The following is a 49,974-nucleotide window of genomic DNA, read 5'->3' on the forward strand; positions in this document are numbered from 1 at the left end:
TTGCATGTATTAGGCACGCCGCCAGCGTTCGTCCTGAGCCAGGATCAAACTCTCCGATAAAAGTTTGAATAGCTCTTAAAATAAATCTAGAATTAACGTTGACGTATTGTCTTGTTTTGTTCAGTTTTCAAGGTTCAATGTGGCGCTTTATTTGAAGCGACTTGACCATTATATCAAGAATGCAGTGCGTTTGTCAACAACTTTTTTTGAAATGTTTTATGATCTCGTTGAATGTTGTTATGTACCCGCTGCTCTCTTGCGACGGTTTTTAAAGTATATCAAGCTATTAGATATTCGTCAATAGATTTAATAGATTTATTTTTAAAACTTTCAACCCCCCCTATTAAGCGCTCATGATTCTTCTATTATGAACCCACTTTCTTCTATATAAGAACAAGAACAAAAACGGCCCCCCTCTCGATGGAGGATGAGCCGCTTTTTATAAAGATATTAGTCGATCTTAATGATGTTTTCGTCGTTACGGTTTACGTTACCAGACTTTTCGATTGTCACTTGTTGCCCTTCTTTAAGGTTCGTGAAGACAATCGGTGTGATGATGGAAGGTGCGTTTTCTTTGATGTAGTCTAGATCTACTTCCAGTAATGGTTGACCGGCTTCTACCTGATCTCCCTCTTTTACTAGGGCTTCGAATCCTTTACCTTCCAGTTTCACTGTATCGATTCCAACGTGGATCAGTACTTCACGGCCTGCTTTGGACTCAAGTCCGATAGCATGCTTAGTTGGGAAGACGTTCACGACTTTACCTGTGATAGGAGAAACGATTGTTCCTTCTGACGGCACGATCGCAAAACCGTCACCCATCATTTTACCTGAGAATACTTGGTCAGGTACTTCGGTGATGTCTTTGATCTCACCTGTGATCGGAGCTACGAACTTTTCGTTGTTGCGCTCAGTTTGAAGAGCATCCGGATTCACTTCTTCAATTTGTTGCTCTACTTCTTCGTTTGCGTTTGTTTCTACTCTGCGTGGAGCTTTCCCACGGATGATGTCTTGCATTTGTGATTTGATTGTGTCTGATTTTGGTCCGAAGATGGCTTGAATGTTATCTCCTACTTCAAGTACACCTGAAGCACCAAGTTTTTTCAGACGGTTTTTGTCTACTTGTTTTACGTCATTAACAGATACACGGAGACGAGTGATACATGCGTCTAAGTGAGCGATATTTTCTTGTCCACCCATCGCTTCAAGGATGTTGTATGGAAGATCACCAGCTGAACTTGCAGGAGCGTCATCTTCATCTTCATCTACGTCTTCACGACCAGGAGTCATAAGGTTGAACTTGCGGATAGAGAAGCGGAATCCGAAGTAGTAGATGAATGCAAATACGATACCTACCGGGATGACGATCCAGGCATTCGTTTGTGGGTTAATCAGTCCGAATAGAATGTAGTCAATTAAACCACCTGAGAATGTCATACCAATCTTTACATTTAACAAATGCATCGTTAAGAATGATAAACCTGCAAAGATACAGTGTATTCCAAATAGTACAGGTGCTACGAATAAGAAAGAGAATTCGATTGGTTCTGTGATACCTGTCAAGAATGAAGTCAAAGCAGCAGATGCCATGATTCCACCTACAACCGCTTTACGTTCCGGCTTCGCTTCATGGTAGATCGCTAATGCCGCTGCCGGAAGTCCGAACATCATGAATGGGAATTTACCCGTCATGAATGTACCTGCCGTCAGGTCTTGTACACCATCTTGAATTTGTTTCATAAAGATTGCCTGGTCCCCACGTACAACATCACCAGCTGCTGATGTGTAAGAACCGAATTCGAACCAGAATGGAGCATAGAAAATGTGGTGCAATCCGAATGGAATAAGTGAACGTTCGATTACACCAAATACAAATGCTGCAAGTGCTCTGTTTTCACCGAGCATAAAGTTAGAGAATGTGTTAAGACCATCTTGGATCGGTGGCCAAATTAATAACATTAATAATCCTAATACAACGGAAGATGCTGCTGTAGCAATTGGAACAAATCGCTTACCTGCGAAGAACCCCAAGTATGAAGGTAGTTCAATTTGGTAGAAACGATTGTACATGGACGCTGCCAGGATCCCGACGATGATACCGCCGAATACACCTGTTTGTAAGGTTGGGATACCGAGGACCAGTGCAAATGCCGGATCGACGCCGTCACCTGTAACATCACCAATACCTAAACCTTCAACAGTACCCATTGTTACGTTCATGATCAAGAAACCAACGATGGCTGCTAAACCGGCCACCCCTTCTCCACCGGCAAGACCGATGGCAACACCGACTGCGAAGAGCAGTGCCAGGTTTCCGAAGATAATTCCACCCGCTTGTTCCATTACGCTGGCAACGGTTTCAACGCCGCCGTTAGCAAGGAATGGGGCAATGTCTAGAAGCGTTGGATTTTGAAGAGCATTACCAAACGCTAGTAAAAGTCCGGCTGCTGGTAAGATCGCAACTGGAAGCATTAATGCTTTACCGACTTTTTGTAGTACACCAAAAGCCTTTTTAAACATGTGAGTTTCCTCCCTTTATTTTCATTTTCGACTAATTAGATGATTGCGCCTAACCAAACAAAAAAGGCATGAGAAAAGAGGATAATGAACGTATATGGATAGACTGCCCCAAAATACACGTTTCAATTATCTTCTTTACTCATGCCTGATCGAATCAGTAACACGTAAGAAAAGATAAGTACGTTAATTTACTTTATTTTGAATCCGCTGCAGATGCATTGTGAGGTATACTGCCTCGGCATCATACACGGGTTTCTGCAATGTTTGCTGCATCATCTTAATCAGCTTCCAAGATAAATTATAGCAGACAGGGTATTCTTCTTTCAACAGTTTTGCAATTTTTTCTGGTTCTTCTACTCTTTCTCCCCTGAGAACCCTCTCGATCGTGTATCGAATATGCCGTATGAGCCTCATGTAATCGACACTCTCTTTATTGATTTCAACATCGAGTTGCTGTTCAATCATCCCTATCAGACGACTGATCAACTGAGAGTGCTGGTTCACTTCGGAAAGGTCCTTGTTCATCATGGCACTGTGAATATGAAGAGCAATGAACCCCACTTCCCCTTCAGGAAGATGGACATCGGTCATTTCATTGATCATACTGACGACTTCTCTCGCAATTTCATATTCAAAAGGATACAGCGTTCTTGTCTCCACCAGAAATGGATTCCGGATCTCCATTCCTCTCATCAATCGGTTTATGGCAAATAGAATATGGTCTGTAAGGGCGATGTGAATATGCTCGTTAAGGAATGAGTTGGTTCTTTTCCGAATCAACTCGATGGCAGAAATAATGACGTTCGACATATCATCATTCAAGAAAGGAAGAAGGTTCTTGTATTGCTCCTGCTCTTTTTCCCCTTTTAGGACAAACATCTTTTCTGCAATATCATTTTGGATGGGATCACCCTTTTTCCGGTTGAACCCTATCCCCTTCCCGATCAGCACGACTTCTCCGTAGCTTTCATGGACGGCGATCAATACATTATTATTTAAGACTTTTTTCACATTTAAAGTAGACATACTCAATTCTCCCTATATATTCGACCATTTTCGACATTACCCGATTCCATGATTTTAACGAAAATTGACCCTTTTTTCAATTCTTACTTCTTCCCTTTGTACTACCTTCTCTAACCTTGTCGTCATTCCCTTTATTTATATTCTACACTTTTTTCAATAAAAAACAGAAAGAAGCTGATCCGTGATAGATCAGCTTCTTAGTAATCGGTACCTATTTTATACCAGGAAGATAAAGTACAGGACAAAGATCACAAACAAGAAATACATGATTGGGTGGATTTCTTTACCGCGACCTTTCATGATCATCGTAATTGGATAGAAAATGAATCCGATGGCGATCCCTGTTGCGATGCTGTATGTTAGCGGCATGGCGACAATCGTAAGGAATGCGGGAACCGCTACCTCGAATTTCTTCCAATCGATTTCACCTAATGATGATACCATCAGTACCCCTACAATGATCAGGGCAGGTGCTGTCACGGCCGATGTGATGACGGCCAGTAATGGGAAGAAAAAAATGGATAGTACGAATAAAATGGCTGTCACGACGGATGCGAATCCCGTCCTCGCTCCTGCTGCGACCCCGGCAGAGGATTCGATATAAGAAGTTGTTGTAGAAGTTCCCAAGATGGCTCCGACTACCGTTGCACATGAATCAGCAAATAACGCTTTACCTGCACGAGGTAATTTGTTGTCTTTCATCAGTCCAGCCTGGTTCGCCACTGCCACAAGTGTACCGGCTGTATCAAAGAAGTCGACGAACAAGAACGTCAGGATGACTACAAGCATTTGAATGGTGAAAATACTGCCTGCATCATTGAATAACGGTTCAAGTGCCGCTCCGAAAGTCGGGGCAAGACTTGGTGCTGCATCCACTACTCTTTCCGGTGTATCAATCAGTCCTGCGATCATACCCACGATAGCGGTTACGACCATCCCGATGAAAATCCCGCCTTTAACACCTCTTGTCATTAAAATAACCGTGATGATGATCCCGAAAATCGCAAGTAACGTAGTTCCATTTGTTAAATCTCCAAGTCCCACTAACACGGCATCGTTATTAACGATGATGCCCGCGTTTTGGAAACCGATGAAGGTAATGAATAAACCGATTCCGGCTCCAACAGCGTATTTTAATTCTGCTGGAATCGAGTTAATGATCTTTTCCCGGATGCCCGACAGTGTCAAGGCGATGAAAATCAGTCCTGAAATCAAGACCCCCGTCAAAGCTGATTGCCAAGGTACACCCATTGTTAATACGACCGTGTATGCGAAGAAGGCATTCAAGCCCATTCCCGGTGCCAATGCGATCGGATACTTGGCGATGAGCCCCATGATCAACGACCCGATGGCTGCTGCCAATGCCGTTGCCACAAAGACCGCACCGTAATCCATTCTCATGCTGTCCGGAAGATCCGGCACGGATTGAAGAGTCAACGTAAGCGGGTTAACAATTAAGATATAGGCCATCGATAGGAAGGTGGTCAATCCCCCGATGATCTCCCTTTTATAATTCGTTCCTAACTGGTCAAACTGAAAGAAATTCCTCATTCTTGTACTCCTCCTATAGAGTCGCCGTAGAAAATAATAAAAAAACCTCGAACTACCAGAGTTCAAGGCTTTGACTGTTAAGATCCAGATTGATAGCCGCTAAAAAAACGGTCCTATCATCCATCACCTCGTAGTCAAGCCATTTACGGTAGCTTGGTAGAAACGCTCGGGCCCTATTCCCGAAATTATACGACGTAATACTTTTATTATGTTTTGTTATGATTACAGTACTATTGTACCAACAGGATTTCAGTCCGTCAATACAAAATACGAACATTATTATTATAATATCATATTAATGTTCGTTTAATACAAAAAACGACAGGCACCTTCCGTCTGTCGAATGGATCCGACCCGGAAGAAGCCTGTCAGTTATTTTATTCAAATTTATTATTCCCACTCGATCGTTGCAGGTGGCTTGCTCGTCACATCATACACCACGCGGTTGATATGATCGACTTCATTTACAATGCGAGTTGATATTTTCTCCAATACGTCCCATGGAATACGCGCCCAATCTGACGTCATACCGTCAATGGAAGTAACCGCACGAATTCCGATCGTGTAATCATATGTCCTCGCATCCCCCATAACACCGACACTACGGATATCAGGAAGGACCGTGAAGTATTGCCAGATGTCACGATCAAGTCCGGCTTTCTTGATTTCATCACGGAGAATGTAATCAGACTCACGGACGATTTCAAGCTTCTGTTCAGAAATTTCACCAAGGACACGGATACCAAGACCAGGTCCCGGGAATGGCTGACGCCACACAATTTCATCCGGAATGCCAAGCTCGGAACCTAAAGCACGAACTTCATCTTTAAATAGTGTGTTCAACGGCTCGATCAGGGTGAACTGCATATCTTCAGGAAGCCCGCCGACATTATGGTGGGACTTGATTGTTTGTGCAGTCGCCGTTCCGCTTTCAATGATGTCTGTATATAACGTACCTTGTGCAAGATATTCGATGCCTTTAAGCTTCGTCGCTTCATCGTCGAATACGTAAATGAATTCATTTCCGATGATCTTACGTTTTTGCTCTGGATCGGATACACCTTTTAGTTTATTTAAGAAACGGTCTTGAGCATCCACTTTAATGACGTTCATGTTAAAGCCGTCAGCGAATGTCTTCATGACGCTGTCCGCCTCGCCTTTTCGAAGAAGGCCGTGATCGACGAAGATACATGTCAGTTGATCGCCGATTGCTTTGTGGATCAATACAGCCACAACGGAAGAATCGACACCTCCGCTTAGAGCGCAAAGAACTTTCTTATCACCAACTGTTTGTCGGATCTTGTCCATTTCCATTTCGATGAAGTTCTCCATGGACCAGTCGCCTGTGCATCCACACACTTCAAATACGAAATTCTTCAACATTTCATTTCCGTGCACCGAATGACGCACTTCAGGGTGGAATTGAACCGCATATAGTCCTTGTTCTTCGTTACTCATGGAAGCAATCGGACAAGAAGGGTTCGTCGCATTTACATCAAAGCCTGCAGGTGCTTCCACGACAAGATCACCGTGACTCATCCATACAACCTGCTCTTCCGGGAGTTCTGAGAATAATTTGGACTGCTTCTCAATGTTGATGGCTGCTTTTCCGTACTCGCGGTGCTTCGCGCGTTCTACCTTCCCTCCGAAATGCATCGTCATCAGCTGCATGCCGTAGCAAATCCCGAGGATTGGGATATCCAGATCAAAGATACGCTCATCACAACGGAATGAATCTTCACCGTAGACACTGTTCGGTCCGCCCGAGAAGATGATTCCAGTCGGATTCATTTCCTGGATTTCCTCAAGGGTAACTGTATGCGGGTGGAGCTCACTATAAACACCAAACTCACGGATTCTTCGCGTGATTAACTGATTGTATTGACTTCCAAAGTCCAAAACGACGATCATTTCTTGATTGTGCAATTCTTCTTTACCAAGCATTCAGTTCACCTCTTCAGTTTATTTACCTTTTACTATCTATTGTTGTTAGCATTCCAAAAAAATATAAAAAAAACTAGACTCCGCCTTAAAAAAAGGCAGAATTCTAGTTTTTTTGCATACACGGATGTCAACTAAGAACACTGCCTTCATAGTCCAGTCATTTAAGGTGACCGGGTAGATACTTTCGAACCGTATTATCGAGGATATACGAAGGATGCTAACGAACGCTATTTGAATTTGACATCATTTTATACTCTGTAGCGAACCGGGTCAACCGGTTGTCCTTTTAATTAAATTTTCCCATAATTCCCTCATCTTCACCCAGTCTTCTTTTGTAGGGCTCTGACCGTACAGTACCCGTTCATAATTATTGGTGAGACTGGTCATTTCACGGGTACCGAAGAACGAATCGATGTATCTTGAATACCCCCGTAATGTTTGGCCGTCTTCCATTCTCAAGCCGTATCTTTCCAATTGTTTCATAAGGGATAGATAGGCTTCTGTGAATACGTCATCCGATGACTTCCTGCGGTAATGAAAAATCAGGACATACGGCATCCAGCGTCTTCTCACTAGGTATAAAGCCATGGCAATGATGATCATGAGAATGGCTACCATTACAATCTTGCCCCAGTTGTCTACGACAAATGACTTCAAATCATCCCAAACCTTCGATATAGAAAAACCGTCACCTGCAGATGCTGTATCCTCCTCAGGCTGCAAAGGTTTCTTTGGCGTATCCTTCTGCTCCGGAACCGGTACTTCATTATCTTCCGGATCAGGTACATCGAGATCATACTGATAGGAAACGTTATTGTTGAAGCCAACCGTCGGCTCAAACGGAACCCACCCTACTTCCGGGAAGAATACCTCAACCCATGAATGGGCATTGTTGTTCGATACTTCATATAGTTTATAGGTCGAATCCACCTGCCTGCTGTATTCCCCTTCTGTATAGCCTTTAGCCCATCTCGCAGGAATCCCCAGCGAGCGGACCAACACCACCATGGAAGTTGAGAAGTTATCACAGTATCCGCGCTGCGTTTCAAACAGAAACTGATCCACGTAATCCTGTTCTTCTTCAGGAACCGGTACATCGAACTGATCGTATACATACGCTTCCTTTGAAAAATATTGCTCGATCGCCCTTACTTTGTCATACCAATTATCTTCTTCCGAGGTGATCTCAACGGCAAGGTCCTTGACGCGCTGAGGAGTCGTATCAGGCAGCTGGGTGTAGCGATCGACAAACTCCGGCACCTGCATGATTTCCTGTTCTTCATTCGCCGCCTTCATCTTTTTCTGTGAATAGGACGGGGAACGATAGGAGACCTCATATTCTTCAAGGTTGACGGTTTCATCGAGCTCTTTATAACTCGTCACTTTTTCATTGATGGGATTGAAGCTGAAATACCCTTTATCATTTCCGTTGATGCTTTCCACCCCATACGGATAGACAACATGGGAATACTTGCGCTCCACCATGATCTTTTCACTTTCCAAATCCCGCTCTTCATCGGATTCCGGGGAAGATATCGGAACCTTATTCCCGGGATCAAACGGCATGGCGGCCTGCTGTTCATCCGGAATCGACTGTTCCCAGCCCTTTCCTGTGTATAGATCCTTCGATTCAATTTTCCAGTAATGCTCTTTGGTCACCTCAGCATTAAATACGACGGTAGGATCACCGACAAATGGGCCACCAAGCTTCGTGTCATCGGTATCATACCCAATTTTGTTCACGCCGCTGCCGCCTGCATCTTCAGAAAAGGATTGAAGATATGGGACCGGATCCGGCCAAATGGGATCTGCTTTTGGTGCGGCAAAAGCCACGACGGAACTGACACCGAGCATCACTGTAAGTGGAACGATCCAGCGGTGACGGCTCATTTTGGAACCACGAAGATTCTCTCTTTGTACAAGTCTTTCAAGAGCCAGCAATCCCATAAGAAGAAAGCCGAAGATGACGACACGGATGATGGATCGATCACCTTCATATGCCGTGAACGTGTCAATCAGACAAACGTAAGCAACCGTCATGATATAAAAAAGGAGAATCGTCTTCCGGACCGAGATCCAATAATGGATCAAGTACGTCATCAACCAAAGAAGCACGAAAAACAATAAACTTCTGTACTCAAATGACAAACTCGGCCACTCCCGACCAAGCGTCAACCCAAGATTACTCCATAGATCCTGACCGAATTTCTTCAACCACTCGGGGGCAAAAAATGAACCGGAATAGTACAGTTTATTCAGACTGTAAAGAATAAACAGAACTTTCACTGATGCCGTGATGACGTAATGAATCCGAAAGTAAGAGAGAACGAGGGCCAAACCGATAAAGACAGCAAAATACGTCAAGCTCGCCGTGTCTGTCACGACCCTCAGGGGCTTTAACCACTCCCACAGAAGCAAAAATCCAAATAAATAAATCATGATCTTGAAAAATGAGTTTGCTATGTCTTGCCTCATGCCCTCTTCACCTCCAGAAAGGCGGATGAAAAATCACCTTCAAAGCACACTTTCAAACGGATGCCCCTTGAAGAAGCATAAGCTTTCAGTGATTTCTCTTCTGCCGTATACGCCTCTCCCATCCTTTTCACCAGGAAGATGACGACGGAGCTGTTCCGCTTCGCATACTCGTTCACACTCATAATCATTTTTTTCGACACAGAGGACGTCACAAACACAACCGCTGCTGATTGAGAATAGTTCAATCCCGCTCCCTGAAGGACTTTCCCTAAAGCAAAGGGGCTGTCCTGCCTCACTTTCGCCAGGTGATAATTCAGCTGACTCAAGTGTTCGTCGCCGCCACGGATCGGAAATGATACGTGATCTTCCCCGATGGACACAAGGCCGACCTGAGCACCCTTCTTGACGATCGACCGGATCATCGAAGCCGTGAAGGTGACCATGGCTTCAAATGCCGGAGAAGCTTCCCGGTCTAGTACGATGAGGACATCATGGGACTGACGTTCTTCAAACTCCTTAGTCATCAGCTCATTGGTCCTGGCGAAGGTTTTCCAATGGATCCACGAGAAGCGGTCCCCGGGTTGATAATCCCGGATACCCGTCGCCATCGTCGTATCCTTCTGGATCTTCACATTCGAAGTCGTCATCCCCTGATCATACCGGTTCTCCAACGGACGATACGGGACATCCACGATGGACGGATAAACGAGGAGTTTATCCACGCACTCCACCGTCGCTTCCTTTTCAAATACGCCAAAGAAATCACCTGTCTTAAACCGTACGTTAGAGAAAATATGTTCACCCCGGGGAAGCTCGTCCACCACATACGTCAGCATGATCCGCTTTCTGAATCCAGGATGAATCATCGCCTTCGCCTTTTGAAAACCCGAATGATGAAAGACCGAATCCGTCACCACATCCTCCATCACCATGTAAAATAAAGGAAAAGGGAGCTTCCGGGACAAGGTGATGGTCACCTTTAACTCATCACCCGCTTTATACTCTGCCGACTCAAAAGTTCTCTCCACATAAAACTCCGATAGAGGGTATAAGAAAATCAACAAGGAATAAAGGGCAAACGGCAAAAAGCTATAAAATAAAAACCAGCTCACAAACCCGCCTTGGAACATCGCATAGGAAAACGTCACCCCCATCAAGAGGAGCAGTAGCAAAAACTTCACAAGTGGTTTAAGGAATTGAAGTTTCGTCTTCATCTATCTCGCAATCCTTTGGACAGGAACAGGAATGCGCGCCATGACCCTTTCCACCACTTCCTCAGGCGTGATCCCTTCGTATCTAGCTTCAGACTTCATGATAATGCGGTGCGAGAATACGTAAGGTGCCAGGAATTGAACGTCGTCCGGAACCACATAATCCCTGCCCCTCAAATAAGCGTAAGCCTGGCACGCTTTCATCAATGCAATCGATCCACGGGGGCTCGCACCAAGGTATACATTGGCATGGATCCTTGTCCGGTTTGCAATTTCCACAATGTATTTCTTGATGGTGTCGTCCACCAGTACTTCCTTCACATCTCCTTGGATGTATCTCAATTCCTCAAGGGTCATCACCGGCTTCAATTCATCGATGGGCGGAGTCCGCTGGGCCCGGTGAAGAACTTCCATCTCTTCTTCGGGCTCCGGATAGCCCATCTTCATCTTCAACAGGAATCGGTCAAGCTGTGCTTCCGGAAGGGGGTATGTCCCTTCATACTCAATCGGATTCTGAGTCGCCATAACGAAGAACGGCTTATCCAGCTTCCGGGTCATCCCGTCGATCGTCACACTGCTCTCTTCCATCCCCTCAAGTAACGCGGACTGAGTTTTAGGTGATGTACGGTTGATTTCATCCGCCAGAATGATATTTCCCATGATTGGTCCCGGCCTGAAGGTAAACTCCATTTCCTTCGGGTTATATATCGATACACCGATCACGTCCGATGGCAGTAAATCAGGCGTGAACTGAATCCGCTTGAAGCTTGCCCCGACGGATTTTGCCAGCGCACGAACCATCATCGTTTTCCCGACACCCGGAACATCCTCAAGCAACACATGTCCTCCTGCAAGCAGAGAAACAATACTCAGCTCCGCTACCTTTCTCTTCCCAATCATGACTTTCTCTATATTATCAATGATACTTTGTAACTTTGGATTCACCGTTTCATGTGACATCGTACCCCTCCTGAATGATTCAAACTCATCTTTAACTATTACTACTTTCGTTTTAAAAGTCGAAAATCCTCTATAAATCGGGAAATTGACATAGAAATTTTAGGGAATTGGTAGGAGATGAGGTTCATTGGAGGGTGGGGGGCGCTCATTTTGTCGAAATAAAAAAGCCGCCCCTCAACAATAGAGGACCAGCTTCATATTCTTATTTCCAAAAATCATCAAACACCGTTACAGGCAGATGACGTTTATGCTGTGTTTTCAGGTAATGACCTTCAATGACTTTCTTGGCTTCAGCAGGGACTTCTTTTCCTTCCAGGTAATCGTCCAGCTGATCGTACGTGACCCCAAGTGCCTCTTCATCCGGCAGCTGCGGGCGATCTTCTTCAAGGTCCGCTGTCGGTTTCTTGTTGTATAGATGTTCCGGACAGCCAAGCTCGACTAAGAGCATCTTTCCCTGCCTCTTATTCAAACGGAAAAGAGGAACGAGATCTGCCGCTCCATCACCGTATTTCGTGTAGAAACCGGTGACCGCTTCAGCAGAGTGATCCGTACCAAGCACAACACCATCCTTCATTGCAGCAATGGCGAATTGCACCTTCATCCGTTCACGCGCCTTTTCATTTCCTTTAACGAAGTCGGAAAGCTCGATGCCGTTTTTCTTCAACGTTTCGACGCTTGCATCGACGGCTGGTTGGACATTGACCGTCATCGACACGGTCGGGTTGATGAACTCCACCGCATCGATGGCATCCTGGGCATCCCCTTGCTCCCCGTAAGGAAGTCTGACGGCATAAAAGGCATAATCCGATGATCCTGATTCCTGATTCATTTCATCAATGGCGATTTGAGCCAGTTTCCCTAATAAAGTAGAATCCTGACCTCCCGAAATGCCAAGGACCAGACTTTTCATGAATGAATGCTTCTTCAAGTAAGCCTTCATAAAGTCGACGCTGCGACGGATTTCTTCCTGCGCATTGATTTCCGGGGAGACCATCATTTCTTCTACGATTTGTTTTTGAAGAGAATCCATGTTTTCACACTCCATGTTAGGTTTTGTTACATCATATTATATCTTTTTATCTTACCCAAACACAGGCAAACTTACCAATTTTCGCTATGTTTTTCTTTCACTTCGGCTTTTACGCGGTGAATCAGATCCATCTTATTGTTCCAACACTCTTCACTTAGATCCACAGGGTACTCTTCCGGGTTCATGGAACGCTTATACTCGTCCCATAGCATTTCAAGGTTTTCATTCACGAAGCTTCTCATGTTTTCCAGTGGAGGCGTATCATACACAAGCTCCCCGTCCTTGAAAACATCCACGTGAAGCTCCCTCGCTTCAAAATTCGTGACGAACTTACTGATATACGTATGAACGGGATGGAACATCTTCAACCGTTCCTGACTTTCAGGGTGTTCATGATCAAGGGCAATATATTCGCCCTCTGATTTATGATTAACCGTATTGACGATGCGATAAACCCTTTTCATCCCGGGAGTCGAAACTTTCTCCGCGTTGCTCGAGATCTTGATCGTGTCTTCCATTTCACCTGACTCATTTTCAATGGACACAAGCTTATATACGGCACCTAACGCAGGCTGATCGTACGCTGTGATCAGCTTCGTCCCGACACCCCATACATCAATCTGTGCCCCTTGCGCCTTCAAGTTCAAGATCGTATACTCGTCCAGGTCATTGGATGCGATGATCTTCGTCTCCGTAAAGCCGGCATCATCCAGCATCTTGCGGGCGATCTTGGATTGATACGCCATGTCCCCGCTATCAAGGCGGATTCCTTTGAAGTTGATCTTATCGCCAAGCTCCTTCGCCACGCGAATCGCCGTCGGCACACCGGACTTCAACGTGTCATACGTATCGACTAAGAACACGCAATCCTTATGGCTCTCCGCATACTTATGGAACGCCTGATATTCATCCCGGTAAGCCTGAACCATGGCATGAGCGTGGGTTCCGGAAACCGGCATGCCGAATAACTTCCCTGCACGGACATTACTCGTCGCATCAAAGCCGCCGATATACGCAGCCCGTGTTCCCCAAATCGCTGCATCCAGCTCATGGGCACGTCTTGTCCCAAACTCCATCACGACCTCATCCTGCACCACCTGCTTGATCCGGTTCGCCTTCGTCGCAATCAACGTCTGGTAGTTCACGATATTCAAGATCGCCGTCTCCAGTAACTGAGCCTGAGCAAGCGGCGCTTCCACACGAACAAGGGGGACATTCCCGAACGCAACCTCCCCTTCCTGCATGGAACGGATCGTCCCGGTGAAACGAAGCTCCGCCAAATACTCGAGGAACGCCTCCTCATATCCCAACTCCCGTAGGTACTCGATATCACTTTCCGAGAAATGAAACTTTTTCACATATTCAATGATCCGTTCGAGCCCGGCAAACACCGCATATCCATTGCCAAAAGGCAGCTTTCGAAAGAACACTTCAAAAACAGCCTTTCGATTATGGAAATCATCATCCCAGTAAGCCTTCGTCATATTGATCTGATACAAATCTGTATGCAACGCTAAACTATCATCTGCATAGTTCGTCATGTATTTCTCTCCTTTAAGCTATAGCCAATTGTTGAACAAGATGTGTCTTATCTATTTTAACCAATATTGGGTGGGATATCGAATGATTAGTTTAGGTTGTGGATTTAAACAAACGTTTGATTAAATGTTTCATTTCTATTACTTTTCAATATTTTGGTAATAACTCATATCTTATTTACCACTGGGGTGGCTTTTGAAACTTGTCCGTGGAAATTTAATGGTTGAGGGGCTTATAGACATTCTATTTTCTAATAGGAGTTAATGAAGAACTATTTGGAAGTCATAGAGGGGTATCTATTATTAATATATCTAAAGAAAACCATCAATAAAAAGCTTGAAATGTGCTTTCAAGCTGGAATAAGCTATTAACCTGTTATACTTTTAATCTCCATAGGCCAAAGAGAATGACAATAAGAAGGATGATCCCGAACTTCTTCCAAGAGAACTGTCCACCTTTTGATTTTGCTCTGTCTGCAATTACTATCACTACCGAGACAAACATAATGGTTATCATGATCCAAAAGAACCATGCATCTTGATTATTTAGTTGAGTTCTTCCGTCCATTACTAAAAAAATATACATGATTAAAGCTATCATTGTTGAAATACCTATCATAAGACTGATTTTACCTTTTCGACTTAGATCGTTCATAGGCTCCTCCCTTAATTATTATTTAAAAACGGGGTTAGTTCCAAGTGACAATTCAATATCACATCACCACTGAGAGATAAACCAGCTAAGAAAAAGAATATCTTCTCAATTAAATTTCCAATTAAAATATAGATGCAAACACTCTCCATAACAACATAAACATTGCAAAACTAATTCCACCCATAATTGCTTTTTTTGATTTATCTTTCCCTCCATCAGTTGACATATCAATTGAAACGCCGAACATTGAAACAATTGCTAGAATTATCGCAGCTATTAAAAAGGGTCTATCGGTCTCATCTACAACGCCATCGCTCATATAAAAGTATCCATACAGTATTGTTCCAATGACTGTACCTATACAAATAATAGACGATACTATGCGAAATAGTTTCCACGTTCTCATTTTCAAAACTCCCCATTCTAATAGGTTATTAATCTATTACTGTACTTTCTTTAATTACGAATTGTTTAGCCAACGAAAATTCAGGTTAGTCCCCCCGTCAACATATAACGAAACATGATTACAACTCCATATATAGATGCCGTATTATTTTTTTAATTCATCCATTCGTTTTGGTGTAATAAGAAGAATATGCGCTATAAATAGAAACAAAAGGGATAACATAAAACAAAATATTGAAATTGTAAAAGCATCGGGATTAGCTGTTAAATTTGCATTTAGAAATAGGATAGTTCCATATCCAATAATGAGAGCGCTGATAAGCAAATAAAGCTTACCTAGTCCCGTTCTCGATGGATTTTGTACCCCTATAGCAATCCTTTCGGAATAAATATAAGGCAAAATCGACATAACAATAATTAATAATAACCCCAACCAAAAAACAAATGTACCTGCAAATACTCTAAATAATGGTATTGCAAAATATACAGATAAAGCAACTATCATAAAATAAGAATGCAATGAGAAATAGCGTTTGCTATGGTGACGATTCTGCCACCATAGCAATGAAAATACCAAAAAGCACCCGGATGCTATTCCCATATTTATCCCAAAAAGAAGCCAATTTTCTTCAGGAATAAAACTAAATATAAAACCTACTAAAATAAGCAAAAATGTCGTGTGAAATATTCTACTCTCTTTAAAACTAACTATTTTATTATCCAAATAAACCACCTATCCCTTTAACTATAGAAGTAACTCTATCTGAGACTGATTTCATACTATTTTTCAAGATCACATCCATTCTTAGCTATGTACACTCTCCCGTTATATACATTTTAATAAACATGAAAACAAATGGGATACCCGTTACAATAACATATTCGTATGTATGGAGACTGAGCCCAAATCAAATAAACATATGCCTTCTCCTTTGAGCGGTGATAATCCTACATTTTTTTTCAATAGACCTATAGTTCAAAATTGAATGTGATGTCAAAAACAACCGGAAATGAGACTTACGTATTACTTTTCAATATTTTGGTAATAACTCATATCTTATTTACCACTGGGGTGGGTTTTGAAACTTGTTGGTGGAAAATTAATGGTTGAGGGGCTTGTAGATATACTATTTTCTAATCGGAATTGGGGAAGAACTATTTGGAAGTCATAGAGTGGTATCTATTATTAATATATCTAAAGAAAACCATCAATAAAAAGCTTGAAATGTGCTTTCAGGCTTGAATTAACCTGTTATACTTTTAATCTCCATAGGCCAAAGAGAATGACAATGAGAAGGATGATCCCGAACTTCTTCCAAGAGAACTGTCCGCCTTTTGATTTTGCTCTGTCTGCAATAATAAATATAATTGAAATCCATATTATAATTAGCATGCTTACCATAAAAGGATAATCTTCGGAATATAATTTGTTTCTTCCATCCATTACAAAGTAGCCATATGCAAAGACTCCTCCGAAGGCAGAAAAACCTGTTACAAAGCTTATTTTAGCTAGTGGGTCAATTTTTCTCTCTTTCTCCATTAAGTTACCTCCATAGGTTCAGTTATTTGGTAGTGTAGATATATCAGACTCAACTGTTACTTCACTTCTCTAATTCCTCCATCCTCTCAGGAGTGATCAGAAGGATAGGAGCAATAAACAGGAAAAATAAGGCCCCAACATAAAGGAAAATCGCTATTGGCACAGCACTCGGTTTATCACTGGCCCTCACATTAGTGAATAAAATGAAACCAAACGTAATTATGAGAGGAACCGTCACCATATATACTCGCCCCAAAGCTGTTCGTGTTGGATTCTTTACTCCGGAAGCGATGTTCTCAGCAAAAAGATAAGGTACCGATGCCATAACGATAATAACCAGCAAACCCGCCCAAAAGACGATGGTTCCGGTAAACACCCTAAATAAAGGAATGGCAAAATAGATCGCCGTCGCTACCAGCATTACATAAGCGTTCAAGGAGAAATACCTTACGCTGTCACTTCGATTATATCTCCATAAAATAAAAGAAGTGATGCATGCAATGACGGCAATAGTCATGTTTAAACCAAATAAAAGCCAAGATCCGTCAGGTAGGACACTGCATAGGGCTCCCATCAAAATCAGAAGGAAAGCTAATCTATCAATCCTACTTTCTTTTAGAGGCACCTTCTTTTTGAAAGTCATTGTTTTCACCCATCCATTCTTCATAAAATTTATTCTCCATTCCAACATTGTCCTAATAACAGATTCTCATTGAAACTCTCTTCGAGTACTATGAATAAAAATAGTAAACCAAAGCCCGGAAAGATATAAAATGGAAGAAAAATAGTAGAGAGTGGCTTTATCGCCAAAGACAAATGAATAATATTCTGCCGCCTTAAAAAATCCTCCCCCTCCTGCAAGGAGAATGACGGCTAAACTCATTGAGTATACAAAAGAGACGACTTTATATTTACTGTTCTCACCTAAAACCTCTCCAGAAATGAATATCCTATGTTTATTCACCAAATAAGCTACTAAAATCCAAATTGCGATCAACACGATTTTCACTAAATATATTTCAAGAGCTCGGATGAGTGGAAATGTTAAGTAAAGAGAAAAAAGAGTGAATGCGTAATACCCGCCAATAGCAGAATAGACTCTTTTCTTCTTTTTATTTGGAATGCCTTTTTTGGTCGAAATTTTAGTCGTTTTCTTCTTTGACTTGGTTCGCCTTTTATGGAGCTGTAGTATCCATAAAAGGGGGAGGTATAACACAATGGCGACTGCCAACGTCATAGTTGAGTACTCAGGCACCAACACTGCAAACAAACCTGTACACCATGGTAATAGATATAAAGCGGAAACATTCTCTTTCATATGTGGTGGCTCCTTCGCTGAGTGATATAGGTTTTCACGACTAAACAAATACATTTAGGTAAAAAATTTCAAGACTAAAAAATTGAAGCAAGCACTCTCCAAATCAACATAAACATAGCAAAACTGATTCCAGCCATAATGGTTTTTTTGTTCTTTCCACCTTTCTTCTTTAAGTTTTTTAAGTAATACCATCAATTCTCCCTCACCTTCTTTATGCCAACTGGTATTTTTCTTTCCATTCTTTATAGAAGTATGTGACCCATATCACTAGCAAAGGAACGATTAATAGATTTAATAACATTTGAACCATGATCTGAGCTAATAATGATGTTGTAATGGAATAGATGAGATACATACTAATCCACCCAATTATAAGTTCAGTTAAACTAACAATAATGATGACAAATAGTAAAGAAAAAAATCTTTTCTTAGCAAAGTTAGTCGAAGGTTTTATTGATTTCCAAATCGATTTATTTTCTAGAATTGCTTCATACGGCGCTCCAAATAAAAAGACCAGGACAATTAAGCCAGGAAGAATAAATAATATTGTACCTATGGAAGTTAATAATGATAAACAAATTCCAAAGATAAAAAGAGAAAAGGCGTTGGTAATAAAAATATAATATATTTTTTTATATTTGATTTCAGATTCTTTCTCGTATTGGTTTACAAATTGAATAAATGGAACTTGTGCAATAACCATAAAGATAAATGTAAGAAAGATATAGTAGAAATCGGCAAGTGCTGATGTAAATTCATTAAAAACAAATGAATAGATAATCTTTAATAAAAACCAATTAATTACTAATAAAGGGAAAAGAATAGAGAGGGAGAGGAGGATGACACCCTCAATTTCTTAGTATATAATATCCAACTATTTCTTAACGATTTAATCATCTTACGCCTCCTGTACTGAAGGGTTTCTAACTCGCCTCTTAATAAAGTTCTCATCTAAAGCTTGATAAAAGTCCTTTTCATTTTTCTTAACAAATTTCTCTTCTAACTCTTGAAAGGTGAGTGTAATGTTTTCTTTGTAATCACCAAAACCTTTTAAAGAATGGTCTAATCTATTTTCTGAATCTTCACTCGCCATTAATTTAGTTTTTTTATAAAAGTTCTCCAACTCATTAGTAAAGAGCTTTTTTTTATCCATGTATGCAACTAATTCCCTTGATGAGCGAATTATTTCTTTCTGTTTGGATGCCTGGAGAAATTGATAGGCGTGTACTTTACCATATAACCCTTGAATATCATATAGTTGATCCTCAGTAAAAACATTAGTAGTTTCAATCTTCTTGATCATTCTTTTGAAATCGGAATATGTTTCCCTAATGTTTTTTAACGATCCTTCAAAATAATCGATTGCCTTTATCATTTTTTGTATAATTCCCTGTGCGTCAATAAAGCTTGAGTCCACCATGATTTTCTCATTTAATTCTTGACGATAACCTAAGTAGCTTGCAGTAAAATCAGTAGAAGCATAATCATTTACTTTAGATAGTTTATCTTTCATGTACTCTTCTAATAAGATGAATTTATAAAATACCATTTTCACATCTTCAAATGATAAATCGTATGGGGTATACACAAAACTCCCGTACAACTTTGAAGTTAACCTGTAAAAATGAGCCATTCTGTAAACATGATTACCCTTATGAAATTCATAAGGGCATATATCCACCTTTTCTAATAATTTTTTATGATTTTGAGCAATGTTAGATATGTCCAGTTTATTCATAAATCAGTCAACCTCCAATTCTATGAAAACCATCCTTTTACCGTGGACCAAGTCTTTTTGGCTTTATTGGCTATGCCTTTTCCGAGCTCTTTTACTGTTTTAACTGGATGTGTTATTGTATTTTTTATTGTACCCCAGTGTTTAAAAGCCGTGCCTCCTGAACATTACACTGCTCCTCCTGCAATTAAATCTCCACCCACTACCTGGCCTCCTGGAAAGGCGACCACTCCAGTACCGACGTTCATTAACAGGCTTCCTGAACTTTTAGCTAGATCTGCACCCGCTTTAACCCTTTCTCCCCCACTATCAGCATTAAACAGTTTCACAGTGTTTTAGTGAAATGGGGTCAGTCCCCCGTCACAATAACGCATTAGTATGTAGGGGAACTGACTCAAATTCGGATTTAAAGTACTCTCCTTAGTTTCTAATATGAGGTACAAGATTGGCTTCAAACATATAATAGGCTTCATCATTTTTTAATTTTCTAAATTTCTCTATGTCCTCATCTGTAAATGATAGCTCCATTGCATTACCAACCGAACGGTCTAAGACTCCTTTAATGAAATCTTCAAGAACTTTTTTTCTTTTTTCAGTATTTAACCTTTCTAAAGATTTTTTTAATTTTACAGAATTAGGTTGTTTTTTTACATTTTCTATAATCTTAGCAAGATCAGAAAGATTTTCAAGTTGCATCTTCTTCTCTTTAAACAATAAAACATGCCACTCAGTAAATAAATTAAACAGTCGGTTAAAGGAGTCTTCGTCTAATACTTTATTTTGTACCTGTACTTTTTTGGAAATTTGCGCTATTTCTTTTAAAATTGCTTCAAGTTTTTTATGGTTTTCGTAAATTGTTCTGGCCATATCTTTTAATAACTTTATTTCTTTATATAACAACATACCAGAATCTATAACTGGATAAACTTCTTTAACCTGGTCTTCGATTTTCCTCATCATTCCTACTGGTCTTTTTAAAGTTTCTTTCATGTGCTTATTTGCAAATCCTATCATATTGTTGTACCCATTTATTTGAAAAATAACTGGCTTTGCTTCGTCTAAGAGAGGTAGGTTACCGTTCTTCTCAATAACCATCGCTCCTGATACCTTACCAAATATAGGGTAAAACATAACATAATGGTATAATATACCATTATGTTGCACCACATAAGGTGAAATTTCTACATTTTCATTCCATGACTTTTTTTCTTTATATTTTCTTTTTATTTCACGTGGGAGAAATTGCATCTGTTAACCTCCAAAGAAAGTTTTTTTCGCCCAATCCCAAGCTTTTTTTCCTTGCTCTTTTATTGCTTTTACAGGTTTTGAATCTAGTACCGCATTTCCAATTTTAGTACTTCTAATAAATCCAGAAATTCTCTTACGATATTTGTAAGCAGTAGCTCCCAACCACATTGCTCCACCAACCACTGCCATCCCAGCACCAATAACCTGAGCGCCTGGAATAGCAGAAAAATGGGGTCAGTCCCCCGTCACAATAACGCATTAGTATGCAGGGGGACTGACCCCAAATTCATGCTTCCGGCTGCGATAATTCGTTCCATGCCTGAGACTTTTTGCTGGGTTTCCGGGTTGACGCCTGTCGCGAAGCTTTCAAAGTCTTCCATGTAATCTATGAGGATCTCACCCGAAGTGACATATTGATAGGCGTCTTTGACCGCTTGTTTGGAGAAGAGGTAGCTTCCGATGTTCTTCGTGTATTCCCATGTGGAGGATAAACCGCTTTTCACATCGTTCCAGGCGTTTTTGGAAAAGAGGTAGCGGGCTGTGCTTTTTGTATCCTTCCACATTCCTCCGTCCATGACATAGTGAAATTTGTCTATGGTGGATTGTTTGGCATCGCTGAAGTTAGCAATGGAGGAGATTCAACCTAGATCGGGTGCTGTCCTTTGTTGTATTACAGAGAAGTAAACCCTGTATCGTTGTCTCTATTCCCATTTTGAAATATGTGAATAGGTATATTTACTATCTTAATAAAGAGTGTTTTCTAGGTATTGGTTAGACCACAAAAAAACCTTGAAAGGCATGTTGCAATCAAGGTCACTTTTTATCTCTATATACCATCATATGCATCACCTATATAGGTGAAATCATTTCTTAGCCAATACCAATATTGCCCCTTATTTTTTATAAGTCGTTCAAGTAAATCAGTAAACGAAGTAGCTATTATCTGGGACTCACCTACAAGCCCATGGCGGTCAAAAAAACTATCGTAGCATCTACCTAGTCTATCTTCTTTGAGGTCAATCGTTAAGTAATCATCCGTTCCATCATTACCAATAATATACCAGTTAGATGAAATATCTTCTTCACATAATTCACCCACAATTATTGGATTTGCTAATACAAACTTATCAGGAGATACAATATAAATTGGATATTCCTCATTTTCAAATAGAACTAATCCCCCACAAAGACTATAAAACTCTTTTAAATCATTAGGTAAAATATGCTTTTCTTCATCAATAATGGGTATTCCAGAAGGCTCAAAGATACGACAATGTGGTAAAGTCTTTACTTGTGTGAGCAACTGCTTTATCTTTTCCATTAGCTTCACTCCCGATAATTATATTTATTAAAGGAATTATAATATTCTTGTCTGGCTGATTTGGGAACATTTGCAGCATCAAACATTCTTTCTGTAAGTTCTTGTATCTCCCTTGGAGAGACTGATTGCCAATCAATTTTGCCTCCAACCTTCTTACCTGTTTTTTCATATAACCATTCTCTATAAACAGCTTTTGTAGCAGCATGTTGTTCTTTTGTAAGTGCTACTGTTGGGGTATTCCCACCTCTACTTACATAGTTTGGAACATTATATTTAGCCCAAACATCCATAACAACATGATGATTTTCTAGAGGTGAATTACTAGGTCGATATGGTACTACATCGTTAGGTTTAACAGTTTTATCTTTACCCTTACCAGCCACATCCACCCCAGGCTTCTTCTTATCCTCCACCTTCGCCAACATCTTCGCCTTATCCGCTGCTTTCCCGACTTTATCTATTTTATCAAGAGCTTTAATCGGTTTGAAGACGATGCTTCCGGCTGCGATAATTCGTTCCATGCCGGAGACTTTTTGCTGGGTTTCCGGGTTGACGCCTGTCGCGAAGCTTTCAAAGTCTTCCATGTAATCCATGAGGATCTCACCCGAAGTGACATATTGATAGGCGTCTTTGACCGCTTGTTTGGAGAAAAGGTAACTCCCGATGTTCTTCGTGTATTCCCATGTGGAGGATAAACCGCTTTTCACATCGTTCCAGGCGTTTTTGGAAAAGAGGTAGCGGGCTGTGCTTTTTGTGTCCTTCCACATTCCTCCGTCCATGACATAATGAAATTTGTCTATGGTGGATTGTTTGGCATCTCTGAAGATGTCGCCAGAAGAGACGTAATCCCACATGGATTTGGTGCTGCTCTTTGTCCATTCCCATAGGCCGGTTGCGGTGTCTCCTATGCCGTTTCCGACACGCTTGAAGTAGTTTTCCCATTCTTGTGAGCTTGTGAGGAATTCCCATAAATCAGGATCAGTATATTGAAGGTTTTCAATGTCTTCTTCTTCCCATCCCCTATTTCCAAGCTCTTCAAGCAAGACCGGATCCAGGTCTTCTATATTTCCTTTCTCTGTTTCAGGTGATTCGCTTTCTACTTCTGATAAGTCCCCATCCCAAGGCGTTCCGTCCCAGGGATTTCCTTCCCATGGATTTCCCTTCCAAGGCTGTATGTCTGCAGATGTCGATAGTGGGAGAATCGTACTGAGTAGTAAAAGGGCTAGTAGAGAACTGATCCAACGTGTCAAGTTCTTACTCACAGTACCCACTCCTTCAATATTTTGTTACGAAACAAACACTAACAAGGCGATAAAGATTAACATGATCCCCCCTGGAAGGATTGCTGTACCAAGGGCTTTCCATGAAGAAAATTGGTGCGCTTCTGCAATTGCTTTAATGAGAATGACGATATACCAAATGGAGAGAACCATTTCTAGGATGGATGACACAATGATGATGCCGCCTTCTCCTGGACTGATCGGTGGGGGGAAAGCAGAAAATGCTCCCAGTTTAAAGACTTGAATGTCCGGAATCCACAAAAGAAGTGATAAGATGATTGGAATATTGGCCCATGCTGTGGCCTTTAGTACCTCCTTGAAGGTTGCGGTTCCACTGAAGATTTTGCCGATCCCCCAATATAACAACCCGGAGAGAACCCAGATTACTAGACCAAGAATTGGCCCAAGTAAAAGGGAAAAGAAGAAGATCCCTCCCACACTTGTATTCACCCGATCTGCGATATTAGCAGAAGACGCTGCATCCAAGACGGTGGACATCCCCGCTAAGCTGACCAGCAGAAAGACCCATGCAAACTTTTTGTTTTCTAATATGTAACGAATGGATATTCGGGGTTTCGTCCAGATCTTTACTAACGGATTGAATTTTTGGATTGATTTCACTTCGGTAGCTGTGTCCATATGAATCTCCTATCTACTATTATTTTTTAGTTTGTCAGAACCTGCGGAAATTGAGTTGCTTTTCTATTAACAGTTGATGGGTTCTGAATGTGATGTACACACCATCAAATCTTGGGCAGATAATTTTGTTACAAGAAGCTTAATTATTGAGTATTTATGTTGTACTTCTGTTCTAATGCTTTCATGGCATCTTTATAGCTTTTCTCGTTTATTGCTCTCAACTCTTTCTCGAATTCCTCAACTTCATCATATATCCACTCATGATACTCCCTGTTTTTCTCTGAGAGATATGTATTTGATTCTGTATCCATCTTCCCATGATCAGCGAGAATAGATAAGAATAAGTCTATTTGAGTTTTTTCTGTTGTTACCTTTACACTCTCTTGTGTGATGTAGCCAAATATGTCCAAGCTATTTTGGACCTCTTTAAGGTCAATAGACTGCTTACCTTTGCTTTTCCACTTTTCCCAAGCTTCAGCAACACTCTGTATCTTCTCAAGCTCTGACTTTAAACTTTCTTGGTCATCAACATTTTCATAAATACCCTCAGTGGCGTCAGCGATGTCTTTTAACTGCCTTTGACCATCGGCATCCACATTAAATCCAATAACATTAATAATGGGCTTTACATTAGAATCATATAGCTCTTTAGCAGCTGCTACGGGGTCTTGGTCACATGTTTCTATTCCATCGCTAACGAGATACACAATATTAGTATTGTTTTCACCTTTGAATGTAGATAGATCCTTCTTAGCCTCATTAAGTGCAAGCGTTATCGGTGTCCAGCCAGTAGGTTGAACTTGGTCTAAAGCAGATTGGAATTTTGAATCCTCTAAAGGCTCTATTGAATAAATCATTTCTGAACTATTACAAGATAGCTCCTTATCAGAATCTGCATTACTGCCCTTATGTCCGTATACCCTAAGTCCCATTTTGGTCCCTTCTGGCAAACTTTCAACGAACTTCTTAATTTCTTCTTTTGCAGCATTCATCTTTGTAGTGCCACCAACATCCTGTGCCATACTTCCAGAGGCATCCAGTATGATTTCTACATTTAGATTCTCTTTAAACTGATACCTGGTATCTTCCATTTCGGGATCCCCGAAAGACTGAAACTTCATTTGTTTGATTAAGCTTTCTGGACCTTTAAAATCCCTTTGAACTCTCTTTAACAATTCCTGATAATAATAATCCAACTCTTTCTTGGAAGGATTATTCTTAATATCAGGTAAATCCTTGAATCTATCAGCCACTTTATCTTTGTCTTCTTCAGTTAAGGTAGGTATTCTTTCGGAATCTTTCCCGGCGGGCAAATCTTCTAATTCTTGATATGTTGTTGGTAATGGAGAAACCTCTATTTCTTCATTTGAAGAAGTAGCAAGGGTTTCTTTTTTAGATGGATTATTATCATCATCTACCTTTTGGGAAGTGTTTTTTTGAGTAGTTTGATCCTCTTTGTTCTCGTTTCCACAACCTACCATAAAAATAGACAAAACGATTAAAATCTGTAAGATTACCTTCAAACGGTTCATGTCCACACCTCAAATATAAATCCTTTTATATGTTTGCAATAATTCTTACAAAACTATGTTCACTTCTAATAAAAAAGCCTGAAGTTCACTTCAAGCTCCTGTTCCTTCTTTCATCTGAATCTGATGAAGATGATTTTTTCTCATATAAGGTAATGCAGTCCCTACTACCACAGCGGTAATGGGCAAACCTCCATCACCCAGCAGCCATTCCAGTACTGAAACCGGGACAAATATCGCATAGAAGAAAATCATAAGGAATAAATAAAACCTTCTCCAGCGCTTTTCTTTTTTGGACATCTTCATTCCTCCTGTCATATTTACTCATTAAGGGACCGTTCTACCTCTTTATTTTGAAAGTTTGAAAGCTCTTCAATAAAGTCGACTTTGGGTCCAGCCGAGGTTTGAAACAGATCTTCCTTAATGTCTTGAAAAAAACCTTTAAAGGCGGTTCCTTCCATGGTGTTTGAAGCATGGACAAAAACTTGTCCGTCTTTAATCGTTAGAGTGGCATCTGTTAAATTCCCATCGTTTTGTATGATGGTCGATTTAGCTTGAGATACCATGTCAGGTAAGGTTTGTTGGTAAATTTCTTCTCCCAAAATATCATCCAGTTTATCCTTACCTAATCCATGACGTAATTCCTCTGTCAAAACAATGTCCGTGGCTTCCAGCTTGATCTCATTTTCCGAATAATCATTGTACCCGGCATCAGATCTTAATTGTATTTCTTTTTTTTCAATTTTCTCTTCTATTGATTCAGGATGAGAATCCACTACTCCGATAATTTCTTTACTCTCATATTTCTCAATCGCCTCATCCAATTGATCATAAAGAACGGACGTGGCCGCTAAGCTTGCCTGCTGTGCGGTTGTATTCGCTTCTTCCTTCACCGCAAATATTTTTGAAAGATTAAATACAAACACAAACAGGACCATCATAATACTCAGTAACCCTATCATAAACAGTGCTGCATTCCCTCGTTCTTCCTGAAGATATGCTTTTACTCTAGCTCTCATTTTTTATCACCTTACCAGAGGCAGTAGAGGTAAACGAAATAGACGGAATTGTCCCCCCAGGGAAGATCTTCTTCGGAAGAAACACTAAATCAATCTCCACATCAACACTCGTGGTAAAATCCTTATTAGCCATACCTGACGCTCCCGAAAAGGATAAATACGATCCCCCGGCATTGACGATTTTTTTCGCAGCCTCCGTCGCCTCAACCGAATCTTCAGTAATCGAATATACCTTGGCAGCTTCATTTGCGGCCGATTGAGCAACCACGACGGCTTGTACGCTCACGATAAGCTGCCAGGCAATCATAACGACAAGCAGGATAAAGGGGAGGATCCCCAAGAACTCAATAGTGGAGGAACCTTCTTCACTTTTTAATTTTTCTTTTAGCTTAAACATAACCTTCTCACATCCTCACTACACAAGTTTACGTAATCCTGCTCTCCACTTTAATGTGTAGGTTGTTAATAGCACTAAAAAAACAGGGTAGAATATCATATTGGTAATCATTTGCACGCCTGCTATCGCCGCGTATGAAGAAGTAATATTTAAAATAAGCCCATTTAGAACAATTCCTACTACCATCTCTATGATTCCCCATAGTAATAGCAGCATAATAATCTTAATGAACTTCTTTTTGAACAATAGACCTGCTTCTTTAATAGACTTCCACACCGATTTGTTGTCTACTATTGCAATGATTGGAGCCGTGATGAACACAGCCATAATCACAATCCCCGGAATAATGAAAAATGCAAAACCTATTATTGATAGAATGCTGATCAGACAAGCAAAGAGAAAAATAGGAAAGCCCTTTACTACAAAAGTATATAAAGCGTTTCGCAGAGAATTCTCCCTGCCTTCTAATTCGTTGAACGTATATTTCACAAATGGGATTTGAGCGTAAATGAATAACAGAATGGTAAACAGAGCATAATATATATCCGCTACAGAATAGATTGTTCCTACGTTGGGTGTAACAGCGTAGATATAATTCGTAATAAGAGAATGCAATAACAATAACGGTAATTGCACACATAGAATGATTACTAAAATCTTCTCAAACCTTTCCCCGATAAATGAGAAAGTGTGTCTTATTGGTTTATCCATATTATCTCACCTCAGGGTTTTGGGTAGCGTAGATCTTGTTTGTAGCGTGGGAGTTTAGCTTTTCCAATTTTCCTCATGTCGTTTGAAATTATCTCCACTTGTTCATGTGCTGGTAAGTGAGCAATTTCTTTTTCAGGTCCAAAATCTTTAATGCTCCTCTTTGTTTCATCTATATTATTTGAAATTTCTTTTAAGACTGTCTGATCATATTCTGATAGTTTTTGAACCAGATTCAATCTCTTCATTTCTTTATACATATTCCTTAAGTCATTAAAAGACTCAATTAATGTTTTACCTTGAAGATACTGAAGTCTATTTACATGAGACATAGCTTCAATTACTTTACTCTCTTCTTGTTCATCTAAGGTATTATGAACCAATATATGATTATCGTAATGGTCGGTATAGGTTTTTATTTTTAGTTGTAATTCTACTAAAAGGTTTTCTAATTCACTTATCTTTTCTCTACCTTTACTTAAATCATCATTCTGGTTACTCTTTAAATAATCATCTAAAACAGTATATATATTTCTAAATGACTCTGGGGAGAGATTCATTTTTGCTTTTTCAATTTCAAAAAATTTATTTACATATGCAGTGAACAAAATGAGCTTTTCAAAAGCCTTAATTGCATCATCTTCAACATATTCCCCTTCAGAAATTACTGTGTACCCCTTTAATTTATTTCCCCTTTCATAAATTGCCAGATAATAATCTACATTATTAATCTCATAACTGAATGGGTTAATGAGTACTTTATTTTCTAAAAATTTCTTGTGCTTATTTGCTTGTTTTTTCAAGATTTCAAAATTCATTTATGTGGCTCCTAACTATTCAAGGGGGACTAGCCCCCCTATTTAATTAACTAAACCATCCTTTAACTTTTGATATTCCTTTTCCAATGGCTTTAGCAGTGTTTTTCACTGGGTCTTTTGCGAATTTTTTTATACCACTCCAATTGTCGGCCACAAGCTTGGTTAACTTAGAAGCTCCCCAAATAGCTGCACCACCGGCAATCATTACTGCCCCAGCTGCTTGGCCACCCGGAAAGGCAGCAGTTACTACTCCTGCGTTCATTAGTAAATCACCAAGGTTACTTGATGCCTCTGCAACAGCTGATACTTTCTTATTTCCGGCTACATCTGAATTTAATACATCATATGCTTTAGCACCATTAAAACCAAGCTCAAATGCTGAATAACCTGCACCCACCGCAGCTGTGGCAAAGTTAAATTTGGATATTGACCCTACCTTTGATAATCCCGAAAGTAAATCACTAGCATTGTCAGTGGCCGTCAATACTCCTCGAGCTCCACTTTGAGCGTCATCTAAATTTCTAACGGTCTTTAAAATTTGGTAGTCTTTTATTGCACCAACTGCATCTATTGTTTTTAAAGTCCCATCATGAATATCGGCTATTCCATTCACGAATCCTGGCGTTTTATCCCCTAAACCAACTTTTACTCCATTAAGAACTAAAGAAGAAAAGAATGTACCATTTGGTCTATATCCATTGGGATTAGCTTCAAAATCAAAGTTCATAAATTCACTTATCATATTCACTTGTCCGCCAACGACATCATTACTTAAGTATTTGGCTACCTCATACCCCATCGGAAGTTTAATATCCGTTGGATCACCAGTAAATGAGCTAGCCGTTTCCCCTCCACGAGGATTTGTTGGGTCCCCTTCAAATGATCGGCCATTTGTGCCATTTCCATCAAAGGGATTACCGTTCGTATCATAGCCTACAAACGGGTTTCCATTCGTTCCATTACCGTTAAAAGGATTCCCGTCCGTTCCATTACCCTGGAACCCGTTGGGCGTCCAACCGTTCATTACCCAAGGATCCATATACCAGGGCGCGTTGGACCAATCAAACCCTTCCCAGGATTGTCCATTCGTTCCTTGGCCATTTGTTCCCTGACCTTCAGTACCGTTACCTTCCCAATCATTTCCCTGTGTTGACTTACCTTCCCAAGGGTTACCTTCCCACTTTAATTGCTGGGGGTCCCACGGGCTTCCTTCCCAAGAATCACCTGTCCATGGATTACCATTCCACGGTTTGATGGTGGCACTTGCATATATAGGCAAGGAAAATGATTGGAAAAGAACGATGAGTAGAGCCAACATTACAAAAACCTTTTTGGTCAGTCTTTCCATCATCGTTCCATTTCCTTTCTATGATTAAGGTTTTATGCTTTACTCATCGATGTATAATTTCTAATTCGTATTCATGTTGTATTTTTCGTTAATTTCTTTTTTCAAATCATCAATATTTTTATCTCTGCTCATTTCCAGATCTTCTTTTATTTTCTTTTCGGACTCGTCGACTATATCTTTTGCCTTATTTTTTCGTTCCATAAGTTCTTTCTTTTGTTCAATAGTAATCACATCTTCTAAAGATAGATCAGCAATGATCCCATATAAATTATTATTTTGGATGTCTGCCATTAATGAATAATCATTTGTATAGCTTAGGATGTCAAAGTTTGCGTCTACTTTTTTGGCATCAGCATCATTGAGTGCGTCATCTTTCCAATCTTCCCAACTCTCTAAAACATCCTTTGCACGATCAAATTCTTCTTCTAATTGCTTAGCATTGGTCACTGTTGTATAAACCCCGTTTGTGTTATCAGCCAGAGATTTCAATTGCTTTTGGGCAGCGCTATCCACATTAAATCCGATGACATTGACAATTGGTTTAATGTTAGAGTCCGCAAAGGTTTTAGCATATTCAACAGGATTTCCGTCACAAGTCTCGATCCCATCACTTACAAGATAAATTAGATTCGTATTATCCTTTGAATCATATTTGCTGAACGCTTCTTTGGAAGCCTTCAATGCCCCTTCAATAGGAGTCCAGCCACTCGGTTCAAAACTGTTTAATGCTTTATCAAATTGCTCTTTATTATACTTATCAAACCCATATACCTGTTCCACACTGGAGCAGCTCATTTTTTTGTCTTGATCCGATCCAGATCCTTTATGTCCATAGACCCTTAGAGATACGTTGGCTTCTTCAGGAGCGGTTGACAGGAAGTCATTAATGGCTTGTTTTGCAAGGTCCATTTGAGTTTTACCTTCCACATCATTCTTCATGCTCCCACTTGAATCCAATATTATTTCAATATTGTAATTGTCTTTAAATTGATATCTTTCATCGGTAGTATTGGGAGTACCTGACATGCTGTATTCCCACTTCTTCACAAGGTCTTGGGGGTCAGGGAAATCAACCGCTGCTAATGAATATAGATACTTAAAATATTGATCGTACTCTTCCTCACTTGGATCCTCACTTAGTGATGGAGCACTTTTCACCTCTTTAAACAAGGTAGGTTCGAACTCTTCACTCCTAATGGGTTCTCCAACAAATTTTCCTGGTAATTGGCTAATAACTTCTTCTGCTGAATTAGGTACCTCAGGAATACTACTGTAAAAACTTTCAGCCTCTTCTTCGTTATTCTCTTTGTTCGACGTCTTTTTTTCTTTGTTATCCTTTTGCTCTACTTTACTTTGGCTGGAAGGTTTCTCATTCTGCTTCTCGCTATTACACCCTGACAATACAACTGCTAGCGCGAGCAGAATAAAGAGGTGCTTTCTCATGCATATCCCCCTTGATGAAAATCACTATATTTTTTGGATATTCATTGAAATTCTTATGCTTGGTGGTTAACCTTATTCATCTATCCAATTGAAGAGGAATTAATTTCCTCCAATTGAATCGATCATTCCTGAAATTTTCTCTACTACAGCGTCCCCGATTGTCGTATCATTCGCAAATGCCTGTGAAATAACCCCAACCAAAATAACAATGACCGCTGCGATTCCAATCCATTCTAACGTTTGGGATCCTCTTTCATTACGTACCATTTCATCCAAATTGATTGAGCATTTTGTGTAAAGTTCTGTTAGTTTTTTCATGATTAATTTCCTCCATTTTAAAAGTTATTAAATAGTTTAATGATGCTGTTCTCCCCGTATATTAAATTCAGTAACATCAGCCCGGCAATCATAAGTATGGATACCGGCGCCACTACAAATGTGGTGACGAGTGTTACTTTCGGGGAAGCTTTAGCTGCAAGTTCTTTTACTTGTTCTTCTCTGAACTGTCTCATGTCTTCCGCTTGGACTTTGAAGGTCGTAGCGATTGGGACACCGAGCTTCAAGCCTTGCATCAGGGCCTTGATGAGACTTTGGAATTCAGGATTATCGTTTCTTTCCAGTAAATTGCGATAGGCGGTTTCTCTTTGTACCCCCAGGTCGATTTCATGATTGAATCGTGAGAACTCTTCCCTGAGAGGACCGTCAAAGAACCGTATCACCTCCCTTAAAGCTTGGTCTAAGCTGACACCTGCCTGCAGGCTGGTGCTGATGGTATCTAAAAAATCGGGTAAATCATGCCTCAATGCTTCTTGTCGCTTTTTTGCCTGATTTCTCACCAGGACGATCGGCAGGAAATAGCCAATCACCGGATTGAGAATCAATGCATATTGAGAGAATGGTAGACCAATCACTAGGGATAGGACCCCTGAGATAAACCCGATCAATAGTAAAACAATTTTCATTCCCTGAAATCTTTCAACGGTTAATCCGTATCTATTACCGGATTTTCGCAGCCAGTCTTTGACATCGTGATTTTCACTGAAGAAATTGATTCGTTGTCCAATATCTGAGAATTCATCTGCATATTTGGTTAACTTTTGAACCATGCTGGTTTTGTTTTTCTTTTTTGACTTCTTTTCAAAAGCACTTACTTCCGTCATATCTGATATATGCTCTAGTAACATACGCTTTTCTTTCAGGTAGACTGAATAATGGCGTATCGCTATGACAAACGTGATCCAGAAAACAATGATTGATAAAATAATTATGGCATCCATAGGCTACACCTTTATATTCGTTATTTTTCTGATTAGGAAGAAAGAGAGTACGATCCCTGAAAGAAAGAGGACCAGGATGATCATGCCCGGTACTGTTCTCAAAGAATCAGTAAACCCTTCAATGATATTGTTCATCATCAACACGATAAAGATCGGCATGGCTGGAACAAGGATGGAAATATACCGTTGTTCGGAGGTCATCGTTTTAATGGTTTGATTCAACACTTTACGGTCTTCCAGGGTGTTGGACATAGAGTCCAATGTTGTCGCCAAGTTTCCTCCCGTTTTCTTCTGAATAAGGATGGTCGCGATGAACAGTTGAAACTCCCTGGATTTATTTCGCTGCTGGATGGACCTTAATGCCACTTCAAGAGGTACTCCGAGTTTGAGTTCATTCGCTAGCCTCTTAAACTCTTCTCCCGCTGGAGCACTTACCTCCCGCGCCACCATTTCAATTCCTTGATTGATTGTGAGTCCCGACCTGGCACCGTTACCGAGTAATCGGCAGATGTCGGCAAGCTGACTGTTGAAACGTTCTTCATACTTATTCTTTCTTAAGTAGAATAATAGAAAGTGGGAAGCGAGAAGAATTCCAGGAATCAGTAGGAGTACTAGATTCAAAGGCAACTTGAAAATATTGAATAACAGGACCAGGAGCACCAAGGCACCTAATATATGAACCCCTAAATATTCAGATGGGAGGAGGGCGATATTTGAGCTTTGCAGCTTTAACGCCAACGGCTTTGCCGTCTCAGATTGATCAAACTTATCTCCTACCACACTGATGGAGCTCTTTCGCTTTTGCTCCGGGTACCACGTGCTGACCTTCTGCTTCCATTCTTTCTTCTGATTCCGGTAGCCCAGAAGGAAGTATAGTCCCCAGAGCAGGAAGAGGACAGCTAAACTATAAAGAATAGATACCGTCATTAGCGGCATGGGTTACTCCCTCCTTCGGCTCAAACAGGCTATCATCAATTTCAACACCATGGATCTTCAGACGGTTCAAGCATCTCGGGCGAATACCTGTCGGGACGAATTCTCCTACGACTTCACCATTTTTACCAATTCCGGTTCTTTCAAATATGAAAATATCCTGCACTTCGATTTTGTTATGATCATTTACATATACTTCTGAGATGTTCATGATTTTCCTTGATCCATCAGATAATCTTTCCGCCTGCACAATGAAATCGAGTGCTCCTACAATGTATTCCCGGATGATATGGGTTGGGAGATCCATCCCGGCCATTACGACCATTCCTTCTACACGGCTGATTGCATCTGAAGGGGAGTTGGCGTGGACGGTCGTAATCGATCCTTCATGACCAGTATTCATCGCTTGTAACATATCGAATGCCTCTGAACCCCTGACTTCTCCTACAATGATTCGGTCGGGACGCATACGGAGGGCATTCTTGACTAACTGCCGGATTGTGACCTCTCCTGAACCCTCAACGTTTGAAGGTCTTGCTTCCATACCGACCACACTGGACCGATTCAAGCGTAACTCAGCAGAATCCTCTATGGTTATCACGCGTTCTTTTAAAGGAATGGACTTGGCCATGGCGTTTAATAGGGTTGTCTTCCCGCTCCCGGTTCCTCCGGAGACAAGGATATTCATTTTTGCTTGGACAATTGCCTCAAGGAAGAATGCCATCTCATTCGTAAAGGTGTTGTAATTCATGAGGTCTTCCATTTCAAATGGCGTTTTCTTGAATTTCCGGATAGAAATAAGAGTCCCATTCAAACTAATCGGTGGAATGACGGCATTTACACGGCTTCCATCCGGTAAGCGGGCATCGACCATTGGAGAGCTTTCATCAATCCGTCTTCCGAGTGGAGCAACAACACGGTCAATAATGTGTCGTACATGCTCTTCGTCTTTAAATGTGATGTTCGACTTCTGTAGTTGACCATTTTTTTCTATAAATACCTCTGATGGGCCGTTCACCAGGATTTCGGTGATGGATTCGTCCTTTAGCAATGCTTCCAGTGGACCGAATCCTACACTTTCATCGATCAAGCGGGAGAGCATCGATTCTTTTTCATGACTTGGAATAACTACCTTTTCTTCCGCCATGAATTGATTAATGAGCCTTTCAATCGACAGCCTTCTCTCACCATCTCGTAAACTCGTCAATTCATCTAAATTGGTTTCAGTCAATAATCTTGCTTTATAGTGTTCAATCAGCTCATCTATATAAGGATTGGATGAGCTTGATGGTACATTTTCTTCATATTCATACTTCTTATCCGCTTTTCTTTCGGGGTTTCGTTGAAAGAGTGACATCGTTCCACCTCCCTCTGTTCAAATGTTTATTTCAACATAGAAGTAACCCACTTCTGAATATCTTTAGCAGGTGCTACTAATTTCTTCTCTTTGATCTCTTTACGTAATGGCTGTCCCTGGTTAATGGCGGCCTGGACTCCTTTAATATCACGTCTGATCTCAGCAGAAACAGGAAGGTCCACAAATCGCTCCAGATCCTTTTTCGTCAACTCATTTTCCCTGCCTGCAAGATTCACTATCAGCTCCATGTTCTCCAAAGTTTGAGGTCCGAGTCGCTTTAAAAGATCCTCTACATGTTTCAGAACTCGAATCGCTGGGGTATCCAGGGTCATGACGTAATAGATTCGATCTGCCTCCTCTAGTGCCGTGTAAGTTTTCACATCAAGGCTTGAAGGTAGGTCTATGATGATAAAGTCATAACATCGTTTGCAGGCTCTCAATAACCTGATAACAAATTCTTCGTCTATCTTTTCTGCCATTTCTGCATCCCTTGGGCTGACTAACACTTCGAGTTTTGAAAATGGCTCACTTTCAGAAATATTCTTAATGTGATGTTCATTCAATTCATTGATAACCGGCTGCAAATCAATCAGCGACCGATTGCTTTCAATTCCTAAGTACGTTTCGGAACCGCCGTACTGCAAATTAAAGTCGATGTGAATGACCTGTGCAGTCGATTCAAGCTTTAAGGTTTGAGCAAAGGCGGTGCTTAAGAGTGTTTTCCCCACTCCGCCCTTCCCGCTGTAAAAAGAAAAGATCTGTCCTTTTCCCCGCTTATACGTCCCTGAAGAAACAGCCGTTTCTGATCGTGATTGGTACTGTTGTAAAATATGGCTGACCCGTTCTCGAAGTGATTTCTCTTCGTCGGGTAAAATGATGAAATCCTCAGCGCCTGCTCTTGTCATTTCTCTAAGTAGCTCAAAATCTTGTTCAGTATGTACATATAGAGCCGAGGCGTTGGGGAAATCCCGATAGAGTTCTTTGATCATAGATCCCGTTGTACTGTTTTCTCCTGTATAAAAGATCACGACACCAGGCTCATACTTTCTTAATTCTGTGGCCCAGGAATTTTCAGGGATCTGAATCACTTCATAAGTGGTATTCAAGCCTTCTATTAAATGTTGACTTAACTCATTCTCTTCTCCGATGAGGAAGATCTGATATTCCTTACTCATAAGGTCCCTCCGTTATCTATATCACTCACTATTGTTGTTTAGGTTTCTCTTCAGGCTTTGAAGGTTTCTGCTCTTCTTTGGGTTTTTGTTCTTCTTTTGGCTTTTCTTCTTTTTTAGGCTCTTCTGCTGGTTTCTTTTGTTCTGCCGGTTTCGCTTCAGCAGGAGGATTTTCCTTTTCTGTATCTGCAGCCTTTTCTTTTGCTTCTTGCTTACCGACATTTGCTTTAATGACCCTTAAGCTGTCTGCGTAATTCTGCATATGAATCAGTTCAGGTGCTTTGTCGATAGACACTTCCAATTGAACACCTTTGAATTTATTATCCTTCTTTGCCGTCCTTGCAACCTTCACGTCCTTCATGAATACACTCGTCTCTTCTTTCCCGTTAAATCGATGAGAGACTATGATATCCACCCGGTCCAGTGCTTCCAATGGTTCATCAAAGAAAACCCGCTCATTTTGCATCAATGTGATCAGTCGATTATTTTCATCCACAACGGAGGAAGCTTCCTTCAGGATATTCTTTGTGATGACATCCCCTTCAGATAAGGGAACGACAGAGACTTTATTCACTAGTTCATCTACATTTGTAATATGGTAGCTTTTTAAAAACTTCTTTGGGATTTCATCGGTCATCACATTCTCTGGCGTAATGAGGGAGCGTGATGAAATCTCTTTGCTCGCTACATAGATTTTGACGCTTGTTCCTAAGTTTGTATTCAATGCTTGTACTTTCTTAAGAACAAGGAACCCTGCTGTAGCGGCTAATAACACGGATAATACTATAAAAATAATCGCTTTTCTCTTTGACTCAAGCATCCTGTGCGTTCCTTCCTTTCACTCGACAGATGGTCATATGTTTTCGGTACCATCCAAAGCTGATGTCTTTGTTTTCTATCTGGTTTGCATGGTAAATACATTTTGGTGTGTGCTTATATGAAGAATACTCCCCCCACTTCTAGTTGTATCTACGAACCAAAAGACAAAACAATGTCACATTCCCCTCAAAATGATCCGTTAGTATGAGTTTTGAAGAAAATGGAATTAATTCTATCCTTATTTACCACGAATTTCATGTTTAAAAACTCTTCATTGTAAAATACTGATACTTTTTTTCTATACTATAATTATCACTGGTAACCGGGGACGTCAATCCGACAAAGTTTTTGTCGGATTTTGTCTGTTAGTATTGAACTATTTTATTAATTTTTCCATAGCCAAAAGTAGGTATTATGTAGAGCTACGAAAGGTTTATTTCCGTTTTTTCAACAGTTCATTTGAAGTCTATAGTGGTAATTATTAGGTGTTTTATTACAAGTATTAAAATTGGTAGGTAATTGGAATCATTTGTGGATGAAGTGTGACTGAATCCCATCATTTTTATATTGAACGAATTTTCCAAATTCAAGTAGCATCATATTATTGAAAAAAGCCATCCGGTCACGCCGGATGGCTCTTCTTGTTCTTTATAATTCGTTCACCAGTTGATCAAGGAGTTCTTCCTTAGTGATAACCGCTTCACCACCGCCTTGAACAAACGATTCTTTCCCGCCGCCTTTTCCATTGATGAGCGGGAATACTTTTTGTGCTACTTCTCTTAGGTTAATGGTTGGTAACGACCCCTTTACCGCTACGAGCTGAAGCTTTTGATCATTATGCACGACCAGCATCACAATCGCATCTTCTCTCTTAGAGACGATATGCTGGGCGATCTTCTGGAGTTCCTGGATCGGCCGTTCACTGTAAGCTTTTTGAATGAGCGTATAGTCATCTTTTTGAATTCCGAGTAATCCTTCCGCTTCATATGACAGCAGGACTTCTTTCAATTCTTCGAGTGCTTTTTCCTGCTCTTTCTGTTTGGCGATCAGCTGCTCGGCTGTCGGCACCATCGTTTCTTCTGGTACCTGGAGTACACTTGTGAGCTCTTTCAGCAGTACATGCTTCCGGTGAAGTTGATAGAGGACCCTGTCACCGCAGATAAATTGCAGGCGGATATGGCCTTTGTGCTTTTCCCAATCAAGGATCTTGATGGCTCCGACTTCGCTCGTGGAACGTGGATGGGTTCCGCCGCAACCGTTATAGTCGAAGTCCGGGATGATGACGAGGCGGATTTCTCCTGTGACGGATGGCTGTTTGCGCAATGGATAACTGGACAGTTCCGTTTCCGTCACCCACTTCGTCTCGATTGGACGAGCTTCCCTGATGATTTGGTTGGCGAGTTCTTCTGCTTTCAGTGCATCCGACTCGCTTATATCACTTACGTTTAAGTCGATGGTGAGGAACTCTTTCCCGAGATGAAAGCTGGTCGTCTCGTATTGAAGCGCTTCTGCAAACGCGGCGGACAGGATATGCTGACCGGCGTGCTGCTGCATATGATCGAATCGGCGTTGCCAATCGACCTGTCCTTCGATAACACCTGAAACATCATCAAACGGTTCTTCTATGTAATGACGGATCTCTCCGTTCACTTCTTCCACATTGATCATCCGCTTATCCTGTAATGTACCCGTATCATGGGGCTGGCCGCCGCCTGTTGGATAGAAAGCCGTCTCTTCTAATACGACGTACCAGCCTGACTCATCCTGCTGCTGCTCCTGAATGGATGTTTCAAAGCTTCTCATATAGGCATCTTGATAGTATTGTTTGACTGTCATCGGTAACCCTCTTTCTGAACTGTTCTATCCATACTTTATCATAAGAAGGATGGATGGAACCACGTCAGTCCCTTGGCTTCTGCTCAATCGATATCGACACCGTCCCGACCTGCTCCCACGGAATGTTCCATCGTCTTTCGAATTCTTCCTTTGCCACTTCGTCTCCTTCAATGACCCGTTCTACCAGTGTCCTGAGTTTCATCGTTGTGTAGATCACATTATCACCTGCTTTTGTATAGTTAAAAAGTAGAAGTCACACGTAGTATACGTAAATCGTATTAGCATGGATGTGTTTTTATCGTACTTTTTGCCTATTTGGTGAGTTTGTAAACGTTTGGGCTCTCTTATAGGGAAAAAAGTGGTCACTCCGGCCACTAAATAGCAGGATTGATATGTCATTCGATTAGTATAAAGCGTTTTTCCAGCAACGGGTATAGGTTTGTGTACCTCACATAGTCTAACATCAGTTTTTATTTTCAAAAACGAACCTTTTATTTTCAAAACCTAAAACTTATTTTCAAATCCAAGTTTTCTCATAAAAAAAGAAGCCCCCAAAAGTTCACCGAACTCTTGAGAAGCCTCTCTTTATTCACCTCTATGTGAGTAAAACGCAAGCATTTCACTCTAATCAAGGGAATGGGGATGATGAATTACATCATGCCGCCCATTCCACCCATGCCGCCCATACCGGACATATCCGGCATGCCGCCGCCTTCTTCAGGAATGTCCGCTACTACTGCTTCAGTAGTCAGGAACATGGCTGCAACAGACGCTGCATTTTGCAGTGCAGAACGAGTTACTTTCGTAGGATCTACGATACCTTTTTCGATCATGTTGACCCACTCACCAGTTGCTGCGTTGAATCCGACGCCTACTTCTTCCTTCTTCAGACGTTCTACAATGATAGAACCTTCGAGTCCAGCGTTGTGAGCGATCTGACGGATCGGCTCTTCAAGAGCACGCAGCACGATGTTGATACCAGTCGCAACATCCGCGTCCGCTTCGATGGATGCTACTTTGTTGTAAACATTCACAAGTGCCGTACCACCACCGGATACGATACCTTCTTCTACTGCTGCGCGAGTAGAGTTCAGTGCGTCTTCGATGCGTAGTTTACGCTCTTTAAGCTCAGTTTCAGTTGCAGCTCCAACTTTCACGACTGCTACTCCACCTGCAAGCTTAGCAAGGCGCTCTTGTAATTTTTCTTTATCAAACTCAGAAGTTGATTCTTCTAATTGAGCACGGATTTGGTTTACGCGGCCTGCAATTTTTTCTGGATCTCCAGAGCCTTCTACGACAGTCGTGTTTTCTTTCGTTACGACTACTTTCGCGGCGCGGCCAAGTTGAGTGATGTTCGCAGATTTAAGGTCTAAGCCTAAATCTTCTGTGATCACTTCTCCACCAGTTAGAACCGCTAAGTCTTCAAGCATGGCTTTACGACGGTCACCGAAACCAGGTGCTTTAACAGCTACTGCGTTGAATGTTCCGCGAAGTTTATTCACAACAAGTGTTGCAAGAGCTTCACCTTCAACATCTTCTGCTACCATTAGTAACGGTTTACCTTGTTGAACTACTTGCTCAAGGACAGGAAGTACTTCCTGGATGTTACCGATCTTCTTGTCAGTGATCAGGATGTATGGATTCTCAAGAACAGCTTCCATTTTATCTGAATCCGTGACCATGTATGGAGATGCATATCCGCGGTCGAACTGCATTCCTTCTACTACGTCAAGTTCCGTAGTGAATCCTTTCGATTCTTCGATTGTGATCACGCCGTCGTTCCCAACGCGCTCCATTGCTTCTGCGATCAGTTGACCGACTTCTTCGTCAGCCGCTGAAATGGCCGCAACTTGAGCGATGGAATCTTTGCCTTCGATGGGCTTAGAAATCACTTTTAATTCTTCGATAGCCGCTTGAACCGCTTTTTCGATTCCTTTACGAACACCAACGGGATTCGCACCAGCTGTTACGTTTTTAAGACCTTCGCGGATCATTGCTTGAGCAAGGACCGTTGCAGTCGTTGTACCGTCACCGGCGATTTCGTTTGTTTTGCTTGCTACTTCAGCAACCAGTTTCGCACCCATGTTTTCGAATGCATCTTCTAGTTCGATTTCTTTCGCAATGGTTACACCGTCATTTGTGATAAGTGGTGAACCGAATTTTTTCTCAAGTACCACGTTACGTCCTTTTGGTCCAAGAGTTACTTTTACTGCATTTGCTAATTGATCGACACCGCGAAGCATTGCACGGCGTGCTTCTTCGCTGAATTTAATATCTTTAGCCATTGATAAAGTCCTCCTCTTATTTTAAATTAATTAAATTTTATATACGAAGTTTGATTATTCGCCAACTACAGCCAGAATATCGCTATCGCGAAGGATCAGGTATTCTGTGCCTTGGTATTTCACTTCTGTACCAGCGTATTTAGAGAAAATGATCCGATCGCCGACAGCTACCTCAAGAGCAACGCGCTCACCGTTGTCAAGAATGCGACCAGTACCTACAGCCATCACTTTACCTTCTTGTGGCTTTTCCTTAGCGGAATCCGGTAGCACAATACCGCTTGCTGTTTTTTCTTCTGACTCAACTAGCTCGATAACGACGCGATCACCTAGTGGTTTTAACAAGTGAAACAACCTCCTTGAAATATGTAAATGATATTTATTAGCACTCGCACTCTGTGAGTGCTAACACAACTATTATATTAATTAATTCGTTTTCATTTTGCAAGACTCCTGCTTAAATTTTTTTTCGTCATATTTCTCTTTTTTTCACACGCCCCTCTCCTATGCCCTCCGTTCCCCATATATTCCAGGACGAATGAAACCCTTAAATTTGAACAGTTCCGCTTTTCTTAGTAGAATTGTACAGGAGTTATAAGCTTGATCGTTATCTTACAGGTGCTAAAGGAGATCAAACGTTGAAAAAACATTTTGGATTTATCTTAATTGCCTATATCGTCATGCAGCTTTCAAGCATTGTCGGGGTACCCCTTTTATATAAGATCGGTGTCGACGTCCTCGGTAAGCCCGATGAGGCGGTACGGAGCCTTGTCCCTGGATATTGGCTCGTCATCAGCTTCACGCTGACCCTACTCATTGTGGGAGGCATCTTAAGGAAAAGCGAAACAAGTACCCGGCTTGAACGGAGTGCTCCCATGGGAGCCGGCCGTTCGATTGTTTGGGCGGTTCTCGGGATCTTCATGGCCTTCATCGCTCAGTCGGTTGCCATACAAGTCGAATATGCTTTAGGAATTCAAATGGGATCTGAAAATACTCAGATGATCATCGGCATCATTGAAAAAGTGCCATTATCCATGCTGGTTGCGGCCATCATCGGACCCATTCTGGAAGAGATCGTATTCAGGAAGATCATATTCGGCGTTCTTTACGAGAAGATGCATTTCTTCTTCGCCGCTCTCATCAGTTCGGTCATCTTCGCTCTTGCCCATTTCGAGCCGGAGCATGTGATCCTGTATTCCGCAATGGGCTTCACCTTCGCCTTTCTTTATGTAAAAACGAAGCGGATCCTGGTGCCAATATTTGCTCACGTTGCCATGAATACAACGGTGGTTCTAATGCAATCTATCTATAAGGACGAAATCGAAAAAATGATGAACGAAGCTGAAAAAATACAAGGATTTATTGGAGGATTATTTCTATGAGGAGATCACCATTATTCTCAGGAGTGATCTATCTCCTTCTCGGTGTGCTCTTCACATACTTCGCTGTACAAAACGTACAGAATGATGAAGGTTGGGGATTTTTCACGTATATGCTGATCTTTCTTGCCACCCTGGACTTCGGTTCCGGGTTACGGATGGTCATGCTGCATTTCAAGATCAAAAAACAAGTAAAGAACAAAAAATAAGGATTGATCATTTGATCAATCCTTATTTATATTCTTGAACTGTTCCATTTCAAGCTTCTGCTCCGCTTCCAGCACCTTTTTGTATCCGATCTTGGAAATCCATATACTGATTTCATATAAAAGCAGCAAAGGAACCGTCACCATCATATGGGATACGATATCCGGCGGTGTAATGAAGGCCGCAACGACCAACAGGATGAAGTAAGCCACTTTCCTCATTTGTGCCAACAGCATCGGCGTAACGATTCCCAAGCGCGTCAGGAATAGCATGATGACCGGAAGCTGAAATAAAAATCCGAATGGGATGGTGATTTGAAACAGGAAGTGAAAGTATTCATTAATACCGATCACTTGCTGGATGTTCAGATTGTTCGATAAACCCATCATAAATTTCACAACATATGGAAACAAAATAAAATATGAAAATGACAATCCACCTAAGAAAAGCAAAAGAGAAATCGGTATGTAACTTAGGGTTACCTTTCTCTCTCTCTCATATAAGCCAGGACTTATGAATGACCATACCTGAAATAAGATAAGGGGTGATGTCATGATGATGGCAATGAACATGATCATTTCCATATAGATTTTGAGAGGGTCCGTGATCCGAAAGGCGTTCATCGTCAGCTGTTTCGCTTCATCGGCATGCTGTAAATATCGAATTAGCGGTTCCGCAAGAAAGAAGCTCACGATGACCGCTAACAAGAAGAAAACGACTACAAACATGAGTCGTTTTTGCAATTCTCCTATATGTTCATAGACTGTCATGTCTCTTTGACTTTGGCTCATGGCGTTCATCCTACCCTACTTAGCTTTTTTGCTATTATCGTCCTCATCATCTGCTAAGCCCTTTGTTGCATTCTTGAATTCGCGTAATGTATTCCCAGCCGCTTTTCCTAACTCGGGCAATTTCTTCGGTCCAAAGATCAGTAAAGCCACGATGGTAATTAATACGATACTACCTGCACCTAACATAATGAGACACCTCCTCTTTTACCATTCTATCATAACGTAAATATGAAGAATTTTCTATTCTGTTATGATTCCATCTTGTGACATTTCCGTGTCATCCTCTGAGTAGTGCTTCAAGAAATAGACGAGTGACTGAAGTTCCACAGCCAAATCGATATGATGGACACGGATATGGTCGGGCACCGTCAATCTCGCAGGGGTGAAATTCAATATCCCCTTTATATTAGAAGAAACCAATCGATCTGTGATATTCTGAGCAGAAGAAGCCGGCACCGTCAGAATCGCTACTTCAATATCATGCCCCACAAGCTTCTCTTCTAAATCATCTAAATGAAAAACGGGGACATCACTGATTTGAGTCCCGACCTTCTTTTCGTCCACCTCAAAAGCCATTTCGATCTTCGTATTATTATTCTTGATGAAATTATAATGAAGAAACGCTGTACCAAGATTCCCCACCCCGATCAGCACAACCTTCGTAAGGGCATCCTGATCCAGTGTCTTACGGAAGAAGGATAACAGATAATTGACATTATAGCCGTATCCCTTTTTACCCAATGCGCCAAAATAAGAAAAGTCCCTGCGAATCGTAGCAGAATCAACTTTCACCGCTTCACTTAACTCCTTCGATGAAACCCTCTGCTTACCGGATGAGTATAGATTCTTAATAAAACGATAGTATAACGGAAGGCGCTTGGCCGTTGCCTGTGGAATTTTCGTTGTATCCTGGTTCATATTGTATTCCCCCACATCTATTCAAAACCTCTGATACCGCTTCCAAAATAGAAAGCACACAGTATTAATACACTCTACTACTCATCATACACTATATTTTATCCTAAGTGTACGAAGATTAATAGGTGTTTTATTGCCGTTCCCCTCCCTTATACGGTACACTAGCACTATGAAATAGAGGTGAAACGTCATGATTCTTCTACAAGTGAATCAATTAACGAAAAACTTTGGTGCAGATAATATCCTAACAAATATTAAACTTGAAATACAGACAAGAGATCGCGTCGCCCTCGTTGGACGTAACGGAGCAGGGAAGTCGACGCTTCTAAAAATAATCGCTGGTCATCTTTCCTACGATTCAGGCGAGATTACAAAGCCGAAAGGTGTCTCTATCGGTTACTTGGCGCAGAACACGGGCTTGGAGTCGGATTTATCGATCTGGTCCGAAATGTTGACCGTTTTCGAAGAATTGCGTCGTCAGGAAACCCAATTACGTTCATTGGAGCAGCAAATGGCAGATCCATCCGTCTATGAACACGAAGAAGTCTATCAACGTGTATTAAAAGAATATGATGAACTGCAGATCCGTTTCAAAGATTCAGGCGGTTATCAATATGAAGCCGATATCCGTTCCGTCCTTCACGGATTGAACTTTGCCGATTTTGATTATGAAACCAAGATATCCACATTGAGCGGTGGGCAGAAAACCCGACTTGCTCTCGGTAAGCTTCTACTCACTAAGCCTGACATCCTCATCCTTGATGAGCCGACCAACCACTTGGATATCGAAACATTATCGTGGCTCGAGTCCTATCTGCAAAGCTATGCAGGGGCCGTCCTGATTGTTTCCCATGATCGCTATTTCTTGGATAGCGTCGTCAATCAAGTGTATGAGATTTCCCGGAACCGGAGCAAGAAATACCTGGGGAACTACAGCAGATACCTTGAACAAAAAGCAGAGGACTACGAAAAAGATCTGAAATTGTTCGAGCGCCAGCAGCAGGAAGTCGCAAAGCTTGAAGACTTCATCCAGCGGAATATCGCAAGGGCATCCACAACAAAGATGGCACAGAGCCGACGGAAGAAATTAGAGCGCATGGATATGATGGACCGTCCCCTCGGGGATGAGAAATCCGCCAGCTTCGCATTTCAGATTGATCGCCCAAGCGGAAATGATGTTCTCCACGTCCGGGATCTTACCATCGGATATGGGGAGGATGAGACCATTTCCTCCCATATTGACTTCCCTGTCAAAAAAGGGGATAGCATCGCACTGGTCGGTCCGAACGGAATCGGCAAATCGACGCTGTTAAAAACATTGGTGAATAAACTCACACCTTTGGAAGGTACATTTAAATTCGGATCCAATGTGTCTATCAGCTACTATGACCAGGAACAAGCCGAACTCTCATCCAATAAGACGGTCTTAAATGAACTGTGGGATGAATACCCGATGAAGATGGAGAAAGAAATCCGTACAGTACTCGGTAACTTCCTCTTCTCCGGGGAAGATGTCCTGAAGCCGGTTTCTACCTTAAGCGGTGGAGAAAAGGCCCGTTTAGCCCTCTCTAAGCTGATGATGGAAAAAGGGAATGTCCTTATTCTCGATGAACCGACGAACCATCTGGATTTAGACAGTAAGGAAGTGCTGGAGAACGCCCTGATCGACTATCCAGGGACCATCCTCTTTGTTTCCCATGACCGTTATTTCATCAATCGCATTGCCACAAAGGTCGTGGAATTATCCAAGCAAGGATCGACCGAATACCTTGGTGATTATGATTATTATATTGAGAAGTTACAGCAGCAGGAAGAGCTTGCAGCACTTGAAAACATGGAACAAGGTAAAACTGCTTTGTCACAGAGCACAACTCAAAAACAATCCCACAAGATTGATAAAGAAGCGAAAAAACTAGAGCGTCAGCGAAAACGCAGAGTAGAGGAAATCGAAGACCTTATGGAAACCCTTGAAGAAACCATACAGGAAAAAGAAGACCTCCTGTGTGATCCGGACATCTTTCAAGATCACGAGAAAGTACAGGATATCAATGAGTCACTCACAAAAACGAAAGAAGAACTGGATTCTTTATTAGAAGAATGGACAGAGCTTGAAGAACTGCTTGGCCAGTAATCCACAGGGTTGGGGATAACTACTACTCCTCAATCCTTTCTTATTCCACATTATTATCCACAACCAAAATACGTATGAATCGTTATTCACACCACTTTTCCACACTATCCACAAGAAAAAGCTTATTTATCCACAGGTAAAATCCAAAAAATGGAATTATGTTTTATCGGTTTTTCACATGCTATACACATTTCCAAATAAGTTACTAACATTTTATCCACAACCTGTTGATAAAACGTATGTTCGTTCCTATTTCATTGGACATTCTGTAGATTACTCACACTATATCAACAGACGTGGATATCCGAAACGAAAAAAAAGCTTGAACGGAGTTTCGTTCAAGCCTTACCTTTAAAAATTCTCGATATCAAGTCCAGGGTGAGCATTCATATCCATGCTTCCCCTTTTTCCTTGTTCAAACAATATTGTCCCGGCTGCTGCGATCATGGCAGCATTATCCGTACATAAAGATAACGGTGGGATGATCAACTCCGCATCCTTTCCTTCAAATGCTTTTTGTAAAGCAGCACGCAAACCTTTGTTAGCCGCCACTCCTCCGGCCAGGAGTACTTGCTCTACTTCATATTCCTTTACTGCTTTAATGGTCTTGGTCACTAACACATCAATCACACTGGCTTGAAAGCTCGCTGCCAAATCCTGTGGAGGAATATCCATTCCTTTTTGCTTCGCATTGTGTAAAGTGTTGATAACGGCTGATTTAAGCCCACTGAAGCTGAAATCATACGATCCTTCTTCAAGCCATGCACGGGGAAGATCGATGCTTGGTTCTCCCTCATGTGCCAAACGGTCGATATGTGGACCTCCCGGATACGGAAGACCCAAGGTACGGGCTACCTTATCATACGCTTCTCCAGCTGCATCATCACGTGTTTCGCCGATGACCTCAAAGGAACCATGCTCTTTCATGAGAATAAGCTCAGTATGTCCTCCTGAAACGACCAGGGAAAGGAGTGGGAATTTCATCTCTTTTATTAGACGATTTGCATAGATATGCCCTGCAATGTGATGAACCCCGACTAACGATTTATGATGGGCAAACGAAAGTGCTTTGGCCGCGTTGACACCAATTAAAAGCGCACCTACCAAACCCGGTCCCTCTGTTACAGCAACACAGTCAATATTGTCCATGGTCATACCGGCTTGCTCCAGAGCTTCCTCCAGTACAAATGTAACTTGCTCCACATGGTGACGTGACGCAATTTCAGGTACCACTCCACCAAAACGCTTATGACTTTCAATTTGAGACGAAACAATATTCGTCACAATTTCTGTTCCATTTTTAATAATCGCAACGGCTGTTTCATCGCAGCTTGTTTCGATTCCCAATACAAATGTATCCTTCTTCATAAATTCACCCACATTACTAAAGCATCCTCTTGATTGTCCGAATAGTATCGCTTACGGATCCCGCCATCCTGAAAGCCCAGCTTCCGATATAAATGCTGGGCCGGTGCGTTTGAGATCCTGACCTCTAAGGTCATCACCCGTGCGCCAAATTCAATAGCGATTCCCATCATTTTGCGCATGAGAGCTTCTCCAATGCCCTGTCCCCGGTAATCCGGCAAAACGGCTACATTGGTGATATGTGCCTCATCCACCACGAGCCAAACCCCACAATATCCTGCTAGCCTGTCCCCATCCTCGGCGACAAGATAACTGGACAAATGATTATGTTCAAGCTCATTCAAGAAAGCGTCCCGACTCCAAGGAATGCTAAAAGATTGATTTTCAATTTCCATTACATCATCCAAATCATCAACTGTCATAAATCGTATATCCATATTGTAACGATCCTTATCATTTATTGAGATTTTTTTTGAGACTCCAGCCACTTCACTTCTGCTTCTGCCATCCTGATATAATTAGGGAGCACTTCATGAGCCGTCGTCTCTTTAAGTCCCAGTCCAATATAAGCAAGCTCGGACGGGCGGGGATTATGACTGACAAACGGAGCGATTTTCGCCTGTTTTCCCAGTCCCTCCTGAATCTTGTTTTCATGCAGGGAGACATCATTCCCGACAAATAATATATCTTTATCCAACTCTTTTAACTTATTGACCCATTCCTCTAGCATCACATTCCGATCCTCTTCAATACAAACAAGCTGGTCTCCGTGAAACTCATAGAGTCCCGTATATACCTGCCCTCTTCTTGCATCAAATAATGGAACAATATATCCTGAAAAATATCTTCCGGATGAAGCCAGTGTGGCGAGACTTGAAACGGGTATAAGAGGAATACTCAATGACCATGCGAGAGTCTTGGCCAGTGTGACCCCAATCCGAACGCCCGTATAGGAACCCGGACCGTTTGCAACGACGATCTTTGATAGCTGCTTTGCCTCTATCCCGCAATCTTTCATCAACTGCTCGATGGCAGGCATGGCTCTTACAGAATGATTCTTCTTCATATACGTAATATACTCTCCAATTACCTTGTCCTCCTGAATGAGGGCCACACCAAACGGATAGTTGGACGTATCTATTGCTAATATCGTCATGACACAATCTCCTTACACAATTCACTATATCGAGCTCCATATGGCTTCAACACGATCTTTCTCTTAGAATCGCCTTCACGATAAATCGACATACTCAATAACTCTTCAGGAAGCTGATCCTGTATGAGGTGCGCCCACTCAACAACGGTCACACCTTCTCCTTCAAAGTATTCATCGAACCCCAAATCTTCAAAGGAATCATCGAGCCTGTATACGTCCATATGATAAAGAGGCAGACGCCCCTTATATTCTTTAATGATGGTAAAAGTGGGACTGTTGACGGTTTTAGTGACACCAAGACCTTTAGCCAGCCCCTTGGTAAAAGTTGTCTTCCCAGCCCCCAGATCACCTTCTAATGTTAACACATACCCAGGCTTTAAATGTGCTGCCAGCTTCTCTGCAAAGCGGCCTGTTTCCTCCGGGCTGTTCGTTAAAACCTCAAACTGATTCATGTTAATCTCCTTAATCATCATTTAGAGTATAAAAAAACCCTAGGATTGTTTAGTACCCTAAGGGAGAATGTATATATGTAGTTTACCCTTTTTCAGGTACGAGAGTAAAGGATATGAAAAAAGACAATAAAAAAAACGAAACATTGTTTCGTTTGAATGAACAGAAATGGCGGTCCGGACGGGACTCGAACCCGCGACCTCCTGCGTGACAGGCAGGCATTCTAACCAACTGAACTACCGG

General features: G+C 41.4%; 50 protein-coding genes, 1 rRNA gene, 2 pseudogenes and 2 riboswitches. Of the genes and pseudogenes, 3 read left to right on the top strand and 50 right to left on the bottom strand.

The genetic code is table 11. The features are described from left to right. The 43 genes and pseudogenes from JI667_RS20010 to groES form a co-directional block, all read right to left on the bottom strand. Positions 1 to 60: ribosomal RNA gene (locus tag JI667_RS20010) — 16S ribosomal RNA — on the bottom strand; the annotation flags it as partial. A 390-nt stretch (positions 61 to 450) separates the two neighbouring features. Beyond that, positions 451 to 2,520 carry a glucose-specific PTS transporter subunit IIBC gene (gene ptsG / locus JI667_RS20015; RefSeq protein WP_206858103.1) on the bottom strand — a complete coding sequence of 690 codons (2,070 nt, stop codon included), beginning with the start codon at positions 2,518 to 2,520 and terminating at the stop codon, positions 451 to 453. Positions 2,521 to 2,703: 183 nt separating this feature from the next. Then, a complete protein-coding gene (gene glcT / locus JI667_RS20020) occupies positions 2,704 to 3,546 on the bottom strand; it encodes a glucose PTS transporter transcription antiterminator GlcT (protein WP_206858106.1) in 843 nt (280 codons plus the stop codon). A 216-nt stretch (positions 3,547 to 3,762) separates the two neighbouring features. Then, the gene (locus JI667_RS20025; protein ID WP_206858108.1) at positions 3,763 to 5,097 is read right to left on the bottom strand and encodes an NCS2 family permease; all 1,335 of its coding nucleotides are present in this window, start codon (positions 5,095 to 5,097) and stop codon (positions 3,763 to 3,765) included. 111 nt (positions 5,098 to 5,208) lie between these two features. Then, a riboswitch (purine riboswitch) is annotated at positions 5,209 to 5,310 on the bottom strand. A 177-nt stretch (positions 5,311 to 5,487) separates the two neighbouring features. Next, a complete protein-coding gene (gene guaA / locus JI667_RS20030; protein ID WP_206858110.1) occupies positions 5,488 to 7,041 on the bottom strand; it encodes a glutamine-hydrolyzing GMP synthase in 1,554 nt (517 codons plus the stop codon). Positions 7,042 to 7,170: 129 nt separating this feature from the next. Continuing rightward, positions 7,171 to 7,272: riboswitch (purine riboswitch) on the bottom strand. Between the two features lie 39 nt (positions 7,273 to 7,311). Further along, positions 7,312 to 9,516 (bottom strand): transglutaminase TgpA family protein, encoded by a 2,205-nt coding sequence (locus JI667_RS20035; RefSeq protein ID WP_206858112.1) that lies wholly within the window; start codon positions 9,514 to 9,516, stop codon positions 7,312 to 7,314. Further along, positions 9,513 to 10,730 carry a DUF58 domain-containing protein gene (locus JI667_RS20040; protein WP_206858115.1) on the bottom strand — a complete coding sequence of 406 codons (1,218 nt, stop codon included), beginning with the start codon at positions 10,728 to 10,730 and terminating at the stop codon, positions 9,513 to 9,515. Before JI667_RS20040 ends, JI667_RS20035 begins: the two co-directional genes overlap by 4 nt. Then, entirely contained in the window at positions 10,731 to 11,687 is a 957-nt protein-coding gene (locus tag JI667_RS20045; RefSeq protein ID WP_206858116.1) for an AAA family ATPase, read from the bottom strand. 202 nt (positions 11,688 to 11,889) lie between these two features. Next, the gene (gene nadE, locus JI667_RS20050; protein WP_206858117.1) at positions 11,890 to 12,717 is read right to left on the bottom strand and encodes an ammonia-dependent NAD(+) synthetase; all 828 of its coding nucleotides are present in this window, start codon (positions 12,715 to 12,717) and stop codon (positions 11,890 to 11,892) included. A gap of 71 nt (positions 12,718 to 12,788) precedes the next feature. Continuing rightward, positions 12,789 to 14,258, bottom strand: a complete 1,470-nt coding sequence (locus tag JI667_RS20055; RefSeq protein WP_206858118.1) for a nicotinate phosphoribosyltransferase — start codon at positions 14,256 to 14,258, stop codon at positions 12,789 to 12,791. 373 nt (positions 14,259 to 14,631) lie between these two features. Then, entirely contained in the window at positions 14,632 to 14,910 is a 279-nt protein-coding gene (locus tag JI667_RS20060; RefSeq protein WP_206858119.1) for a hypothetical protein, read from the bottom strand. Between the two features lie 121 nt (positions 14,911 to 15,031). Next, positions 15,032 to 15,316 carry a hypothetical protein gene (locus JI667_RS20065; protein WP_206858120.1) on the bottom strand — a complete coding sequence of 95 codons (285 nt, stop codon included), beginning with the start codon at positions 15,314 to 15,316 and terminating at the stop codon, positions 15,032 to 15,034. Positions 15,317 to 15,460: 144 nt separating this feature from the next. Beyond that, on the bottom strand, positions 15,461 to 16,039 hold the full coding sequence (locus JI667_RS20070) for a hypothetical protein (protein WP_206858121.1): 579 nt from the start codon (positions 16,037 to 16,039) through the stop codon (positions 15,461 to 15,463). Positions 16,040 to 16,567: 528 nt separating this feature from the next. Then, a complete protein-coding gene (locus JI667_RS20075; protein WP_206858122.1) occupies positions 16,568 to 16,855 on the bottom strand; it encodes a hypothetical protein in 288 nt (95 codons plus the stop codon). A gap of 61 nt (positions 16,856 to 16,916) precedes the next feature. Next, positions 16,917 to 17,546, bottom strand: coding sequence for a hypothetical protein (locus JI667_RS20080; RefSeq protein ID WP_206858123.1), 630 nt, complete (start codon positions 17,544 to 17,546; stop codon positions 16,917 to 16,919). A gap of 18 nt (positions 17,547 to 17,564) precedes the next feature. After that, positions 17,565 to 18,173 carry a hypothetical protein gene (locus tag JI667_RS20085; RefSeq protein ID WP_206858124.1) on the bottom strand — a complete coding sequence of 203 codons (609 nt, stop codon included), beginning with the start codon at positions 18,171 to 18,173 and terminating at the stop codon, positions 17,565 to 17,567. 211 nt (positions 18,174 to 18,384) lie between these two features. Beyond that, entirely contained in the window at positions 18,385 to 18,528 is a 144-nt protein-coding gene (locus JI667_RS20090) for a hypothetical protein (protein WP_206858125.1), read from the bottom strand. A gap of 543 nt (positions 18,529 to 19,071) precedes the next feature. Continuing rightward, positions 19,072 to 19,911 carry a hypothetical protein gene (locus JI667_RS20095; RefSeq protein ID WP_206858126.1) on the bottom strand — a complete coding sequence of 280 codons (840 nt, stop codon included), beginning with the start codon at positions 19,909 to 19,911 and terminating at the stop codon, positions 19,072 to 19,074. Between the two features lie 417 nt (positions 19,912 to 20,328). After that, positions 20,329 to 21,156, bottom strand: a complete 828-nt coding sequence (locus JI667_RS20100; RefSeq protein WP_206858127.1) for a hypothetical protein — start codon at positions 21,154 to 21,156, stop codon at positions 20,329 to 20,331. A 3-nt stretch (positions 21,157 to 21,159) separates the two neighbouring features. Further along, entirely contained in the window at positions 21,160 to 21,345 is a 186-nt protein-coding gene (locus JI667_RS20105; protein WP_206858128.1) for a hypothetical protein, read from the bottom strand. Between the two features lie 56 nt (positions 21,346 to 21,401). Continuing rightward, positions 21,402 to 21,719: a pre-toxin TG domain-containing protein gene (locus JI667_RS20110; protein ID WP_206858131.1), complete on the bottom strand. Its 318-nt coding sequence runs from the start codon at positions 21,717 to 21,719 to the stop codon at positions 21,402 to 21,404. 263 nt (positions 21,720 to 21,982) lie between these two features. After that, complete coding sequence (locus tag JI667_RS20115) at positions 21,983 to 22,477, bottom strand: SMI1/KNR4 family protein (protein WP_206858132.1); 495 nt, start codon at positions 22,475 to 22,477, stop codon at positions 21,983 to 21,985. A 5-nt stretch (positions 22,478 to 22,482) separates the two neighbouring features. Next, positions 22,483 to 22,851: pseudogene (locus JI667_RS24065) on the bottom strand (sugar-binding protein); the annotation flags it as partial. A gap of 66 nt (positions 22,852 to 22,917) precedes the next feature. After that, positions 22,918 to 23,331 (bottom strand): annotated as a pseudogene (locus JI667_RS24070) (pre-toxin TG domain-containing protein); the annotation flags it as partial. 432 nt (positions 23,332 to 23,763) lie between these two features. Beyond that, positions 23,764 to 24,396, bottom strand: a complete 633-nt coding sequence (locus JI667_RS20125; protein WP_206858135.1) for a Yip1 family protein — start codon at positions 24,394 to 24,396, stop codon at positions 23,764 to 23,766. 143 nt (positions 24,397 to 24,539) lie between these two features. Beyond that, positions 24,540 to 25,928, bottom strand: coding sequence for a VWA domain-containing protein (locus tag JI667_RS20130; RefSeq protein WP_206858136.1), 1,389 nt, complete (start codon positions 25,926 to 25,928; stop codon positions 24,540 to 24,542). 90 nt (positions 25,929 to 26,018) lie between these two features. Further along, positions 26,019 to 26,225, bottom strand: coding sequence for a hypothetical protein (locus JI667_RS20135; RefSeq protein ID WP_206858137.1), 207 nt, complete (start codon positions 26,223 to 26,225; stop codon positions 26,019 to 26,021). A 20-nt stretch (positions 26,226 to 26,245) separates the two neighbouring features. After that, positions 26,246 to 26,944 carry a Tad domain-containing protein gene (locus tag JI667_RS20140; protein WP_206858138.1) on the bottom strand — a complete coding sequence of 233 codons (699 nt, stop codon included), beginning with the start codon at positions 26,942 to 26,944 and terminating at the stop codon, positions 26,246 to 26,248. Then, complete coding sequence (locus JI667_RS20145; RefSeq protein ID WP_206858139.1) at positions 26,934 to 27,341, bottom strand: TadE/TadG family type IV pilus assembly protein; 408 nt, start codon at positions 27,339 to 27,341, stop codon at positions 26,934 to 26,936. The genes JI667_RS20140 and JI667_RS20145 overlap by 11 nt, the downstream gene beginning before the upstream one ends. Before the next feature lie 18 nt (positions 27,342 to 27,359). Continuing rightward, a complete protein-coding gene (locus JI667_RS20150) occupies positions 27,360 to 28,052 on the bottom strand; it encodes a hypothetical protein (protein ID WP_206858140.1) in 693 nt (230 codons plus the stop codon). An 11-nt stretch (positions 28,053 to 28,063) separates the two neighbouring features. Continuing rightward, entirely contained in the window at positions 28,064 to 28,867 is an 804-nt protein-coding gene (locus JI667_RS20155; protein WP_206858142.1) for a hypothetical protein, read from the bottom strand. Positions 28,868 to 28,913: 46 nt separating this feature from the next. Continuing rightward, on the bottom strand, positions 28,914 to 30,218 hold the full coding sequence (locus tag JI667_RS20160) for a hypothetical protein (protein ID WP_206858143.1): 1,305 nt from the start codon (positions 30,216 to 30,218) through the stop codon (positions 28,914 to 28,916). Positions 30,219 to 30,275: 57 nt separating this feature from the next. Next, entirely contained in the window at positions 30,276 to 31,658 is a 1,383-nt protein-coding gene (locus JI667_RS20165; protein ID WP_206858145.1) for a VWA domain-containing protein, read from the bottom strand. 99 nt (positions 31,659 to 31,757) lie between these two features. Then, positions 31,758 to 31,976, bottom strand: coding sequence for a hypothetical protein (locus JI667_RS20170; protein ID WP_206858146.1), 219 nt, complete (start codon positions 31,974 to 31,976; stop codon positions 31,758 to 31,760). Between the two features lie 17 nt (positions 31,977 to 31,993). Next, entirely contained in the window at positions 31,994 to 32,935 is a 942-nt protein-coding gene (locus tag JI667_RS20175) for a type II secretion system F family protein (RefSeq protein WP_206858147.1), read from the bottom strand. A gap of 3 nt (positions 32,936 to 32,938) precedes the next feature. Beyond that, positions 32,939 to 33,871 carry a type II secretion system F family protein gene (locus tag JI667_RS20180; RefSeq protein WP_244668408.1) on the bottom strand — a complete coding sequence of 311 codons (933 nt, stop codon included), beginning with the start codon at positions 33,869 to 33,871 and terminating at the stop codon, positions 32,939 to 32,941. Next, on the bottom strand, positions 33,840 to 35,225 hold the full coding sequence (locus JI667_RS20185; RefSeq protein WP_206858148.1) for a CpaF family protein: 1,386 nt from the start codon (positions 35,223 to 35,225) through the stop codon (positions 33,840 to 33,842). The genes JI667_RS20180 and JI667_RS20185 overlap by 32 nt, the downstream gene beginning before the upstream one ends. 26 nt (positions 35,226 to 35,251) lie before the next feature. Then, on the bottom strand, positions 35,252 to 36,400 hold the full coding sequence (locus JI667_RS20190) for an AAA family ATPase (protein WP_206858149.1): 1,149 nt from the start codon (positions 36,398 to 36,400) through the stop codon (positions 35,252 to 35,254). 28 nt (positions 36,401 to 36,428) lie between these two features. Next, positions 36,429 to 37,217, bottom strand: a complete 789-nt coding sequence (gene cpaB, locus JI667_RS20195; RefSeq protein ID WP_206858150.1) for a Flp pilus assembly protein CpaB — start codon at positions 37,215 to 37,217, stop codon at positions 36,429 to 36,431. A gap of 647 nt (positions 37,218 to 37,864) precedes the next feature. Further along, positions 37,865 to 39,052, bottom strand: a complete 1,188-nt coding sequence (locus JI667_RS20200) for an alanyl-tRNA editing protein (RefSeq protein ID WP_206858152.1) — start codon at positions 39,050 to 39,052, stop codon at positions 37,865 to 37,867. A gap of 64 nt (positions 39,053 to 39,116) precedes the next feature. Then, positions 39,117 to 39,269 carry a hypothetical protein gene (locus JI667_RS20205; RefSeq protein WP_206858153.1) on the bottom strand — a complete coding sequence of 51 codons (153 nt, stop codon included), beginning with the start codon at positions 39,267 to 39,269 and terminating at the stop codon, positions 39,117 to 39,119. Positions 39,270 to 39,702: 433 nt separating this feature from the next. After that, on the bottom strand, positions 39,703 to 41,337 hold the full coding sequence (groL, locus tag JI667_RS20210) for a chaperonin GroEL (RefSeq protein WP_206858154.1): 1,635 nt from the start codon (positions 41,335 to 41,337) through the stop codon (positions 39,703 to 39,705). Positions 41,338 to 41,391: 54 nt separating this feature from the next. Beyond that, on the bottom strand, positions 41,392 to 41,679 hold the full coding sequence (gene groES / locus JI667_RS20215) for a co-chaperone GroES (protein ID WP_034766060.1): 288 nt from the start codon (positions 41,677 to 41,679) through the stop codon (positions 41,392 to 41,394). Positions 41,680 to 41,972: 293 nt separating this feature from the next. On the opposite strand from groES, the gene JI667_RS20220 reads away from it, so the two are divergent. Then, on the top strand, positions 41,973 to 42,716 hold the full coding sequence (locus JI667_RS20220) for a CPBP family intramembrane glutamic endopeptidase (protein ID WP_206858155.1): 744 nt from the start codon (positions 41,973 to 41,975) through the stop codon (positions 42,714 to 42,716). Further along, positions 42,713 to 42,922 carry a YdiK family protein gene (locus tag JI667_RS20225; RefSeq protein ID WP_206858156.1) on the top strand — a complete coding sequence of 70 codons (210 nt, stop codon included), beginning with the start codon at positions 42,713 to 42,715 and terminating at the stop codon, positions 42,920 to 42,922. Before JI667_RS20220 ends, JI667_RS20225 begins: the two co-directional genes overlap by 4 nt. Before the next feature lie 15 nt (positions 42,923 to 42,937). On the opposite strand, the gene tatC is transcribed toward JI667_RS20225, so the two are convergent. Genes tatC through JI667_RS20240 form a run of 3 tightly spaced genes read right to left on the bottom strand, consistent with a single transcriptional unit; the run spans position 42,938 to position 44,629 of the window. Continuing rightward, the gene (tatC, locus tag JI667_RS20230) at positions 42,938 to 43,711 is read right to left on the bottom strand and encodes a twin-arginine translocase subunit TatC (protein WP_206858157.1); all 774 of its coding nucleotides are present in this window, start codon (positions 43,709 to 43,711) and stop codon (positions 42,938 to 42,940) included. Positions 43,712 to 43,726: 15 nt separating this feature from the next. Further along, the gene (locus tag JI667_RS20235) at positions 43,727 to 43,897 is read right to left on the bottom strand and encodes a twin-arginine translocase TatA/TatE family subunit (RefSeq protein ID WP_206858159.1); all 171 of its coding nucleotides are present in this window, start codon (positions 43,895 to 43,897) and stop codon (positions 43,727 to 43,729) included. Between the two features lie 54 nt (positions 43,898 to 43,951). Further along, on the bottom strand, positions 43,952 to 44,629 hold the full coding sequence (locus JI667_RS20240; protein ID WP_034766052.1) for a redox-sensing transcriptional repressor Rex: 678 nt from the start codon (positions 44,627 to 44,629) through the stop codon (positions 43,952 to 43,954). 190 nt (positions 44,630 to 44,819) lie between these two features. On the opposite strand from JI667_RS20240, the gene JI667_RS20245 reads away from it, so the two are divergent. Next, positions 44,820 to 46,760, top strand: coding sequence for an ABC-F family ATP-binding cassette domain-containing protein (locus JI667_RS20245; RefSeq protein ID WP_206858161.1), 1,941 nt, complete (start codon positions 44,820 to 44,822; stop codon positions 46,758 to 46,760). 351 nt (positions 46,761 to 47,111) lie between these two features. Here JI667_RS20245 and tsaD read toward each other — a convergent pair whose 3' ends face one another. The 4 genes from tsaD to tsaE are packed head-to-tail and all read right to left on the bottom strand — an operon-like array spanning position 47,112 to position 49,733. Then, positions 47,112 to 48,128, bottom strand: a complete 1,017-nt coding sequence (gene tsaD, locus JI667_RS20250) for a tRNA (adenosine(37)-N6)-threonylcarbamoyltransferase complex transferase subunit TsaD (RefSeq protein ID WP_206858163.1) — start codon at positions 48,126 to 48,128, stop codon at positions 47,112 to 47,114. Beyond that, positions 48,125 to 48,562 (bottom strand): ribosomal protein S18-alanine N-acetyltransferase, encoded by a 438-nt coding sequence (rimI, locus tag JI667_RS20255; protein ID WP_206858165.1) that lies wholly within the window; start codon positions 48,560 to 48,562, stop codon positions 48,125 to 48,127. Before rimI ends, tsaD begins: the two co-directional genes overlap by 4 nt. A gap of 20 nt (positions 48,563 to 48,582) precedes the next feature. Then, positions 48,583 to 49,281, bottom strand: coding sequence for a tRNA (adenosine(37)-N6)-threonylcarbamoyltransferase complex dimerization subunit type 1 TsaB (gene tsaB, locus JI667_RS20260; RefSeq protein ID WP_206858166.1), 699 nt, complete (start codon positions 49,279 to 49,281; stop codon positions 48,583 to 48,585). Then, positions 49,278 to 49,733, bottom strand: a complete 456-nt coding sequence (tsaE, locus tag JI667_RS20265; RefSeq protein WP_206858167.1) for a tRNA (adenosine(37)-N6)-threonylcarbamoyltransferase complex ATPase subunit type 1 TsaE — start codon at positions 49,731 to 49,733, stop codon at positions 49,278 to 49,280. The genes tsaB and tsaE overlap by 4 nt, the downstream gene beginning before the upstream one ends. Between the last annotated feature and the right edge of the window lie 241 nt (positions 49,734 to 49,974).

Source organism: Bacillus sp. NTK074B (genome assembly GCF_017303375.1).
Taxonomy (GTDB): domain Bacteria; phylum Bacillota; class Bacilli; order Bacillales; family Bacillaceae_B; genus Rossellomorea.

Bases quoted from the DNA above. Each gene is read 5' to 3' on its own strand.
- ptsG (WP_206858103.1), bottom strand. From the start codon at position 2,520: ATGTTTAAAAAGGCTTTTGGTGTACTACAAAAAGTCGGTAAAGCATTA.
- glcT (WP_206858106.1), bottom strand. From the start codon at position 3,546: ATGTCTACTTTAAATGTGAAAAAAGTCTTAAATAATAATGTATTGATC.
- JI667_RS20025 (WP_206858108.1), bottom strand. From the start codon at position 5,097: ATGAGGAATTTCTTTCAGTTTGACCAGTTAGGAACGAATTATAAAAGG.
- guaA (WP_206858110.1), bottom strand. From the start codon at position 7,041: ATGCTTGGTAAAGAAGAATTGCACAATCAAGAAATGATCGTCGTTTTG.
- JI667_RS20035 (WP_206858112.1), bottom strand. From the start codon at position 9,516: ATGAGGCAAGACATAGCAAACTCATTTTTCAAGATCATGATTTATTTA.
- JI667_RS20040 (WP_206858115.1), bottom strand. From the start codon at position 10,730: ATGAAGACGAAACTTCAATTCCTTAAACCACTTGTGAAGTTTTTGCTA.
- JI667_RS20045 (WP_206858116.1), bottom strand. From the start codon at position 11,687: ATGTCACATGAAACGGTGAATCCAAAGTTACAAAGTATCATTGATAAT.
- nadE (WP_206858117.1), bottom strand. From the start codon at position 12,717: ATGGATTCTCTTCAAAAACAAATCGTAGAAGAAATGATGGTCTCCCCG.
- JI667_RS20055 (WP_206858118.1), bottom strand. From the start codon at position 14,258: ATGACGAACTATGCAGATGATAGTTTAGCGTTGCATACAGATTTGTAT.
- JI667_RS20060 (WP_206858119.1), bottom strand. From the start codon at position 14,910: ATGAACGATCTAAGTCGAAAAGGTAAAATCAGTCTTATGATAGGTATT.
- JI667_RS20065 (WP_206858120.1), bottom strand. From the start codon at position 15,316: ATGAGAACGTGGAAACTATTTCGCATAGTATCGTCTATTATTTGTATA.
- JI667_RS20075 (WP_206858122.1), bottom strand. From the start codon at position 16,855: ATGGAGAAAGAGAGAAAAATTGACCCACTAGCTAAAATAAGCTTTGTA.
- JI667_RS20080 (WP_206858123.1), bottom strand. From the start codon at position 17,546: ATGTTGGAATGGAGAATAAATTTTATGAAGAATGGATGGGTGAAAACA.
- JI667_RS20085 (WP_206858124.1), bottom strand. From the start codon at position 18,173: ATGAAAGAGAATGTTTCCGCTTTATATCTATTACCATGGTGTACAGGT.
- JI667_RS20090 (WP_206858125.1), bottom strand. From the start codon at position 18,528: ATGTATCTCATCTATTCCATTACAACATCATTATTAGCTCAGATCATG.
- JI667_RS20095 (WP_206858126.1), bottom strand. From the start codon at position 19,911: ATGAATAAACTGGACATATCTAACATTGCTCAAAATCATAAAAAATTA.
- JI667_RS20100 (WP_206858127.1), bottom strand. From the start codon at position 21,156: ATGCAATTTCTCCCACGTGAAATAAAAAGAAAATATAAAGAAAAAAAG.
- JI667_RS20105 (WP_206858128.1), bottom strand. From the start codon at position 21,345: ATGGCAGTGGTTGGTGGAGCAATGTGGTTGGGAGCTACTGCTTACAAA.
- JI667_RS20110 (WP_206858131.1), bottom strand. From the start codon at position 21,719: ATGTGGAAGGATACAAAAAGCACAGCCCGCTACCTCTTTTCCAAAAAC.
- JI667_RS20115 (WP_206858132.1), bottom strand. From the start codon at position 22,477: ATGGAAAAGATAAAGCAGTTGCTCACACAAGTAAAGACTTTACCACAT.
- JI667_RS20125 (WP_206858135.1), bottom strand. From the start codon at position 24,396: ATGGACACAGCTACCGAAGTGAAATCAATCCAAAAATTCAATCCGTTA.
- JI667_RS20130 (WP_206858136.1), bottom strand. From the start codon at position 25,928: ATGAACCGTTTGAAGGTAATCTTACAGATTTTAATCGTTTTGTCTATT.
- JI667_RS20135 (WP_206858137.1), bottom strand. From the start codon at position 26,225: ATGTCCAAAAAAGAAAAGCGCTGGAGAAGGTTTTATTTATTCCTTATG.
- JI667_RS20140 (WP_206858138.1), bottom strand. From the start codon at position 26,944: ATGAGAGCTAGAGTAAAAGCATATCTTCAGGAAGAACGAGGGAATGCA.
- JI667_RS20145 (WP_206858139.1), bottom strand. From the start codon at position 27,341: ATGTTTAAGCTAAAAGAAAAATTAAAAAGTGAAGAAGGTTCCTCCACT.
- JI667_RS20150 (WP_206858140.1), bottom strand. From the start codon at position 28,052: ATGGATAAACCAATAAGACACACTTTCTCATTTATCGGGGAAAGGTTT.
- JI667_RS20155 (WP_206858142.1), bottom strand. From the start codon at position 28,867: ATGAATTTTGAAATCTTGAAAAAACAAGCAAATAAGCACAAGAAATTT.
- JI667_RS20160 (WP_206858143.1), bottom strand. From the start codon at position 30,218: ATGATGGAAAGACTGACCAAAAAGGTTTTTGTAATGTTGGCTCTACTC.
- JI667_RS20165 (WP_206858145.1), bottom strand. From the start codon at position 31,658: ATGAGAAAGCACCTCTTTATTCTGCTCGCGCTAGCAGTTGTATTGTCA.
- JI667_RS20170 (WP_206858146.1), bottom strand. From the start codon at position 31,976: ATGAAAAAACTAACAGAACTTTACACAAAATGCTCAATCAATTTGGAT.
- JI667_RS20175 (WP_206858147.1), bottom strand. From the start codon at position 32,935: ATGGATGCCATAATTATTTTATCAATCATTGTTTTCTGGATCACGTTT.
- JI667_RS20180 (WP_244668408.1), bottom strand. From the start codon at position 33,871: ATGCCGCTAATGACGGTATCTATTCTTTATAGTTTAGCTGTCCTCTTC.
- JI667_RS20185 (WP_206858148.1), bottom strand. From the start codon at position 35,225: ATGTCACTCTTTCAACGAAACCCCGAAAGAAAAGCGGATAAGAAGTAT.
- JI667_RS20190 (WP_206858149.1), bottom strand. From the start codon at position 36,400: ATGAGTAAGGAATATCAGATCTTCCTCATCGGAGAAGAGAATGAGTTA.
- cpaB (WP_206858150.1), bottom strand. From the start codon at position 37,217: ATGCTTGAGTCAAAGAGAAAAGCGATTATTTTTATAGTATTATCCGTG.
- JI667_RS20200 (WP_206858152.1), bottom strand. From the start codon at position 39,052: ATGACAGTCAAACAATACTATCAAGATGCCTATATGAGAAGCTTTGAA.
- groL (WP_206858154.1), bottom strand. From the start codon at position 41,337: ATGGCTAAAGATATTAAATTCAGCGAAGAAGCACGCCGTGCAATGCTT.
- JI667_RS20225 (WP_206858156.1), top strand. From the start codon at position 42,713: ATGAGGAGATCACCATTATTCTCAGGAGTGATCTATCTCCTTCTCGGT.
- tatC (WP_206858157.1), bottom strand. From the start codon at position 43,711: ATGAGCCAAAGTCAAAGAGACATGACAGTCTATGAACATATAGGAGAA.
- JI667_RS20235 (WP_206858159.1), bottom strand. From the start codon at position 43,897: ATGTTAGGTGCAGGTAGTATCGTATTAATTACCATCGTGGCTTTACTG.
- JI667_RS20240 (WP_034766052.1), bottom strand. From the start codon at position 44,629: ATGAACCAGGATACAACGAAAATTCCACAGGCAACGGCCAAGCGCCTT.
- JI667_RS20245 (WP_206858161.1), top strand. From the start codon at position 44,820: ATGATTCTTCTACAAGTGAATCAATTAACGAAAAACTTTGGTGCAGAT.
- tsaD (WP_206858163.1), bottom strand. From the start codon at position 48,128: ATGAAGAAGGATACATTTGTATTGGGAATCGAAACAAGCTGCGATGAA.
- rimI (WP_206858165.1), bottom strand. From the start codon at position 48,562: ATGGATATACGATTTATGACAGTTGATGATTTGGATGATGTAATGGAA.
- tsaB (WP_206858166.1), bottom strand. From the start codon at position 49,281: ATGACGATATTAGCAATAGATACGTCCAACTATCCGTTTGGTGTGGCC.
- tsaE (WP_206858167.1), bottom strand. From the start codon at position 49,733: ATGAATCAGTTTGAGGTTTTAACGAACAGCCCGGAGGAAACAGGCCGC.